We start from the raw sequence: 56,381 nt of genomic DNA, 5'->3' as shown, positions 1-56,381 counted from the left end.
CGTCGCCTTCCTCACGGCGTTCATCATCCTGGCGCTCGCCGGGTCGAACGACCTCATCGCGACGCACTTCCACCTGTCGATCAACTCGATCACCTGGGTGTTCCGCTTCGCGTTCTTCCTCGCACCTGTCGCGGCGTTCTGGATCACGAAGCGCATCTGCCTCGGTCTCCAGCGCAAGGACCGTGAGCTCGTGCTCCACGGTCACGAGACCGGACGCATCGTCCGCTTCGCGAACGGTGAGTACATCGAGGTGCACAAGCCCCTCGACGAGCAGGAGCGGTGGCTGCGCGTCGGCTACGAGGCCAACCGCCCCCTCGAGATCGCTCCCCGTGAGGACGCTCGTGGTGTGCGTCGCAAGGGCTACGCCTTCGACCGTCAGCTGCAGAAGCTCTCTGGCTTCTTCTTCGAGGACCGGGTCGAGCCCGTCACCCCGGCCGAGCTGGCCGCGGCGCACTCGCACGGTGAGCACGACCAGCTCGACTCGAGCGACTCGGCTGCCCAGCTGGACCCCGTGAGGGACGCCACTGGTCACGGAGTGGTCACGGACGAGCACAAGCACTGAAGGTACGGCACAGTAGGTGGATGGCCCGCGAACTGAAATCCCTGGTGGGAACATGTTCGCGGGCCTTCCGCGTTATGCAGTGAGTCGCGGCCCCTCGGCTGCGAACGACGTCTAGGAGGACATCGGAATGGCTGTCTACACCCTTCCTGAGCTCGGCTACGACTACGGTGCGCTCGAGCCGCACATCTCTGGTCGCATTATGGAGCTCCACCACTCCAAGCACCACCAGGCCTACGTGACCGGCGCCAACACCGCGCTCGAGAAGCTCGCGGACGCCCGCGAGAGCGGCGACCTGGCCGCGGTCAACCTCCACGAGAAGAACCTCGCGTTCAACCTCGGTGGGCACATCAACCACTCCGCCTTCTGGACGAACCTCTCCCCCGAGGGCGGCGGCGAGCCCACGGGTGACCTCGCCGAGACCATCGGCAACGACTTCGGCTCCTTCGAGGCCTTCAAGAAGCACTTCGCGGCCGTCGCCGCCGGTGTGCAGGGCTCCGGCTGGGCGATCCTCGCCTGGGACTCGATCGGCCAGAAGCTCATCATCGTCCAGCTGTACGACCAGCAGGGCAACATCCCGATGGGCCTGACCCCGATCGTCCTCCTGGACGTCTGGGAGCACGCGTACTACCTCGACTACCAGAACGTCCGTGCCGACTACGTCACGGCCTGGTGGAACCTGGTCAGCTGGGACGACGCAGCAGCACGCCTCGCGCGCGCCAAGACCCAGACCTCGGGTCTCATCGTCCCCTGAGCACGACCTGAGGCGCCTCCGAGGCGCTGAAGACCACGAGAAGGCCCCGTCCGCCCCCTTCCCGCTCCTCGTCCACGAGGTGGCGGCAGAGAGCCGGCGGGGCCTTCTCACGTCGTGGGTGCACGGCGAGGCGGCCGTCACGGGTGCACGGTGAGGCGGCAGTCACGGGTTCACGGCGAAGCGGCGCCCGATCAGTCGTGCGCGACTGGCGGGCCGTCCTGCGACGCAGCAGGACCAGGCTTCAGCGCTGCTCCACCGGTGAGGAGAGCGCCACCTCCCGCCGTCGTGGCCCGATCTGCGGAAGCCTCGGTCACCTCCCCCGCAGGACGAGCCGTCCGGGCCTGACCCACGGCGTCTCCGCGTCCGGTCGGGCGTCGTCGACGGCGGAGGATCCACAGCGCGACCGCACCGACCAGCGCCACGAGGACGAGCCAGGGCAGCAGCACCCCCAGGACTGTGACTGCGACCCCCAGAGCGGTCACCAGGGCGTCCCAGCCCGTCGAGAGCCCGCCCAGGAACCCGGAGACCTCGTCCTCGTCGGGCGCCGGCTCCTGGTCGGTCGCGTAGACAGAGATCTCGAGCGTCGCCATGGACGTGAGGTCGTCGATGCCCGCCTGCTCGGTGAGCAGCTGCTCCAGCTCCGACTGGCGGGTGGTGAGCTCGCCCTCGACAGCCAGCAGGTCCGCCATGGACCCCGCGCCGGAGAGCAGCTCTTCGAGACGGGTGATGGCGACCTTCTTCGCGGAGATCCGCGTCTCGAGGTCAGCCACCTGCTTCGTCACGTCGGACGAGGACAGGTCGACCTCGGTGACCTTCCCGATGCCCCGCAACGAGTCGATCATCGGCTGCACCTCACCCGGGGGCACCCGGACGGTCAGACGCGCCTGCGCGGGCCGCGAGCCCTCTCCCTGGGACTCCGAGCGGCCGTCGAGGTAGCCACCGGCCCCCTCGACAGCTCCGGCGACGAGGTCCGCCACAGCGATCGGGTCGTCGGCTGTCAGCACGACGGTCCCGCTGACGATGACGGAGCGGTCAGCCTCGGCCCCGCCGACTATCGCGGCGAGTGCTTCTGAGGCCGCCGCGGCAGGTTCTGCCCCGCCTGCGCTGTCAGCACCGTCGACGCTGCCCGAGCGGTCTGAGACTGCCTGGTCGGCGCTCCCCACAGTGCTCTCTGCTCCTGACGAGCAGCCCGCGAGCACCGCAGCTACAGCGAGGACTGCCACGGTCCCCCACCTGCGTCGAGGTCCGCCCTGTGCACAGCGTCGTGTCGTCATGGCGACCACACTAGAGACCCCTGGGCGCTGCGTGACCGCACTCGTCCAGAACGTTGCCCAACCGAGTCGAGACCGAGATCGGACCGGTACGTCCCGACCTGCAAGCAACGCCGCCTGCCCGACAGCACGGCCTGTCGCAGGCCCCCAGGACACGAGGAAGGCCCCGGACCGTGTGGTCCGGGGCCTTGCCTGTGGTGAAGATCTGAGGTCGGCGTGAGCCGGCCAGAGAGGTGTGGATCAGTGGGCGTGCTGTCCGCGAGAGAACTCGAAGACCCAACCCACGAGCGCGAGCATCGAGAAGACGACGCCGATCCCGAAGACCCACCAGCCGACGGCGAGCCCGAGGAAGCAGACACCGGCTCCAGCGGCGATCGCGAGCGGCCACCAGCTCCAGGGTGAGTACACACCCTGCTCGCCGGCGCCCTGCTCGATCTCACCGAAGGCGTCGTCCTCGGGGCGAGGGTCCATGCGCTTGGCGGTCGAACCGAGGTAGAACCCGATCATGCCGACGAGGCCGATCGACAGGAACAGCCCGGTGGTGCCTACGGGCTCCCAGTCGCTCCAGAAGCCGTAGACCACGGCTACCAGGAGGAAGAAGGGGGCGAGGTAGGTGAACAGCTTGCTCTCGATCTTCATCGGGGCTCTCCTGCGTTCTCGTCTCCGGGACCGTTGATGACACGGTCCTTCGCCAGGGACTGCTGACCACGGCGGTCACCCTCGCCGTAGATCTGGTCGAGGGGACCAGGGTCGACGGCGTGGTGGTCCATCGCCGCGACCTCAGGGTGGTGCAGGTCGAAGGCGGGACGCTCGGACCGGATGCGCGGCAGCGACGTGAAGTTGTGCCGCGGCGGCGGGCAGGACGTCGCCCACTCGAGCGAGGAGCCGAAGCCCCACGGGTCGTCGACCGTGACCAGCGGCGCGTTGCGCCAGGTGACGTAGACGTTCCAAAGGAACGGCAGCGTCGAGGCCGCGAGGATGAACGAGCCGACCGTCGAGATCTGGTTCATCCAGGTGAAGCCCTCTTCAGGCATGTAGTCGGCGTAACGACGCGGCATACCGGCGACGCCCAGCCAGTGCTGGACGAGGAAGGTCGCGTGGAACCCGACGAACAGCAGCCAGAAGTGGATCTTGCCGAGGCGCTCGTTGAGCATGCGCCCGGTGAACTTCGGCCACCAGAAGTAGAAGCCTGCGAACATCGCGAAGACGACGGTGCCGAAGACGACGTAGTGGAAGTGCGCGACAACGAAGTACGTGTCAGACACGTGGAAGTCGAGGACCGGGCTCGAGAGGATGACTCCCGTGAGACCACCGAAGAGGAAGGTCACGAGGAACCCGATCGACCACAGCATCGGCGTCTCGAAGGTGAGCTTGCCGCGCCACATCGTGCCGATCCAGTTGAAGAACTTCACACCTGTCGGGACGGCGATCAGCATCGTCATGAAGGAGAAGAACGGCAGCAGGACGGCGCCGGTGACGTACATGTGGTGAGCCCACACCGTCACGGAGAGCGCAGCGATCGCGATCGTCGCGTAGACCAGACCCTTGTAGCCGAAGATCGGCTTGCGGCTGAAGACCGGGAAGATCTCGCTGACGATGCCGAAGAACGGCAGCGCGATGATGTACACCTCGGGGTGCCCGAAGAACCAGAAGAGGTGCTGCCAGAGGATGGCGCCACCGTTCTCCGGGTTGAAGATCTGCGCTCCGAGCCTGCGGTCCGCGCCGAGGGCGAAGAGCGCGGCGGCCAGGGGCGGGAAGGCCATGAGCACGAGGATGCTCGTCACCAGGGTGTTCCAGGTGAAGATCGGCATGCGGAACATCGTCATGCCGGGGGCACGCATCGTGATGATCGTGGTGATGAAGTTGACGCCACCGAGGATGGTGCCGAACCCGGTCATCGCCAGGCCGAAGACCCAGAGGTCACCGCCGAGGCCCGGGCTGAACGTCGTGTTCGACAGCGGTGCATAGGCGAACCACCCGAAGGAGGCTGCTCCCTGCGGCGTGAAGAAGCCCGCGGAGGCGATGAGCCCACCGAAGAGGTAGAGCCAGTACGCGAACATGTTCAGTCGCGGGAAGGCGACGTCAGGTGCACCGATCTGCAGCGGCATGATGATGTTCGCAAAACCAGCGAACAGCGGCGTCGCGAAGAGCAGCAGCATGATCGTGCCGTGCATGGTGAAGAGCTGGTTGTACTGCTCGTTGCTCTGCACGATCTGGATGCCGGGCTCGAAGAGCTCCGCACGGATCACCAGGGCCATGAGGCCACCGATGCAGAAGAAGATGAACGAGGTGATCAGGTACATGTACCCGATCGTCTTGTGGTCGGTCGAGGTGATCCACTTGATCACCGTACGGCCGAGGGTCTGGCGCCCCGGCGCGAGGCCGGGGATCTTCTCGACGTGAGTGTCGGTGTCGACAGCCATCAGTTCTCACCCTCCGCGGCGGCGTTGCCAGCCTCGCTCTGCTGACGGTTCAGGTCGAGCCCCAGCTGTCCGGTCTGGCCGGCCTGCTCGAGCTCTGCCATGTGGGCGTCGTACTCCTCACGGGAGACTACGGCGACGTTGAAGAGCATCCCGGAGTGGAACTCTCCGCAGAGCTCGGCGCACTTGCCGGCGTACACACCCTCGCGGGTCGGTGTCACCTGCCAGACGTTGGTGCGGAACGGGATCATGTCCATCTTGTCGAGGAAGGCCGGGATCCAGAAGGAGTGGATGACGTCACGGGACTCGAGCTGGAACTCGACGACCTCGTTGACGGGCAGGTAGAGCGTCGGGAACTGCGAGTTGGTCCCGACACCTCCGAGCTCGTTCTCGAGGGAGCCGACGTCCTCGGCGTGCTGGCCGGTCTCGTAGACGTCGTCGTCCAGGTAGTTGAAGTCCCAGCTCCACTGCTTGCCGATCACCTGGATCGTCACGTCGGGCTCGGCGTCGGTCGCGCGGACCTCGGTCATGTCGCGCTGCGTGAAGAAGAACAGCACGCCGACCATGACGATCGGGACGAGCGTGTACATGATCTCGAGCGGCAGGTGGTACCTGGTCTGGATCGGGAGCGTGTGGTCGTCCTTGCGCTTCCGGTAGGCGACGACGCACCAGAGCATGAGAGCCCAGGTGATGATCCCGACGATCAGCGCAGCGACCCAGGAGCCCACCCACATGTCGGTGATCCGGTCGGTCTGGTTGGTCGTGGGGCCGTCGGAGTAACCCGGCAGGAAGCCACGCTGGGCTTCGGCCGAGCATCCGGACACGGCGACGGAGACGATCGCGGCAGCTATGACCAGCTTGCCGACCGTCTTTCGACTGCGGTTGGGGCGTTCCGAGCGCAAAGGGGGGCCTTTCACTTCACGTCCTGCACACCAACCGTGTTCGGGCAGCACACAGGACCTTCGTCCTCGATGACATGAAGCCTAGCCTGGACAGGGGCCTGGCAAGTCCCCGACATCGCCGTGATGACGTGTGAGACGTGGCACGAGGACCGCTTTGCTCACAGGAGTCGTCGGAGTGTCACGAACAGTGCCGTCGTGGGGCTCCGCCAGCACTCTTGACCCCGGTGGCAGGTGCCCACGACGACCCCGCCAGGCCTCGTGGGACCGGTGCCCCACGCTCGACTACCGTGGACGAGTGCCCGATGCCACCACTCCCGCTGCCCTCTCCTCTGCTCCTGGCCGCGTCCACCTCGACGCCGGCGGCAGCGCCCGGCTGCTGCCCGACGCGCACGAGGCCTTCACACGAGCACTGGCCGAAGGCTGGGCCGATCCCCGTCGGCTGCACTCGGAGGGACGCCGCGCCGCCTCCATGCTCGACGGAGCCCGCGCGGCGGTCGCCGAGGTCCTAGGTGCCCGGACCGAAGAGGTGCACTTCGCCCCCTCCCACGCGGCGGCGCAGCACGCGGCGGTCAGGGCCGTGACACTCGGTCGCCGGAGGGTCGGCGGGTCCGTCGTGACGTCAGCGGTCGAGCGGGCCGCCGTCCTCGAGGCATCGGGCTTCGCGGTCCGGCGCCACCAGTCCACCGTCGAGGGCTCGACCGCCGAGCACGTCGTCGTGCCGGTCGGACGCAGCGGAGCCGTCGACCTCGATGCTCTCGAGAGCGAGACGACGGCCCCGGGTGTCTCGCTCCTGGCCCTCCAGCACTCGAACGGAGAGGTCGGGACGCTCCAGCCGCTCGCACGCGCCCACGAGGTCGCCCGCGCAGCCCGCGTCCCTCTGCTCGTCGACGCCGGTGCAGCGGTCGGGCACGTCCCCGTCGGTGACGACTGGGACGTGCTGACCGCTGATCCTGCCGACTGGGGCGGCCCCGGGGGGACCGGGGTCCTCGTCGTCCGGCAGGGCGTGCGCTGGCAGGCCGACTGGCCGGAAGACCAGGACCGTTGGTTCCCGGGCGGGACGAACGTCCCCGCCGCCTTCGCGGCAGCCGTCGCGCTCCAGGCGGCGACCGCAGACCGCGCCGCCCAAGACGCCCGTAGACGCGCCCTCGTGGACACGATCCGGACTCAGGTCCCGCTGCTCGTCCCGGACGTCGACCTCGTCGGCGAGCCCGTCGACAGGCTCCCCCACGTCGTGACCTTCTCGTGTCTCTACGTCGACGGCGAGGCGCTCGTCAGCGAGCTGGACAGGGCCGGGTTCGCCGTCGGGTCCGGGTCTGCGTGCACGTCGAGCGCCCTCGAGCCGAGCCACGTGCTCGCCGCGATGGGGTCGCTCACGCACGGGAACATCCGGATCGCTCTCGACAGGTCCACGACAGCAGACGACGTCGACAGGTTCCTCGCTGTCCTGCCCGGGGCCGTGGCCAGGGTGCGTGCAGCGCTCGGGGTCGAGTCGCTGTGACTGACGTCCGCCAGCCCAGCGGCAGCGGCAGCGGCAGCGGCAGCGGCAGCGGCAGCGGCAGCGGCAGCGGCAGCGGCAGCGGCAGCGGCAGCGGCAGCGGCACGATGATCGTCGATGCCCGTGGGTTGCGCTGCCCGATCCCGGTGATCAGGCTGGCGAAGGCCGCCTCTACCCTCTCGCCGGGTGACCTCGTGACCGTCTGGAGCACCGACCCGGCTGCCGAGCACGACGTCCCGGCCTGGGCACGGATGCGCGGGCACACCGTGGTCGGATCGACCGTGCTCGATGAGCCCGAAGAGCTTGACGAGGGTGGGACGGCGCGAAGCGCTCGCGCGGACCTGGGGCTACCGGGGACCACCCGGTCCGACCAGGGCTCGCGCGACACCGCCGCTGCGGACGCCCCGGCGCCGGTCGCGACAGCGATCACCGTGCGTCTCGGCGGCTGACAGGCGTCTGCGCCTCCCGCTGACAGCGCGACCTCGGGCCAGCGCCGTCGGGCGGCGCCACCGCCAGGAGGCAGCAGGGCCAGGGCGACGCAGCCCGAGGGAAGACGTGCCCCGAGCACGACAGAGGCCCGACCCTGTCGTGAGACAGGACCGGGCCCCTCAGGTCTCTAGCGGGGCACTCGCCCCGACGACCCGCGTCAGATCAGCTGAAGGATCCGCCGCAGGCGCAGCCTTCGCCGGCGTTCGGGTTGTCGATCGTGAAGCCCTGCTTCTCGATCGTGTCCGCGAAGTCGATGGTCGCGCCCTCGAGGTACGGGACGCTCATCTTGTCGACGACGACCTCGACACCGTCGTAGTCCTTGAGGGCGTCGCCGTCGAGGACCCGCTCGTCGAAGTAGAGCTGGTAGATCAGGCCGGAGCAGCCGCCGGGCTGGACGGCGACGCGCAGACGCAGGTCGTCGCGGCCCTCCTGCTCGAGGAGCGTGCGGACCTTCTGCGCCGCGACGTCGCTCAGCAGGACGCCGTGGGTCGCTGTCTCGGTGGTCTCGCTCATGGTGTCTCCCCACAATGAAGAAAGTCTGGTGACGATCGGTCGGTGCCGGCTCTGTCGGAGCTCCGCCTCAGCGGTGCGAGCCGTCCCGCACGTGTGCCAACCTGCAGCACCGTCGGAGTATTCCCACCAGACTAAGCCCCGTGCCGCTCACTGGTCACCAGCGCGGTGCTGGCTCCCGCAGGACCGGAGGCCTCCGCATGATGCCCACGCACGACGACGTCATCGTCGAGCGGGTCAGGCGGCGGCCCGCGACAGCATCTCGACGGGGGTCCTGCCCAGGCACATCGACACCGTTCAGCGACGCGCCGTCCGGGCCGGTGACCAGGACCTGGCCACCCGCCCGAGCACGTCTCCCAGGTCCACGGGCGAGGTCTCACCGTCGGCGCGCGGCCGGTCCGAGGCGACGTAGACCGCGCTGATCCCGGCAGAGGACGACTCCCTCCGGCTCATCATGCTCGTCCCCGCCACCACCACGGACGGCACCCCGACCTCGGCGGCCGCAGACACCGCCTGCTCGGCGCCCGAGCCGTGGAAGGTCGACGCGTCGAGGTGGTCGACCGTCGTCACGACGAGGTCGGCGGCCGCGGCCCGCCTCCGCAGGTCGACGGCGTCGGCGAACACGGCAGCACCCGGCAGCAGGCGTCCCCCGGCCAGGGCGACGAGCCATCCGACCCCGCCGCCTGCGCCTGCCCCGGGCAGACCGGTGACGTCGCGGAGGCGGGCGGGGACCGCTGACCCGGAGCCTGACAGGAGGTCGGGTCTGCGTGACGTGGTCTGGGCCGACCAGACGGCGTGGGCGAGCTGACCGACAGCCCGCTCGAGCTGCTGGGCTCCGGAGGCCGTCAGGGCACCCACCTCTCCTGCGGCAGCGCTCGCCCCGTGCAGCCCGAGGAGCGGGAGCTCGTCGGCGCAGGCTCCGACGAGGTCTATGCGGGCGAGGAGCCCGAGGGCATCGGTGAGCCCGGCCAGGTGGTCGGGGGGGATGTCGTCAGTCTGACCGGTGTGGCTGGTGTGGTCGGTCTGGCCGGTGTCGCTGGCCGAGCCGATCGGGTCGGTCTCGTCGATCCCGGCGGCCGGGTCTCCGGGGGCCAGCAGACGCCGCCCGTCGAGCCCCGCGACACCGAGTGCGAGGAGCAGCCCGAGCCCGGCATCAGGGACGATGCAGCAGTCCGGGCCGACGAGCCCCAGGACGATCCGCGACGCGCCTGCGCCGACTGCCGTGATCAGCTGCTCCCCTACCCCGGAGGTTCCCTCCCCGTGGACGAGCGCGGCGGAGGTGTCGACGTAGGCGGTCGTGCCGACGAGCACGACGCCCGGGGCGAGCCAGACGACCGGGTCCGCAGGCTGCGGCTGTCGGCCGCGACGCACGGTCTCCGCCCGGCGTCCGACGAGCGTCGCGAACCCCGGACCTCCGGACGAGAGCTCACAGAGGTCGACCGCGTCGTGCCGAGCCGCAGCAGTCCAGGCGCTCAGGAGCCTCGCTCCGGCTGCACTCTCGGCAGAGCTCGCGACCGACGCCTCGGCAGCGTTCTCGACAAGGCTCACGACGGGGCTCACGACACAGGGAGCCAGCAGGACGTCCATGTCCACATCCTGCCCTGCCGGACGGTAAATGCCCTGCACGCTGTGAGATCATGGACGACGTGAGCACACTGCTGAACGCAACCTTCTCCGAGCCGGCACCCTCACCCGCGCTGCTGCTGCTCGGACAGGGCAAGGACCTCGCCTCCGAGCGCGGTGTCGAGTGCGCCGGGGCCCTGCCTGCGGCGAGCGACCCGGACCTCGTCGAACGCGCCCGAGCCGCCCGCGCGGCACTCGGCGACCGAGCCTTCATCTTGGGCCACCACTACCAGCGCGACGAGGTCATCGACTTCGCCGACGTCACCGGTGACTCCTTCAAGCTCGCACGCGAGGCTGCCGCCCGGCCCGACGCCGAGTTCATCATCTTCTGCGGCGTGCACTTCATGGCCGAGAGCGCGGACATCCTCACCTCGGACGACCAGACGGTGATCCTCCCCGACCTCGCCGCCGGGTGCTCCATGGCCGACATGGCCGCGATCAACCAGGTCGAGGAGTGCTGGGAGGTCCTCCAGGACGCCGGCATCGCCGACCAGACCCTCCCCGTCACGTACATGAACTCGACCGCGGCTATCAAGGCCTTCACTGGTCGCCACGCGGGCACCGTGTGCACGTCCTCCAACGCCGAGGTCGCGCTGCGCTGGGCCTTCGACCAGGTGGGCGGCGTCGAGGGCACCGGCAAGGTGCTCTTCATGCCCGACCAGCACCTCGGCCGCAACACCGCGATCCTCAAGCTCGGCATGTCCCCCGAGGAGTGCGTGGTCTTCGACCCGCGCAAGCCCGGCGGCGGACTGACCACCCAGCAGCTGCGCGACGCCCGCATGATCTTGTGGCGCGGCCACTGCTCGGTCCACGGGCGGTTCAGCGAGAAGAACGTCACGGACATCCGCGCGGCGGTCCCCGGCATCAACGTCCTGGTGCACCCCGAGTGCAAGAACGAGGTCGTCGTCGCGGCAGACCTCGTCGGGTCGACCGAGTTCATCATCCAGACCCTGGACGCCGCCGAGCCCGGCTCGTCGTGGGCCATCGGCACCGAGCTCAACCTCGTGCGCCGGGTCGCCGCAGCGCACCCGGACAAGAACGTGCACTACCTCGACTCCACGGTGTGCTTCTGCTCGACGATGAACCGCATCGACCTCCCCCACCTCGTGTGGACCATGGAGTCGCTCGTCGCCGGCCGCGTGGTCAACCCGATCGTCGTCGACTCCGACGACGCGCACTGGGCTCGTGTCGCCCTCGACCAGATGCTCGCGCTGCCCGGGCTCTGAGCCGTCCGGCCTCGGCCGCCGAAGGACGTCCCGAGCGAAGACCTGCCGGAGCCCGCGCCCGTCGCACCCTGGTCGCGACAACCGGACCAGGTTGCGCCGACCTTCTCCCCTACGGCCCCTGCACGACGTCATCGTCGAGCGGGGGCCGTAGTAGCGTGACCGGGTGACTCGCCAGATCCAGCTCGCGCTCGCGACCTTCCGACCTCGCCGGGCGATCCCCGGCCAGACTGTCCTCGACCCCTCCGTGACCCGCACCCGGGTCCGCCTCGGCGATCTCGACATCTATCGCCATGTGAATAATGCGGTCTATCTCAACATGATGGACACCGGGCGCAGCAACCTGCTCGCCGACTGCGGCGGGATGCCGTTGCTCAACGAGCGCGGCTGGTACCCGGTCGTGGCCGCCTCGACCGTGAAGTACCGCAAGTCCCTCACCCTCGGGCAGCGCGTCGAGATCACGAGCCGCGTCCTCGGCTGGGACCCGCGCATCGCCTACCTGGAGCAGGTCATCACCACCGGCGGCCAGCTCGCCGCCCGCGGCATCGTCGCTGGCAGGTTCCTCGCCAAGACCGGAGACCGTGTCCCCGCACCCGACGTCGTGGCCCTGCTCGGCGGTCCTGAGACCAGCCCGGAGCTGCCCGAGGACGTCGCCGCATGGGCACGAGCCATGGACGTCGCGCACCGCGCCTGACGTCAAGGCGGTCTGGAGCTGACCCAGGACGGGTGCCTCCCGCAGACCGCACCGCGTCTAGACGGCCCGGCGCCTGACGACAGACGCAGAGAGCCGCCGACCTGATGAGGTCGGCGGCTCTCTGCTCGCCCGCGTCGCTGTGGCGTCGTCGCTGTGTCAGTGGCGTCGCGTCAGCCCTGCGCGAGCCCGTCGAGCAGGAGAGCCTCGGCGAGGACGACCTTCTCGAGCTCGCCCAGGTGCACGGACTCGTCCGCGCCGTGGGCGCGCGAGTCCGGGTCCTCGACACCTGTCACGAGGATCGCGGCGTCGGGGAAGACCTCGAGCAGGTCGGCGATGAACGGGATGGACCCGCCGATGCCGATGTCGACGGGCGGGACTCCCCACGCCTGCTCGAAGGCTGCCCGGGCGGCGCGCATCGCTGCGGAGTCGGCGGGAGCCTGGAAGGGCTTGCCGAGCTCGCCGTCCCGCACGACGACCTTCGCGCCGAGCGGCGCGTTGTCGAGCAGGTGGGTGCGCAGCGCCTCGAGAGCAGCCTCCGGGTCCTGCCCGGCGGCGATGCGCAGCGAGAGCTTTGCGGTCGCCTTGGGGGCGATGGTGTTGGAGGACAGCGCGACAGTCGGGGCGTCGAAGCCGATGACCGAGAGCGCGGGCTTGGTCCACAGGCGGGACGAGATCGGCCCTGTGCCCGCGAGCTGCACGCCGTCGAGCAGACCGGAGTCGGCGCGGAAGTCGGCCTCGTCGTAGTCGACCGTCGGGTCCGGTGCGTGGGCCAGGCCCGCGACGGCGACGTCACCCGCGTCGTCGTGCAGGGTCGAGATGAGGCGCGAGAGCAGCGTGATGGCGTCGAGGACCGGACCGCCGAACATCCCAGAGTGGACCGCGTGCGAGAGGACGGACAGCTCGACCTCGCAGTCGACGAGCCCGCGGAGCGAGGTGGTGAGGCCGGGGACGCCGACCTTCCAGTTGGAGGAGTCCGCGACGACGATCACGTCGGCGCGCAGCAGCTCTGCGTGCTCGGCCAGGAACTCACCGAAGTACGGCGAGCCGATCTCTTCTTCACCCTCGACGAAGACGGTGACGCCGACAGCGAGCTCGTCGCCGAGCGCGCGCAGCGCACCGAGGTGCGCGACGATGCCGGCCTTGTCGTCAGCGGCGCCGCGTCCGTAGAGGCGTCCGTCACGCTCGGTCGGCACGAAGGGGTCGGTGGCCCAGGACGCCGCGTCGCCCGGAGGCTGGACGTCGTGGTGCGCGTAGAGCAAGACCGTCGGGGCGCCGGCCGGGGCTGAGCGCCGCGCGACGACCGCGGGTCGGCTCTCGCCCGAGGTGAGGATCTGCACCTCGTCGAGGCCGGCGCCACGAAGGAGCTCGGCGACAGCCTCTGCGCTCGACGCGACGTGAGCCTGGTCGAAGGCGGGGGCGGAGACGCTCGGGATGCGCACGAGCGCCTCGAGGTCGGCGCGCAGCGCGGGGAAGAGGTCGTGGACACGGGACCGGAGGTCGTCAGGAAGAGTCACCTGAGCACCGTATCGCGCCCGCACCGTCCGCCGGGAGCCGAGCCTGCGCATCTGTGGACAGCGAGTCCGCGCTCCTGCCGGCGCCGACTGGGCCGCGGGACCGGCGGGCGAGACGCCGAGCCTGCGGCGCGCACCGTGCTCGACCCTCGCGACAGGTCGACTAAGATCGTTGCGTGTTCTCACGTAGCAAGTCTTCAGACGACGCCGTCCCGCCCACCGACGTGGCAGCTGCCGCCGAGGCGCTCGAGCAGGCCAAGAAGGGCCGCCCGACGCCCAAGCGCAAGGTGTCCGAGGCCGCGAACAAGCGTCCCCTGGTCCCGGACGACCGCCGCGCAGCCGCCAAGGCCGCCCGCGCGAAGCAGCGTGCCGCCCGCGACGTCGAGTACCAGGCGATGAAGACCGGTGACGAGAAGCACCTCCCCTACCGCGACCGTGGTCCGGTCAAGCGCTACGTGCGCGACGTCGTCGACGCCCGTCGTAACGTCGCCGAGTACTTCTTGTTCCTGGCCCTCGCCTTCCTCGTCGTGACTCTCTTCGGCAACCAGATCCCTGAGCTCGCGCTCTTCGCGATCCTCGCCGTGTACATCGTGGTGATCGTCGCGATCGCCGACACCTTCATCATGTGGCGCGCTCTGAAGAAGCGTCTGATCGCGAAGTTCGGCGAGAACGTCGAGCTGCGCGGGATCGGCCGCTACGCCGCGATGCGCGCCTTCCAGATCCGCCGCGCCCGTCTGCCCAAGCCGATGGTCAAGCACGGGCAGTACCCCGCCTGACCTTGCGCACGCCTCATGGGCGCGTCTGCTGATCCACCCGACACCGGTCGCTCGTCTCGAGCGGCCGGTGTCGTACGTCACGGATAGTGTGGACGGATGGTCAACTATCGATACCTCGGCAACTCCGGTCTGAAGATCTCGGAGATCACCTACGGCAACTGGCTCACCCACGGCTCACAGGTCGAGAACGACGCGGCGACAGCCTGCGTCCGTGCCGCGCTCGACGCCGGCATCTCGACCTTCGACACTGCAGACGTCTACGCGAACACGAAGGCCGAGCAGGTCCTCGGCGACGCGCTCAAGGGCGAGCGTCGCGAGTCCCTCGAGATCTTCACGAAGGTCTACTGGCCCACAGGCCCCGGCGGCCCCAACGACACGGGCCTCTCCCGCAAGCACATCATGGAGTCGATCAACGGCTCGCTCACCCGCCTCGGGACCGACTACGTCGACCTCTACCAGGCGCACCGATTCGACACCGAGACCCCCCTCGAGGAGACGATGCAGGCCTTCGCCGACATCGTCCGTCAGGGCAAGGCCCTGTACATCGGCGTCAGCGAGTGGACCGCCGACCAGATCCGCGCGGGCCACGCCCTGTCGAAGGAGCTCGGCTTCCAGCTGATCTCCTCCCAGCCCCAGTACTCGATGCTGTGGCGTGTCATCGAGGACGAGGTCGTGCCGACGTCGGCCGAGCTCGGCATCTCGCAGATCGTCTGGTCCCCCGTGGCTCAGGGGGTGCTCACCGGCAAGTACGCACCGGGGGCCGAGCTTCCCGCCGGCTCGCGCGCCACGGACGAGAAAGGCGGCGCGAACATGATCAAGCGCTTCCTGGACGACGACGTGCTGCGCCGCGTGCAGGAGCTCAAGCCTGTCGCGGACGAGCTCGACCTGTCCCTCGCCCAGCTCGCCGTCGCGTGGGTGCTGCAGAACAAGAACGTCGCCGCAGCCCTCATCGGGGCCTCGCGTCCCGAGCAGGTCGCGGAGAACGTCAAGGCCTCCGGGGTGGTCATCCCCGACGAGCTGCTGACGAAGATCGACACGATCCTCGGGGACGTCGTCGAGCGCGACGCGAGCAAGACCGCCGAGACCGCACCGAAGGGCCGCGTCGCCTGACGCAGCCCACTGGAGCGTGAGGAGGCCCGGTCGGGCGGTGAGAGATCACCGCCCGACCGGGCCTCCTGCTCTCCTGGTCGGTCCTCAGGAGCTGCTGGGCCGGACTCTCAGACCTCGCTCGACAACCTCACCGCAGGAGCAGCAGGCCGGCCCTCGTTGAGCAGCACCGCCGCGGCGATGCCAGAGCCCGCGAGCTCGCGCCAGCCCTGACCGAGCCACTGCTCGGCGTCGAACTGGTTGGTGAACACGGGGCTGATGGGCGCGTCGGCCGGCTGACCGTCGGTGCCCTGGAAGGTCCAGGTCCACTGGGGTGTCGTCATCGGACGAGCTCCTTGTTGATCCGGCGGGCCCAGAACGGACCCTCGTAGATGAAGGCCGTGTACCCCTGCGTGAGGTTCGCACCCGCGTCCAGGTAGGCCTGCGCGTCGGCGGGTGTCGTGATGCCCCCCACCCCGATGATCACCGGTCGCGAGCCGAGACGCTCGCGCAGACGCGCGACCACCTCGAGACCACGGGCCAGCAGCGGCCGCCCGGAGAGACCACCCTCGCCGAGGTCGTGCGAGATCGTCGTGTTGACCGCGACCACCCCGTCGAGCCCGAGCTCGAGGGCGAGGTCCGCCACGGCGTCGACGTCGTCGTCGGCCAGGTCGGGCGCGATCTTGACGAGCAACGGGATCCGGGGTCGCCCTGCAGCAGCCGTGGCGGTGTCGGCCGCCTCACGGACCGCGACGAGGATGGGGCGCAGCGCGTCGACCGACTGGAGGTCGCGCAGGCCCGGCGTGTTCGGCGAGGACACGTTCACGACCAGGTAGTCGGCCCACGGCGCGAGCAGGCTCGCGCTCGTCGCGTAGTCGCCCGCAGCCTCGGCCGCGGGCGTCACCTTCGTCTTGCCGATGTTGGCCCCGACGAAGATCGCGCGGCCCGCACGGGTCGCGCGCAGCTTCTCGAGCCTGGCCGCGGCCGCCGCCGCACCCTCGTTGTTGAAGCCCATCCGGTTGCGCACACCGCCGAGGTCGATCTCCCGCCACAGCCGCGGACGCTCGTTGCCGGGCTGCGCATGAGCGGTCACAGTCCCGATCTCGACAAACCCGAAGCCGAGCATCGTCAGACCCTGCACAGCCTCGGCGTTCTTGTCGAAGCCCCCGGCGACCCCGAAGGGCGCCGGGACACGACGCCCGAAGACCTCGACCCCCGGCCCCTGGAGGAACGGTGCGAGAGCGCCCTGGACCACGCTCGAGAGCACGGGGGTCCGGCCGACGAGCGAGATCGCCCGGAAGGCCAGGTGGTGCGCCTGCTCGGGGTCCATGCGGCGGAAGACCGTGCGGAAGACGAAGGGGTAGATCATGACGTGCGGTGCTCCTCAGGTGGCGGTGCAGGACTCAGGCAGCGGGGGGTGCAGAGGTGTGCGGGGCAGGGCGCGTGCGCCACAGCCAGAAGAGGCCGACGAGCGGGAGGACGAGGGGTACGTAGCCGTAGCCCTGACCAAAACCAGACCACACCGTCGCGTCGGGGAAGTCACCCGCGTCGACGATGGTGAGGATGCCGACGGTGAGCACCCCGACGAGCTCGACCGACACCGTGACCCAGGCGATGGTGCGCCAGCGGCCGGTGCCCTTCGCGAGGGCGACCGTCGCGACGACGTAGACGATGCCGGCGAGCAGCGAGAGCGAGTACGCGACAGGTGCCTCCGAGCCCTGCGCCACGAGCTGGTAGGCACCGCGGACCGTCGCGGCGAGCGCCAGGATCCCGTAGACGGCGACGAGCAGCCGCCCGAAGCCTGAGCTGGTGCGGGGGGCCGAGCCGCTGGGGGCGTCCGTCCGGTCGAGGTCCACGTTCTTCTCTCTTCTCGTGCGGTCGTGTCGAGCGTTCTCGGGCCGTGCTCGGGTCGTGCGGGTGATGCTCGGCGGGCGGTGCGAGACGCGCCCTGCGTGCTGAGGTGTACCGCTAGTCAGCGCTCCCAGATCTGGACGAGCCTGTACTCCAGGAAGATCACGGTGACGGCAGCCAGCACCATGACGACCGAGCTCCAGCGGCTGCGCTCGGCGAAGGCCCAGGCGGCCGCGAAGGGCAGGATCAGCAGGACCGTGACGAGATAGCCCCACAGCTCGCCGACGTCGGAGTGGCCGTCACCGGTGACCAGCAGCACCGCGGCGGCGATCGTCTGCAGGAGCAGCAGCCCCTCGACCACGGCCGCACCCCAGAGCTGCTTGAGGATCACCGCTCGGTCGCGCAGCACGAACCACGCGGCCCACAGACCGAGGGCCGACGAGGCGGCGACGACGAGGACGGTGAGGGGCGTGAGCACAGGTCGAGATTACCGCTCGCACGACCCGGTCGGGGTGCACGCCACCGGGCGATACGATCGACCGGTGACCGATCTCACCTTCACCTCCTCAGCCCCTAGCTCTCTCACCTCTCACGCGCTCGTCATCGGCGTGGGCCAGACACCGACAGGCCCCGTGCTCGCCCCGAGCGACGCGCTGCCGAAGGCCGTGGCCGCGACGCTCGACCTCGAGCTCCTCGGTGTCACCGGTGCCGTGGACAGCGTGACCCGCGTCCCCTCCGCCAAGGGTGTCTCCGCCAAGGTCATCGTCCTCACCGGCCTCGGCGCCGTCGCCGACCTCACCCCGGAGAGCCTGCGCCGTTCGGCGGGTGCCGCCGTGCGCAGCCTCGGTGGTGTGCCGTCCGCAGCCCTCGCGCTCCCCGTCGTGACCGAGGCCGACGCAGCAGCCGTCGCCGAGGGTGCCCTCCTCGGCGCCTACGCCTTCCGCACCTACCGCACAGGTGAGGCAGCGACCGCCGGGACGCCCGTCGCCTCGGTCGAGGTCGTCACCGAGCACGCCAAGAAGCCGTCGCTCAAGAAGGCCGGTGAGCGGGCCTCGGTCATCGCGCAGTCGGTCCACGCGACCCGCGACCTCGTCAACAGCGCCCCGAACGACCTGTTCCCGGCGGCCTTCGCCGACATCGCGAAGTCCGCGGCCAAGGGCAGCGGCGTCAAGGTGACGGTCCTCGACGAGAAGGCCCTCACCGCTGGTGGCTACGGCGGTCTGCTCGGTGTCGGCCTCGGCTCGACCCGCGGACCGCGCCTGGTCAAGGTCGCGTACACCCCGAGCCGCCCGGCCGCGAAGATCGCGCTCGTCGGCAAGGGCATCACCTTCGACTCGGGCGGCATCTCGATCAAGCCCGCCAAGGGCATGGAGGCGATGAAGTCCGACATGGCCGGCGCCGCCGCGGTCCTGCACACGGTCCTCGCCGCTGCTCGCCTCGGCCTGCCTGTCGCCGTGACCGGGTGGCTCTGCCTCGCCGAGAACATGCCCTCGGGCACGGCCCAGCGCCCCTCCGACGTCATCACGATCCGTGGCGGCAAGACCGTCGAGGTCCTCAACACCGACGCCGAGGGCCGCCTGGTCCTGGCCGACGGCCTCGTCGCAGCCGGCGAGGAGAACCCCGACGTCGTCCTGGACATCGCGACCCTCACCGGTGCGCAGATGGTCGCCCTCGGTGCACGCGTCAGCGCAGTCATGGGCTCGGAGGACGTCCGCACGCAGGTCGTCGACGCCGCCGGTGCCACCGGCGAGCAGTTCTGGCCGATGCCGCTCCCGCGCGAGCTCCGCAAGAGCATGGACTCGCCCGTCGCGGACATCGCGAACATCGGTGACCGCTTCGGCGGGATGCTCGTGGCCGGCCTCTTCCTCGAAGAGTTCACCGGCGGGCGCCCGTGGGCCCACCTCGACATCGCCGGACCGTCCTTCAACGAGGGCTCTGCGCACGGCTACACCCCCGTGGGCGGGACCGGCGTCGGCGTGCGCACGATGCTCGGCTTCCTCGAGGCCTACGCAGCCACGAAGTAGCAGCGCAGGGCGGGTCCCGCTCGGGCGAGCCTCAGGGCTCCGGGGTGCACGCGCCCCGGTGCCGCAGGGCCGAGACCCCGCGGACCACGACACGACGTCGTGGTCCGCGCCCGTCGGCGTCTCATGAGGTGTGGCGCATCACGAGGTGGGCAGCGTCGGCAGCCCGCCGTCGTCAGCCCGGGCTCAGATCGTAAGAAGCCGCCGCCACCGCTCTGCTCAGCGGCGCTTGTGCGCGCTGTTCCAGTCCCGCATGCGCTGCGGGTACCCGGTGAAGTTCACGTCGTAGACGGGGATGCCGATCTCGGCGGCGATCTTGCGGGCCGCGACGGCGTCCGGGACGCGACGGCGGGTCCACTCCCCCGACGAGGCGATGAGCAAGATGGTGGTCGGCTGGTCGACCGTCGGCGGCTCGATGTAGGACTCGACACCCACCCGCGAGCGGGTGAACTGCTCGAGGTGCTCCATCGTCTCGCGGCGCCGGTCGCTGGACCGCAGAGGTGCCGGTGCCTCTGCAGACGTGGCGGAGGCGGGACGGCGGCGGCCGAAGATCCGTGACAGTCGCGACATGGACGCAGAATACATGCGCCCACCCGTGAGAATCCTGGGTACGCGGGCCCCCTGGCAGACCTCACCCAGGACCAAAGTCGTGGGATGTCTCCATTCTCACACCACCAACTGGGCCTTTGGGCCCCTCCAGCGGTTGGGGCACACGTCCCGTGATGACAAGATGGAGCGGTAACGAACCCATTGCGCCTAAGGAGTTGCACGTGGCCGAGACCCCCGGCACCGATTTCGACATCGTCGTCCTGGGCGGAGGCAGCGGAGGCTACGCCACCGCACTGCGCGCCGCTCAGCTCGGCCAGAACGTCGCCCTGATCGAGGCTGACAAGCTCGGGGGCACCTGCCTCCACTACGGCTGCGTCCCCACCAAGGCGCTCCTCCACGCTGCAGAGCTCGCGGACAACGCCCGCGACGGTGCGCACTACGGTGTGCAGACCGAGCTCAAGGGCATTGACATGGACGGCGTCAACAAGTACAAGGACGGCGTCATCTCCGGCCTGTACAAGGGCCTCCAGGGACTCATCAAGTCCCGCAAGATCACCGTCATCGAGGGCTACGGCAAGCTCGTCGACAAGGATGCTGTCGAGGTCGACGGCACCCGCTACACAGGCCGCAACGTGGTCATCGCGACGGGCTCCTACTCGCGCTCGCTCCCGGGCCTCGAGATCGGCGGTCGCGTGATGACCTCCGAGCAGGCGCTCAAGCTCGACACCGTCCCCAAGTCCGTGATCGTCCTCGGTGGAGGTGTCATCGGCTCGGAGTTCGCGAGCGTGTGGCGCTCCTTCGGTGCCGACGTCACGATCATCGAGGGTCTGCCGCACCTGGTCCCCGCTGAGGACGAGGCGCTGAGCAAGGCTCTCGAGCGTGCCTTCCGCAAGCGTGGCATCGCCTTCAACCTCGGCGACCGCTTCAAGACCGTCGAGCAGGACGACTCGGGCGTGCACGTCACCCTCGAGTCCGGCAAGACCTTCGACGCCGAGATCATGCTCGTCGCCGTCGGCCGCGGACCCCGCACCGCCGACCTCGGCTACGAGCAGCAGGGCATCACCCTCGACCGCGGCTTCGTCATCACCGACGAGAAGCTGCACACGGGTGTCGGCAACATCTGGGCCGTCGGAGACATCGTCCCCGGCCTCCAGCTCGCGCACCGCGGCTTCGCGCAGGGCATCTTCGTCGCCGAGCAGATCCTCGGCCTCAACCCCGCGCCGATCGTCGAGTCGGGCATCCCCCGCGTCACGTACTCGGACCCCGAGATCGCGTCTGTCGGTCTGACCGAGGCGAAGGCCAAGGAGAGCCTCGGCGCCGACAACGTCGAGACCCTCGAGTACAACCTCGCCGGCAACGGCAAGAGCAAGATCCTCGACACCCAGGGCTTCATCAAGCTCGTGCGCCAGAAGGACGGCCCCGTCGTGGGCGTCCACATGATCGGTGCACGCGTCGGTGAGCTCATCGGCGAGGGTCAGCTCATCGTCAACTGGGAGGCGTACCCCGAAGACGTCGCCTCGCTCGTCCACGCACACCCCACTCAGAACGAAGCGCTCGGAGAGGCATTCCTGGCTCTGGCCGGCAAGCCCCTGCACGCCCACAACTGACCAAGCGATCGAAGGAGACCGGAGAGGTCATGTCTGACACCGTGCAGATGCCCGCACTGGGCGAATCAGTCACCGAAGGCACCGTCACCCGTTGGCTCAAGGCCGTCGGCGAGACCGTGGAGCTCGACGAGCCCTTGCTCGAGGTCTCGACCGACAAGGTCGACACCGAGATCCCGTCGCCGTTCGCCGGCGTGCTCGAGAAGATCCTGGTCGAGGAGGACGAGACCGTCGAGGTCGGCGCCGCCCTCGCCGAGATCGGCTCGGGCGAGGGAGCCGGCAGCAGCGACGACGCGAAGAGCGCCGACGAGGCTCCCGCCCCCCAGGCTCCGGCCGAGGTCACCGACGAGGCTCCGGCCTCGGGTGGCGGCTACGAGACCCCCGCACCGTCGGAGGAGGCCGCACCGACCGAGTCGACGACGGCCGAGTCCGCACCCTCGGGCGACGGTGAGGAGATCAAGCTCCCCGCGCTCGGAGAGTCCGTCACCGAGGGCACCGTGACCCGCTGGCTCAAGTCGGTCGGCGACAGCGTCGAGGTCGACGAGCCCCTGCTCGAGGTCTCGACCGACAAGGTCGACACCGAGGTCCCGTCGCCCGTCGCCGGGACGCTCCAGCAGATCCTCGTCCAGGAGGACGAGACCGTCGAGGTCGGCACAGTCCTCGCGGTCATCGGCTCCGGCGCGGCTGCTGAGTCGGCTCCCGCCGAGAAGGCGCCGGCTGCTGAGGCGCCGAAGGCCGAGGCTCCCAAGGCTGAAGCACCGAAGGCTGAAGCACCCAAGGCCGAGGCCCCGAAGGCAGAGGCTCCCAAGGCCGAGGCTCCGAAGACGGACGCACCGTCCGCCGCTGGTGGCTCCTACCTCACGCCTCTCGTGCGCAAGCTCGCGTCCGAGAAGGGCGTCGACATCGCCACGGTCACCGGGACCGGTGTCGGTGGGCGGATCCGCAAGGAAGACGTCCTCGAGGCTGCTGCCAAGGCCGAAGAGGCTGCCAAGGCTGCCGCGGCTCCGGCTCCCGCCGCAGCCGCCCCGTCCGAGGCTCCGGCCGCGGCACGCAAGGCGTCGGTCCCCGAGGTCTCGCCGCTGCGCGGCACGACCGAGAAGGCCAGCCGCCTGCGCAAGATCATCGCCGAGCGCATGGTCGAGGCCCTGCACTCGCAGGCGCAGCTCACCACGGTCGTCGAGGTCGACGTGACTCGCGTCGCGCGTCTTCGCGCGAAGGCGAAGGACGGTTTCAAGGCTCGCGAGAACGCGAACCTCACCTTCCTGCCGTTCTTCGCGCTGGCTGCCGTCGAGGCTCTCAAGGCCTTCCCGAAGATCAACGGTGTCCTCGAGGGCGACCAGATCACGTACCACGCGTCGGAGAACGTCGGTATCGCCGTCGACACCCCGCGTGGTCTGCTGGTCCCGGTCATCCGCGACGCTGGTGACCTCAACCTCGGCGGCATCGCCCGCAAGATCGGTGACCTCGCCACGCGTACGCGTGACAACAAGGTCGGACCGGACGAGCTCAGCGGCGCCACCTTCACCATCACCAACACCGGTTCGGGCGGGGCGCTCATCGACACCCCGATCGTCCCCGGCGGCACGTCGGCGATCCTCGGCACCGGCACGATCGTCAAGCGTCCCGCAGTGATCACCGACGCCGACGGCGCCGAGGTCATCGCGATCCGCTCGATCTGCTACCTCTCGCTCTCCTACGACCACCGTCTGGTGGACGGCGCCGACGCGTCGCGCTACCTCATGGCCGTCAAGAAGCGCATCGAAGAGGGTGCCTTCGAGTCCGAGGTCGGTCTCTGACCACGCTCTGACGGGTGCCCTCACCGGCACCCGACCGCACCACACGACGACCCCGCAGCTCACGGCTGCGGGGTCGTCGTGCGTCCCGGCCCGGCTGCGTCGTGCGCCTCGGACCGGGTGCATCTTGCGCCTCGCCCCGGGACCACAGCCGCGTCGGCCGCCTTCAGCGCGCCCCGACGTCTCCGGCTGCCTACGATGACCAGATGGACACCACCCGCAAGACCGTCGTCGTCGCAGGCTCGAGCGGATTTGTGGGGTCGGCGCTCGTCCCCCGCCTCAGGCGCCGTGGCTACGACGTGCGGACGCTCGTCCGCCGCCCTGTGAAGGCCCCCGGTGAGATCACCTGGGACCCCGGCGCAGGACAGCTCCCGTCAGACGCCCTGGACGGCGCGCAGGCTGTCGTGAACCTCGCCGGGGTGGGCGTCGGCGACCACCGCTGGACCGACTCGTACCGCGAGCAGATCCTGCGGTCGCGTGTCGACTCCACGACGCTGCTCTCCGAGCGGCTCGTCGCAGCTGTGTCAGCCGGCAGCGCCCCCGCCGAGGCCGTGCTCGTGCAGGCCTCGGCCATCGGCGCCTACGGCGACCAGGGCGACACGGTGCTCACGGAGTCGAGCCCCTTCGGCAAGGGGTTCCTCGCCGACGTGGTCCGGGCGTGGGAGGCCGCAGCCGAGCCCGCCCGTGCGGCCGGGCTGCGGGTCGCGCACCTGCGCACCGGGATCGTCCTCGCCCCGAGCGGAGGCGCGCTCGGGCGGCTGCTCCCCCTGGTCAAGGCGGGGGTCGCCGGTCCGATGGGCAGCGGCGACCAGTTCTGGAGCTGGATCTCCCTCGAAGACGAGATCCGCGCGATCTTGCACATCATGGAGTCCGACCTCGAAGGGCCCGTCAACCTCACGGCGCCGGCTCCCTCACGCAACGCCGACCTCACCCGCGCCCTCGGTGACGCCTTCGGCAGGCCCACCAAGATCAAGGTCCCGGCCTTCGCGCTGAAGATCGCCCTCGGTGAGTTCTCGAGCGAGCTCCTCGGGTCGCAGCGCGTGCACCCAGAGGTGCTCGAGCACGCCGGCTTCGAGTTCACCCACCCGACGATCCACGCCGCCGCCCGCTGGGTGGCGCAGGGCCGGCCGGCCCAGACCAGCCCGACCGTCTGAACCAGCACGGCACCGCCCGACGAGTCGTCGGGCGGTGCCGTGATGGGTGGCCCTGAACCTGGGACACGGGTATCCGTCGGTGCGACGCCTGCGGTGCAGCCCCGGCGGAGCCGCTGTCCCGCGAGTCAGCCGAGGCTGATCCGCGTCCCTGTGGCCGCGCTCTCGCGGGCCGCGTCGAGCACCCGGGCCGTCGCCACGGTCTCCTCGGGGTCGACAGGCACGGGCCCACCGTCGAGGACCCACGCGGCGACCGCGGGGTAGAAGTCTTCGTGCCCGCCCGGTGCCTGCTGGACCGGTGTCCGCTCCCGGCCGTGCGAGAGCCAGCCCTGGGATCCGTCGGGCGCCTCGGCGTCCATCTCCTCGAAGGGAGAGGCGTCGTTCTCGAAGGTCGTCACGACGTACGCACCCTCCGAGCCGAGCACGCGGGTCCGTGGACCGGGTGCCCCGACGACAGAACCGCCCCAGAGGTGGCTGACGACCTGCTGGCCGTCGTCCCCCGCTGCGTGACGCAGCGACAGGAAGACGTCGTCCTCCGTCGGGGTCGTGTGGTTCGCGAGCTCGGCATAGACGGACTCGACGGGCCCGAAGAGCTGGACCGCCGAGTCGACGAGGTGAGTCCCGAGGTCGAGGAGCAGTCCGCCTCCGCGGGTGTCCTGCTCCTTCCAGCGCTGCTGGGGCACCGGGCGCCACCGCTCCCAGCGCCGCTCGAAGCGGTAGACCGACCCGAGGCTCCCCGCGGCCAGGACGGCCTGCAGGGTGAGCTGCTCGGGGTCCCACCTGCGGTTCTGGAACACGGTGAGCGGGGTCCCGGTCTCCCGGGCCGTCCGCGCGACCCGCTCGGCGCCGGGTCCGTCGAGGGCGATCGGCTTGTCGAGGAGGAGCGGGACGCCGGCCTCGAGGACCTGGACCGCCTGGTCCTCGTGGAGCGGGGTCGGGCTGGCGAGCACGACGAGGTCGTACCTCGAGGTGTCCGACAGCAGGGAGTCGAGGTCGTCCACGACCTCGACTCCCTGCCAGTCGCTGCGCGCGGTGTCGGCACGCTCCGGTGAGCGGGTCACCACGACGGTGACGTCGTACCCCGCCTGCTCCACGAGCCGTGCGTGGATGCCACGCCCCGCTCCCCCGTACCCGACCAGCCCGACGCGCAGTGTGCTCATGCGTCCACGGTAGCTCCGTCCGAGCCGCCGTGTGCCGCCGGATCTTCGGCAGCGTGCTTGCCGTGGCGCTCCCGGTCGCGCTCGGTCTTGCCGAGCCTCGAGGGCCACCACACGGCTCCGCCGATGTCGTGGACGAGCGCGGGCACGAGGAGCGAGCGCACGACGATCGTGTCGAGCAGCACCCCGAAGGCGACCACGAAGGCGATCTGCGCGAGGAAGATCAGCGGGATGATGCCGAGCGCCGCGAAGGTGGCCGCGAGGACCACACCTGCGGACGTGATGACCGACCCGGTGACCGTGAGCCCCCGGACCACACCGTCACGGGTGCCGTGGTGGATGGTCTCCTCCCGGACGCGTGTCATGAGGAAGATCGTGTAGTCCACACCGAGCGCCACGAGGAAGCAGAAGGCGTACAGCGGGACCGTCGGGTCTGCGCCGGGGAACCCGAAGACGTGCTGGAACACGAGCGCGGACACTCCGAGCGCGGCACCGAAGGAGAGCACGTTCGCGGCCATGAGCAGGACCGCGGCCAGGATCGACCGCAGCAGCATCATGAGGATGACGAGGATCACCAGCAGCACGACCGGCACGATGACCTGGAGGTCCCGGGTCCCGGCGTCCTGCGTGTCGAGGCGCTGTGCCGCGGCACCACCGACGAGAGCGTCGGAGGAGACGTCGTGGACGGCTGTCCGCAGCTCCGCGACGGTCGCGACGGCACCCTGGGTGTCGGCGGCGTCGGTCGTGACGACGTCGATGCGGACCATGCCGTCGACGACGAGCGGCGGTTCGTCGCTGGTCGCACCAGGCATGCCCTGGCCGCTCGAGGCGGTCACGGCAGACGCACTGGTCACGCCGTCCACTCCCTCGGCTGCGGCGATGACCGCGTCGACGTCGGCCTCCGGGGCGATGACGATGGCCGGCTGGATGTTGCCGCCGTCGAAGTGCTGGGCGAGCACCTCTTCGCCGTCGACCGAGTCGACCTGCGTGAGGAACACGTCGGACTCGCTCGTCCCGCTCGCGTCGAGCGTCGGGACGAAGGCCGCGCAGGCGGCGAGCACGAGAGCCGTGATGACCCAGACTCGGCGGTCGTGACGGGCGACGAAGCGCGCCACACGGGCCCAGAATCCCGAGGTGGTGTCGATAGTGCCGACAGCGCCCGGAGCGGCCTGGGCCTCGTCGACGAAGGACGGGCGACGCGGCCAGAACACAGCGCGGGACCGCTTGCCGCCGACGAGCAGCAGCGCGGGCAAGAAGGTCATCGCACCGAGGAAGGCGGCGACGATGCCGATCGCTGCGACAGGCCCGAGCGACCTGTTCGACGCGAGGTCCGAGAGCAGGAGGCAGAGCAGACCGGCGATGACCGTGCCGGCGCTCGCCAGGATCGGCTCGACCGAGGCGCGCAGCGACTTCCGCAGCGCGTCCGCCGGGTGACGGGTGTGCCGGAGCTCCTCGCGGTAGCGGGCCACGATGAACAGGGAGTAGTCGACCGAGGCACCGACCACGAGGATCGACAAGATCCCCTGGGACTGCCCGTTGAGCACGAGCGTCCCGTTGTCGGCGAGCTGGTAGACCACCAGACCCGCGAGGCAGAGCGAGAAGACGGCTGTGAAGATGACGACGAAGGGCAGGATCGGCGACCTGTAGACGAAGGCCAAGATGATGAGGACCGCGACGAGGGCGACGAGCAGCAGGACTGTGTCGATGCCGCCGAAGGCCACGACGAGGTCCGCCACGAATCCCGCGGGACCGGTGACCCACAGGTTGAGGTCGGCGCCCGCGAGGTCGGCCGCGATCGCGTCGCGGATGGCACCCACGACTGTCGGGGTGAGGCTCTCACCGTCGGCGAGCAGCGACTCGGCCGCGTCGGCGTCGATGGCCAGGGTGATCAGCGCAGCCTCGCCGTCTTCGGACGGCACGACGACTGTCGGTGCTGTGAGCACGTCCCCGACGGTGCGGGGGTCGTCTCCCGAGGCACCAGGGATCTCGATCGCGGCGATCGAGTCGGAGAACGAGGTGATGGCGGCGAGCTGGTCTGCGGTGAGGGCACCCCCCTGCGAGGAGGTGGCGACGACGAGGGCGGGCAGCGACTGCGACTCGACGAAGTCGGCCGCGAGCTTGTCGACCTGGGTCGACTCGGCGCTCGACGGGAGGGACGCACCGGCGTCGTTGGTCTGGACAGAGCTCAGCTTGCCCTGGGCCTGTCCGCCCAGCGCTCCGATACCGAGCCAGATGGCGATGACTGCGACAATGATGAGACCGCGGACGACACCCGAGCGACGCGGTGCGCCCCCGGCCTGGCCCTGGCTCTGCGCACTGGGGGATTTACTCAGCATGCTGAGTATCATCGAGGACAGGACAGCCGTATGCAAGTGGAGAGGAGCGTGGGGATGCCCGACGACCCGTCGACGTGGGCCACAGGCCGGCTCCTCTCGCACGTCGCGCGCGGGCTCGAGCGCCAGTGGAACAACCACCTGGACGGCTGGGGGCTCAACCACGCGAGCCTGCCCGTGCTGCTGCACCTGCTGCGCGGAGGCCACTCGCAGCGCGAGATCGCGGCGCTCTCGAACGTGACCGAGCAGACAATGAGCCGCACCGTCGCCCGCCTCGAGCGCCTCGGGTACGTGACGCGCACCCCCGACCCGACCGACGCACGTCGACAGGTGGTGCTCCTCACCGATGCCGGCCGCACCGTCGCCGCCGAGGCCGCCCGGCCCGAGCAGGGTGAGGCCATCGCCGGTACCGGCCTGACACCCGAGCAGATGACGACGCTCCGCGAGATCCTCGTCGACATGGTGCGCGCACAGGCCCCCGAGGCCGAGGCCGACCCGCGCTAGCCTGAGGCGATGGAATTCCGGCAGGTCGACCTCGGGACCAGGCTCGTCAGCTTCGAGGAGACGTGGAGGCTGCAGCGCGAGCTGCACGCGGAGGTCGTCGCCGGGACACGGCCGGGCACCGTGCTGCTGGTCGAGCACGCCTCCGTCTACACAGCCGGTCGCCGGACCCGCCAGGCTGAGCGACCGACCGACGGGCTCCAGGTCGTCGACGTGGACCGCGGCGGCAAGATCACCTGGCACGGCCCGGGTCAGCTCGTCGCCTACCCGGTCGTGCCGCTCCCTGCCCCGGTCGACGTGGTCGCCTACGTCCGGCTGCTCGAGGACGCCGTCGTAGCGGTGTGCCGAGACCTCGGCCTCGAGACGGTCCGCGTCGAGGGCCGGTCAGGAGTCTGGTGCGCCCCGACCGCCGACCTCCCCGCCCGCAAGGTCTGCGCGATCGGGGTCCGGGTGGCACGGGACGTGACGATGCACGGCCTCGCGCTCAACTGCGACGCCGACCTCGCCCCGTACGCGGCGATCGTGCCGTGCGGCATCACCGACGCGGGGGTGACGACGCTCAGCCTCGAGCTGGGCCGGACCGTGACCGTGACAGAGGTCGCGCCGCTGCTCGAGGCGCACCTGCGCGCGCGCCTGCGTGAGCACCTCGGAGCCACCACGGCCTGACGGCCGGTCGCCGGACGAGGTGGCATCAAACGTCTCGGTCGATTGTTGTACGCTGACCAGAAACTATCTCTGGGGGACAGTACGTGACCATCGCATCCGAGGGGCGCCGCATGCTCCGTGTCGAGGCACGCAACGCCGCGACGCCGATCGAGAAGAAGCCCGACTGGATCAAGACCCGCGCCACCATGGGGCCCGAGTACACAGAGCTCAAGGGGCTCGTGAGATCCGGGGGTCTCCACACAGTCTGCGAAGAGGCCGGCTGCCCGAACATCTTCGAGTGCTGGGAAGACCGCGAGGCGACCTTCCTCATCGGCGGGGACCAGTGCACGCGGCGCTGCGACTTCTGCCAGATCGACACCGGGAAGCCGGCCGACCTGGACACCGACGAGCCGCGCCGGGTAGCCGAGTCGGTCCGCACCATGAGCCTGCGGTACTCGACGGTCACAGGCGTGGCCCGTGACGATCTCCCGGACGGGGGCGCGTGGCTCTACGCCGAGACGGTCCGCCAGATCCACGCACTCAACCCCGGGACCGGCGTCGAGCTGCTCATCCCCGACTTCAACGCCGTCCCCGAGCTCCTCGACGCCGTCAACGACTCCCGGCCAGAGGTGCTCGCCCACAACGTCGAGACCGTCCCGCGCATCTTCCGGCAGATCCGGCCCGGGTTCCGCTACGAGCGGTCCCTGTCCGTGATCACCCGGGCCCGCGAGGCAGGGCTGGTCACCAAGTCGAACCTCATCCTCGGCATGGGCGAGACGACCGACGAGGCCCGGGACGCCCTGCAGGACCTCTCCGACGCCGGGTGCGACCTCGTGACGATCACCCAGTACCTGCGTCCGTCCGTCCGCCACCACCCCGTCGACCGCTGGGTACGGCCCGAAGAGTTCGTCGAGCTCTCCGAGGCTGCCGACAGCATGGGCTTCTCCGGTGTCATGGCCGGTCCGCTCGTCAGGTCCTCGTACAGGGCCGGTCGCCTGTGGGGGCAGGCCATGCGCAGGCGCGGACTCGCGGTGCCCGAGACGCTCGCCCACCTCACCGAGCCGACGACGTCACGCCAGGAGGCGTCGAGCCTGCTCGCCCGCTGACGACCCGCTCTCCGGAGCACCATCGCGCCCCGCTAGACTGAGGACCATGGCCCGCAAGAACAAGGACGCAACCGCCACAGGCGTTGCCACAGACGCCCAGAGCGCCCCCAAGCAGAAGAAGCCGAAGAAGGTCCGCTGGTATCACCAGGTCTTCCAGGCCTACAAGATGACCTATGCGCGGGACCGCAAGGTGCCGTGGATCATGCTCGCGGTCTTCGTCGGCATCGTCGCCGTCGCCGTCGCGATCGGTCTCTGGTGGGGTCAGCCGATCTACATGGCGATCATCGGCATCCCCTTCGGGCTGCTCGGCGCGATGTTCGTGCTCGCCCGCCGCGCCGAGAGGTCGCAGTACGCGGAGATCGAAGGACAGCCCGGCGCCTCGCGCGCCGCGCTCGGCACGATCCGCCGCGGCTGGACCTTCGACGAAGAGCCCGCCGCCGTCGACCCGAAGACCCAGGACCTGCTGTTCCGCGGCCTGGGGCGTCCCGGGATCGTGCTCGTGACCGAGGGCCCCTCGAACCGCGTGAAGAAGCTCATCGACGCCGAGCAGCGCAAGCTCGGCCGCATCCTCTCGGGCGTGCCGGTCACGGTCGTCCAGTGCGGCAACGGCGAGGGCCAGGTCCCGCTGCCGAAGCTCGCGCGCCACGTGCAGAAGCTCAAGCCGAAGCTCACCAAGGCTGAGGTCGGCGAGGTCGGCAAGCGCCTCACCGCGCTCGGCAAGATCCGGATGCCGATCCCCAAGGGCGTCGACCCGAACCGCGCCCGCCCCGACCGCAAGGGCCAGCGCTGACCGCACCGCACACCAGGCCAGACCCAGAGCGACGCCCACCCCAGCAGGGGTGGGCGTCGCTCTGTCGTTCCCGGGTTGGGTCTCTGGCGTCGCGATGACCGCAGTATTAGCGGCGGACGATGACTGTGCGGGCGGCCTTGTCGTGGAGACCGCGGCCGTCGCCGTCCCAGATGACCGCGGGGATCACGAGGCAGAGCAGGACTCCGCGGATCGCGCCGCGGAGCAGACCGACGGACTGGATCTGGGGCACCTCGGGGCGGACGACCAGACCGAGCGCACGGTGCCCGATCGTGAAGCCGAGGCTCGAGACGAGCAGGATGTTCTCGACGGCGAAGACCGCGAGGGTGGCCATCGAGTGGTAGTCGAAGAGGGCCAGGCTGATGAGGCTCGCGACCACCCAGTCGATCACGAGCGCGGCGAGCCGCCGACCGACAGGTGCGAGAGACCCCGGACCTGAACGGGGCAGCCCGAGCCGCCCGCCGCGTCCGTCGTCGCCCTGCGGGGTGCCTTCGAGCCAAGAGCCGATGTCGTCACGTGATGCCACACCTCGAGGATACGTGGCGGGGCCCGCCGGCGAGCCCGTGAGGGCCATCCAGCACGTGACCAGACGCTGCTCACCCTGCGAGCATGCGGACCACCGGGGTCCGCTGGGCGGACACACGGACGTGACACAGGGCACAGGTTCGTAACATGCTTGAAACAGAGGGAACACGGTGGGGAAACCCACCGCCCCTAGGTTGGACATGCCCGTCACGCCAGGGCGACATCGAACAAGGAGTAGCGGATGTTCAAGAACGCCGAGGAGGCAATCGCCTTCACCCAGAACGAGGGCGTCGAGTTCGTCGACGTGCGGTTCTGCGACCTGCCAGGTGTGATGCAGCACTTCAACATCCCGATCTCACAGTTCGCCGAGTCGGCCTTCACCGACGGCATGATGTTCGACGGGTCCTCGATCCGCGGCTTCCAGGCGATCCACGAGTCGGACATGAAGCTCATCCCCGATGTCACCACCGCGTACGTCGACCCCTTCCGCAAGCGCAAGACGCTCATCGTCAACTTCTCGATCGTCGACCCCTTCACCGACGAGGCCTACTCCCGCGACCCGCGCAACGTCGCGTTCAAGGCCGAGGCGTACCTCAAGAGCACCGGCATCGCCGACACCGCGTTCTTCGCCCCCGAGGCCGAGTTCTACATCTTCGACGACGTGCGCTTCAAGACGTCCGCGAACGAGTCCTACTTCCACATCGACTCGAAGGAAGCAGCCTGGAACACCGGCCGCGTCGAGGAGGGTGGCAACCTCGGCTACAAGACCCGGTACAAGGGTGGCTACTTCCCCGTCTCCCCCAACGACCAGATGGCCGACCTGCGCGACGAGATGTGCGCAGTCCTCGGTGAGGTCGGTCTCGACGTCGAGCGCGCGCACCACGAGGTGGGCACCGCTGGCCAGCAGGAGATCAACTACCGCTTCTCGACCCTGACCGCGGCTGCTGACGACCTGATGAAGTTCAAGTACGTCATCAAGAACGTCGCCTGGGACGCCGGCAAGTCCGCGACCTTCATGCCGAAGCCGATCTTCGGTGACAACGGCTCGGGCATGCACTCCCACCAGTCCCTCTGGAAGGACGGCGTGCCGCTGTTCTTCGACGAGAAGGGCTACGGCGGACTCTCCGACATGGCTCGCTGGTACATCGGCGGTCTGCTCAAGCACGCCCCCGCGCTGCTCGCCTTCACCAACCCGTCGGTGAACTCCTACCACCGCCTGGTCCCCGGCTACGAGGCCCCTGTCAACCTGGTGTACTCGGCCCGTAACCGCTCTGCCTGCATCCGCATCCCGGTGACCGGCAACTCGCCCAAGGCCAAGCGCATCGAGTTCCGCGTGCCCGACCCGTCGGCGAACCCGTACCTCGCCTTCGCCGCGCAGCTGCTCGCCGGCATCGACGGCATCAAGAACCGCATCGAGCCCCCGGAGCCCGTCGACAAGGACCTCTACGAGCTCCCGCCCGAGGAGCACGCGGCGATCCAGCAGGTGCCCGCGTCGCTCGGCGAGGCCCTCGACGCCCTCGAGGCCGACCACGACTTCCTGACCGTCGGCGACGTCTTCACGCCCGACCTCATCTCGACGTGGATCGACTACAAGCGCACCCACGAGATCGACCCGATCCGCCTGCGCCCGCACCCGCACGAGTTCGAGCTCTACTACGACCTCTGACGGTCGCCGGGCCTGCGAGAGCAGGTCCGTGAGCTGAACGCACGCAGCACCCCGTCCGCCCTCGAGGCGGGCGGGGTGCTGTCGTCTGCCGGTGGACCGATACCTTGACGTCCGGTAGTCCCCGCCCGCACGTCGGCCACATCTCACGCTGGCGACCACCCACGGCGTCACATGTACAGCACCCCGAGCAGGCTCGATGCCGCCCGCAGCTCCGCCTGTCCGACCGTTCCTGCGGCAGCCTCTTCTAGAAGATTGATCGCCAGTGGGGTGTCAAGGTCAGCATCGAGTGCGCCCCTGACCGCACTCAGGAGGCCAGACTCCTCGGCATGCTGAGGCGCGGACCCGATCGCGCTACGAAGCCGATCTGCTCGGCGACGAGCAGCGTGGAGCCTCGTCCGGTCAGCGTCCAACGGTTCGGCATAGTGCGTCCCGAGATAGAGAAGCCGAACCGCATCGGGGCCGACCTCAGCGACCGCCTGATGGACGGGTATGACGTTCCCGGCACTGTTCGCCATCCTCTGACCGCCGACGTGCACCAATCCCGAGTGGATCCACGTCGTCGCGAGCTCGTCTCCATAGGCGAACGTGCCGGCCGCCATCTCGATCTCGTGATGGGAGTAGAGATCGACAGACCCGACGTGCACCGACACCGGTGTCCCGAGGTATGTGTGGGCGAGCGCGGCACACACGACACTCTCGTCCGGCAGACCCGTGCCCCAAGGGCTGCACCAGCCCGACGTCAGGTCTCTCCTCCACAGGAGCGGCTCTCGCCGCACATCCCACTGCTGTCCTGTGAAGCACATCATCGACCGGATGACTCCGTCAGGGTCCAGGTGCTCGAGATCCACGGAGGCTAGTGACGGTGCGCCTGTGAGACGAAGCCCCGCCTCGTCTTCTGTCGTCAGACCCTGGTCGTGGAGTGCAGCGACGAGGCCGATCATCGCCTCGATATGGTCGCTCGCCACGGGCCGTCGGTGAGACGCCCGCACTCCGATCGACGAGCTGTCTGCGAGGTAGGCCTCGACGCGTGCCGCGACGAACGACTGTCGCGTCTGGTCCGCAGCGGACGCTGCAGCATCTACCCGCCTGTCGACGTCCGAGACGGCCTGGACGAGCACTGCTTCAGCGCCTGCTGCATCGACTGCACGGCGCAGCAGGTCGGCGAGGACGAACGGCCTCGCATTCCCCAGGTGGATGCGCTCTCGCGGTGTGTATCCGCACGAGTAGATCCTGACGGGTTCGGCCAGATCGAGCGCATGAGGACGCCGGTCTCGGGAATCGACGAGGTGCATCAGGATCTCTGGAATCCGACTGAGGAGCTACGCCGTCCGGGTAGAGAGTCGCAGTTCATCTTCATCGTCGGTCTCCCAAGTGGGTCGTTCCGGTCAGGACCTCTGAGCGGATGACGGCTCTGCAGGTGTCCGCCACGTTCACTGCACGAAGACTTGGCAATCACGCCTGCACAAAGGACAAGGATGGCCCGGTCCGACAAAAAAGACAATCTGCTCTCAATATCTCTTCTGTCTCGCCAGCGTGCGCGAGCACCTTCGCGGTGAGGGGTGAGAGCCGCCTGAGTCCGGTCCATCACACCAACCGGGTCGGCGCGCCGCAGCCCGGCCTGAGAGACTGGTGGCTGTCGTCGTAGGAAAGGTCTCCCCCCATGCAGCAGGTCCAAGCCGTCATCGCCCGCGCCAAAGACGCGCCGGTCGAGATCGTCACCATCAACGTCCCCGACCCCGGGCCGGGCGAGGCCGTCGTGGCCATCCAGGCCTGCGGCGTCTGCCACACCGACCTGCACTACCGTCAGGGCGGCATCAACGACGAGTTCCCGTTCCTGCTCGGCCACGAGGCCGCAGGTGTCGTCGAGTCCGTCGGAGAGGGTGTCACCGAGGTCGCCCCCGGTGACTTCGTCGTCCTCAACTGGCGCGCGGTGTGCGGCGAGTGCCGTGCCTGCAAGCGCGGCGAGCAGCAGTACTGCTTCAACACCGCGAACGCCACGCAGAAGATGACCCTCGAAGACGGCACCGAGCTCACCCCGGCTCTCGGCATCGGGGCCTTCGCCGACAAGACCCTCGTCGCCGCAGGCCAGTGCACGAAGGTCGACCCGTCGGCCCGCCCGGCTGCTGTGGGCCTCCTCGGCTGCGGCATCATGGCCGGCATCGGTGCGGCCATCAACACCGGTGGCGCCACCCGCGGGAAGTCTGTCGCCGTCATCGGCTGCGGCGGGGTCGGCGTCGCCGCGATCGCCGGTGCCGCGCTCGCCGGTTCGAGCCCGATCATCGCCGTGGACATCGACGCCAAGAAGCTCGAGACCGCCAAGAAGCTCGGCGCGACCCACACCGTCGACTCCTCGCAGGTCGACCCCGTCGAGGCCATCCGCGAGATCGCCTCGAAGACCTACCCGGGCGCCGAGGGTGCTGACATCGTCATCGAGGCCGTCGGTCGCCCCGAGACCTGGAAGCAGGCCTTCTACGCCCGCGACCTCGCCGGCACCGTGGTCCTCGTCGGCGTGCCGACCCCGGAGATGACGGTCCCCGAGATCCCGCTGCTCGACGTGTTCGGCCGCGGCGGGTCGCTCAAGTCCAGCTGGTACGGCGACTGCCTGCCGCGCCGCGACTTCCCGATGCTCGTCGACCTGTACCAGCAGGGACGCCTGGACCTCGACGCCTTCGTCACCGAGGAGATCGGCATCAACGACATCGAGGCCGCCTTCGAGCGGATGCACGACGGCGACGTCCTGCGCTCGGTCGTGGTGCTCTGATGGCCGCCCGCACCGACCACGTCGTCACCTCGGGGACCTTCAGCCTCGACGGTGAGACCTTCGACGTCGACAACAACGTGTGGATCGTCGGCGACGACAGCGAGTGCCTCGTCATCGACGCACCGCACTCGGTCGACCAGATCCTCGCGGCCGTGGGTGACCGCCGGCTGACCGCGATCGTCTGCACCCACGCGCACGACGACCACGTGCGGGTGGCACCCGAGCTGCGCGAGCGGACCGGTGCGCCGATCTACCTGCACCCGGCCGACCGCCCCGTCTGGGAGCTGACGCACGGCACGTCGACCACATGGGACCACGACCTGTCCGACGGGCAGACCCTCGAGGTCGCCGGCACGACGCTCACGGTCCTGCACACCCCCGGTCACGCGCCCGGAGCGGTCTGCCTCTACGCCCCCGATCTCGGGAGCGTCTTCACCGGGGACACCCTGTTCAACGGCGGACCCGGCGCGACGGGTCGCTCCTTCAGCGACCGTCCGACGATCGAGGCCTCGATCCGAACCCGGCTCTTCGCGCTGCCGGACGAGACGGTGGTGCACACCGGGCACGGTGACGACACGACGATCGGCGCAGAGAAGACGAACCTCGACAGCTGACAGCGCCGCAGGCCGACCTGGTCGGTCCTCCACAGCGCCGGCCCCTCTCACGTGACGCGCGAGAGGGGCCGGCGCTGTCTTCTGTCCGGGGGCCGGCGCTGTCATGTGGGGCGCTTCCGGCACTGTCGCACGTCCCCTGTCTGACTCTGCGCGACCGAGCCTGCCCGTGTCGTGCCGCTAGCGTCCGGACTCCGAGAGCCGGCTCACCCGGCGCCCCTCGCCCTACCGCCGACGCGCGTCGATCAAGAACCGCGTCGAGTGCGCGACGAAGGACCCCTCACGCTCGATCACGTCGTGAAGGGCCCGAAGCCTCTCCTCGTACCCCTCGGCCGTGAATCCGGGGACCATCCAGATCACCTTGCGCAGGTAGTAGACGACAGCCCCCACGTCGAAGAACTCGGTGCGCAGCGTCTCGCTCCGCAGGTCGACGACCTCGAGCCCCGCCGCCTCCGCGTCACGCACGGCGTCGTCGGGGTGCCGCGCCCTGTAAGACTCCTGCGGCAAGGGCCCGAGGAAGTGCTCGACCAGGCCGAACATGCTCGCGGCACCGACCTGCTGGGACAGGTACGTGCCCCCGGGCTCGAGCACCCGGGCGATCTCGTCCCACCAGACCGTCACCGGGTGGCGGCTCACCACGAGGTCGAAGGCACCGTCGGCGAAGGGCAGCGGGGGCTCGTCCGGGTCCGCGACGACCACCACCCCACGTGGACGCAGCAGCCTCGTCGCGACCGTGACGTTCGGCGGCCACGACTCGGTGGCCGCCATGACGGCGGGGAGCACGGGAGCCCCCGCGAGGACCTCTCCCCCGCCGGTCTGCACGTCGAGCGCCGCGGACGACACCGCGAGCCGCTCCGACATGATCCGCTGGTACCCCCACGACGGGCGTTCTTCGGTCGCCCTGCCGTCGAGCCAGCTGAAGTCCCAGCCGTCGACGGAGACGGCCGACGCCTCGGCGACGAGGTCTTCGTAGGTGCGTGACATGCTTCGATGCTGCCCGGTCTGTCCGCCCGGGCGCAACGAGATTGCGTCTCGAGCGTCCCGCGCGCCTATCCCGGCATCGCAGCAGGAAGGCCCGAGGCCTCCGCGCCGGACGACGACGGCGCAGACTCACGGACCACCAGGTGCGTCGGCAGGATGATCGGGCTCGGGCTCTCCCCGTCCATCACCCGGATGAGCATCGACGCCATCTCGTGCCCGAGGGCCCGGACCGGCTGGTGGACCGTGGTCAGCGGCGGGTCGGTGTGCCGGGCGACGTCGAGGTCGTCGAAGCCGACGACGGCCACGTCGCCCGGCACCGTCCGACCGTGCGCCCGGAGCGTGCTGACGGCACCGGCAGCCATGTTGTCCGACGCCACGAAGACGGCGTCGAGCTCAGGGTCGGCCGCGAGCAGGCGAGCCATCGCCTGAGCCCCGCCGTCGTGACTGAAGTCCGCCTGCTCGACGAGCGACGGCGCCAGTCCTGCCACGGCCATCGCGTCGACGAAGCCCTGCCAGCGGGCCACCGAGGCCTCCTGGTCCATCGGCCCGGTGATGACCGCGAGGCGCCGACGCCCCGAGCGGAGCAGGTGCTCGGTCGCGCTCCGCGCACCTCCGCGGTTGTCTGCGTCGACGTACCAGCGAGGGTCGCCGGTGAGCGGGCGCCCGCAGAACACGATCGGCAGGTCTGTCGCGTCGGCCACCCGTGCCAGGGGGTCGTCGCGGCGCAGCGCCATGAGCATCACGCCGTCGGTCCGGCGCGAGCGCAGCAGACGCTCGATCCGCGCCTGCCCGTTCGGGGCCGAGGCCAGCACCAGGGTGAGGTCGAGCTCGGCCTTCTCGAGGACCGTGGCGACCCCGACCACCACCTGTGAGAAGAACGGGTCGCCGAAGAAGGCTGGGTCGTCCCCGGAGAAGGCGAGGACGACCGAGCCGACCCTGTTCGTCACGAGCGCGCGGGCCGTGGCGTTCGGGACGTAGCCCAGCTCCTCGGCGGCCCGCTCGATCGCCTCACGCTTGGCCGGGCTCACGTTGCGGGCGTTGTTCATGGCGCGCGACGCCGCCGACCGCGACACCCCGGCCCGCCGCGCCACCTCGTCGAGCGTGGGTCGTCTGGACCTGTGGCTCGACGGGAGGCTGGGCGGGCGGGGCGGCGCGGACGACGGGTCGTGCATCGGGTCCTCGGGCATGGCGGTCAGCCTACTGTCAGGCGCGGGCCCCCGGCGCTGACCCGTCACGGCTGCGTCGACCACGTCGCGCGACGCCGGTCGCCGTGAACCCCGCGACGAGCAGCAGACCGGCGACGACGACCCACGCAGGGTCCGCCCCTGTGGCGGCGAGCGCTCCGCCGCGACCGTCCTGCGCCCCGCCACCTGCCCCACGAGCCGTCTCCTCGACGGGCGGGTCGACGACCGGTGACGGCGCCACGACCTCGGGACTCTCGGTCACCTCGAGCGTCGCGGGCTCGGTGTAGACGCCACCGAAGGCGTTGGCGAAGTACGCCCTGTACTGAGCCCCCTCCCCCAGCCTCGCGGTGAGCGTGAGGGTCGTCGAGGTCGCCTCGGGCACGTCCGTCCAGACTCCTGCGGTCAGCCGCTGCCACTGGACGTCCGGTGCCGGGCTCCCGGTCGCGGCAGCGCTCATGCTGGCCTGCTGGCCGTCGACGGCCGTGACGTCTGCGGGGTCGCTCGTCACGACCACCACGGTCCCCGCGCCCGAGGCGTCGCCGTCCTGCTGGTCGGCGACGAAGGACGCGACCCAGGTGAGCGCGGAGTTCCAGTTGACCGTGATCTCGTTGGTCGACCAGGACTGGATGTCGTCCACGTAGCAGGCCTGCGGGGCACACATGCGGTCAGGCCCGTAGAGCGACTTGATGACGGGGTCCCACGTGACGGCGTCGGAGTTCGGGCCACCGGACACCGAGCCGCGCGGAGGGTTCGGCAGCGACGGCTCGAGGGAGTGGGCGAACCAGCGGCTGTGCTGGTTCTGGGAGAACTGCTGCCCGTACCCCGTGACGTACGAGTTGTTGAGCGCGTTGCGGCCGAGCAGGTAGTCCATCGACTCGAGCACGGCGTCGGCGAAGCGCTGGTCGCTCGTGAGGTCGAAGGCTGTGCCCAGCACGACCTGGTTGTTGAGGATCGCGCTGTTCGAGCCCCAGCTGTAGATCCCGTCGGACCCCGGGTAGGCCGTCCCGAAGGGTTCACCCTGCTGCCATGCGATGTACCGCTCGGCCGCCTCGACGACCGAGTCGCGGACCGCGGCGCGTCCTGGCAGGTCGGACTCGACTGTCGCGAGGTCGAGCCGGCCGAGCGCTGCCGTCTCGAACCAGTTGAATCCGCCCGACGTCCAGATGTCCGCCGTGTGGTACTCGCTCGCCAGGACGTGGTCCTCGAAGACCTGGTCCCCCGTGGTGAGGAAGAGCTCGGCCGCGGCCCAGTAGAGCTCGTCGCCGACGGAGTCGTCGTCGTAGGGTCCGCTGCCCGTGCTCGGGTCGTCGTTGGGAGCCGGGGCGTAGAGGTCGGGGGTCCGCAGCGCGGCATCCCACGCGACTCGCCCGGCCGCGAGCAGGTCGGCGGCGAACTGCGGGTCGTACTGCTCCCACAGCCGGGCCCCCTGGGCGGCGACCGCGGCGAAGTTCAGCGTGGCGGCCGTCGAGGGCCTGTGCAGATAGCGCTCCTGGGCGTCCTGCGAGGGCAGGAGCGGCAGGCCGGTCCAGTCAGCGTCGGCGACCTTGTGGTGCACCATCCCCGGGTACATGGCGGCGTCGGCCGGCACCTGCATCTTCATCATCCACTCGAGCTCCCAGCGTGCCTCGTCGAGGACGTCCGGGACCCCGTTCGTCTGCTCGTCGAGCGGGATGTTCAGCGTGCCGTCCCCGAGGTCCGCGCCGGCTCCGGTCGGGCTGGTCAGGGTCCGCTCGTAGGTGGAGAGGAGCTGGGCGACGGCGATGCCACCGTTGACCACGTACTTGCCGTGGTCCCCGGCGTCGTACCACCCACCCGTGACGTCGGCCGTGTAGTCGCACGTCCAGTCTCCGTACATCCAGTACTGCCCCTCGGTCTCCGGCGTGAGGCACGCGACGTCGACGTCTCCGCGGTTGGGGCCGCCGTCGGCGCCGTCGGGAGTGCCGACGTGCCCTGCCGGACGGCTGTACTCCTGCGCGTCCGGCTGGCCGACCATGAGCGAGCCGTCGATCTCGATGCCGCTGCGGGCCGGGTAGAAGTAGTTGAGCGCGTCGTAGCGCAGCTGCTGGTAGATGTCCGCTCCGACGGTGAAGTCGTAGCTCTCCTCACCGTCCGCCACGAGGGTGTACGTGCCGGGCGCGGTCACGCCCGAGAAGTCGATCTCGTGGACAGCCACGCCTGCTGTCGGGTCGAGCCCGGCCGGCGCCGTGGTCCCCGATGCGACAGTCACGCCCTGGGCGTCGTGCAGCTCCCACGGGAGAGCGGCGGGTGCGTCTGTCACGAGGGTCGCCTCCTTCGGGCCTGCAGGCAGGTAACCCACCTGGTTGACCCGCACCCGTGGGCCCGTCTCCGGGGTGTAGGGCGGAGTCTCGGTCCCGCTCAGGAGCGAGACGTCGTCGAGGCAGAAGGTCCACGGGGTGTCCGAGCCGCCGACCTGGAACGAGATCTCCCCGATGCCCGGGCTCGTGGCGCCGTCGGTCGGGAAGCCCCGCTCGGCGGTGAAGGTGTAGGTGTAGGAGCGCATGTCGGCGCTGAGCGTGGGGTTGTTCTCGAGCAGGACCGTGTAGGGGTCCTCGTCGTCGCCGATGATCGCGCGGACCGGTCGGCCGTTCGAGGAGCTCGCGTCGAAGGAGAGGGTGTAGGTGGTGCCGGGCTCGATGACGATCCCGTTGTACCCGACGATCTGGTCCCACCGGTTCGAGGTCCCGGCACCGAGCTCGACGCACAGGACGCCGTCGGTGACAGCGCTCGTCACACCGGGTCCGACTGCGTAGAAGGGGGCGATGGCCCCGTCCTCGAAGTCACCTCCGACGACCTGCTCCGCAGGGTCGGTCGGATCGGTGGGGTCTGTCGGATCGGTGGGGTCCGTGGGGTCGGTCGGGTCGGTCGGGTCCGTGCGCTCCGTGATCGAGACGTCGTCGATGCAGACGGTGTACGGGACAGCCTGCGCACCGAGCTGGAGCACGGCGAGCCCGCTCGTGGTCGTCCACCCGTCGGCGAGCGGGGACCCGGCGTCTGTGCTCGTCGTGGGCCACGTCGCCGGCGAGACCGTGAGCTCGACGTGCTGCGGGGTCGCGGTGCCGTCGAGGACCACCTGCCGCGCGGAGGTCGCCGGGTAGGTCGCGCCGACCTGGAGCGGGAGGGTGACCGGCTGGTCGGCCCGGGCGTCGAAGGACATCGTGTAGGTGGTGTCGCGGTCGAAGGTGAGGTCGTCGTGCTGGGCGGCGACGTCCCAGGGATTGGTGCCTCCCGAGACCGTGGAGCAGAACTCCTCGGTCGCGGTCGAGGTGGTGACGCTGCCCGAGCTGGCGTAGGAGTGCCACCCCTCGGGATCGCCTCCGGTGAAGGTGTGCTCCGTGCTCAAGGGGCTGGCTGTCGCCGCTGGTGCGACAGCGGTGGCGAGCACCAGCGCTGCCGAGATCGATGACGCGGTCAGGACGGCGAGCGCCTGTCGTGCATGACGAGGGGAAACCACGATGTCTCCATTCTGTGCGGGAGCGCTCCCACACCTGGTCGGGGGAGACGGTCTCGCGAGCGTGCCCCGGAAACTATCACCTGGATGAGAGTGGGAGCAAGCCGGGAGCGCTTCCAGTTAGGCGGGGCCTGCCAGCGGAGCGACGCACGGCGTGGTCCAATGTCCCTGCACCTGCGTGCCCTGTGCCCGCCTCTGCAGGAGGCACGCCCGTGCCTTCCCCAGGACCCACCCGAGAGCCGTCGAGCCATGAACCTGTCCCCCGCAGCGCCTGCCGCGCCCCCTGCGTCGTACTACTCCCGGCGTCCTCCGCGCTGGCTGGGCCGGGCGCTCTTGTCCGGGGTGGTGACGGTCTTCGCCGCGATCTTCGTGTGGCGCGCCCTCGGCTCGCTCACGAGCCTCATCGTCAACCTCATCATCGCGCTGTTCCTCGCGCTCGCGATGGAGCCGATGATCTTGTGGCTGGTCAAGCACGGCTGGAAGCGCGGGGCTGCGACAGCCTCGGTACTGTTCAGCCTGCTGGCTGCAGCCGCCGCGGTCATCGCGCTCTTCGGCCGGATGTTCCTCGAGCAGGCCGGTGACCTCATCCGGTCGCTGCCCAGCACCTACGACTCCGTGACGCTCTGGGCGGAGAAGCAGTTCGACGTCGTGATCCCCGAGATGGAAGACCTCCAGGCCCAGCTGCTGCAGGACTACGGCAACGAGGTCGCCTCGCGTGCCCTGGCGATCGGCACCTCGGTGATCGGTGGCCTCTTCGCCTTCGCGACGATCTTGCTCGTCTCGTACTACCTCGCTGCGGCCGGCCCCAAGTTCCGTGCGTCGATCTGCGGGTGGCTGCGACCCAAGAACCAGACCGAGGTGCTGCGCCTGTGGGAGATCACGCAGATCAAGATCTCGGACTACATCAACTCGCGTGTGGTGCTCGCGGCGATCGCGAGCTTCTTCACAGGGGTGTTCCTCACGATCATCGACATCCCGTACGCGCTGCCCCTCGCGCTCTTCACAGGGGTCGTCTCGCAGTTCGTGCCGACCATCGGTACCTACATCGGCGGTGCGCTGCCGATCGTCTTCGCGCTCACGGGCGGCAGCTGGCAGAAGGCCGTCATGGTCCTCGGGTTCATCATCCTGTACCAGCAGGTCGAGAACATGTGGCTGTCACCGAAGATCTCGGCCCGCGCCCTCCAGATGAACCCCGCGGTGTCCTTCGTCGTGGTGCTCGCCTTCGGCGCCGTCTTCGGCGCTCTCGGTGCCTTCCTCAGCCTGCCCGTCGCCGCGACCATCCAGGCCGTCGCGACCACGTACCTGCGCCGACACGAGCTCGTGGACTCCCACATGCTGCACGACCCCGCACCCGGTGACAGCGACGGAGGCGAGGAGGAGTCCAGCGACGGGGCGGCGGAGGCCGACGAGAGCACGGCAGCCGCCGCTCGAGCGACAGCGCACGACTCGGCAGCCGACGGGCGCGCGCAGTCTGAGCCTCCGCTCCCGGACCGCGGCACGGACGGCACCCGGGACTGATCGCCGCCCTGCGCTCAGTCCTCGAAGTCGTAGAACAGCCGCTCGACGACGGCACGCGCCCGTCGCGCCGAACGCAGGTAGTCCTGCTCGAGCTGCGCGCCGCTGCCGGGCGGGTAGTGCACCACGCGGGCGATCCCGCTGAGCGCCGCGATGTCGGAGGGCAGGACGTCGGCCGTCGCCCCGCCGACGCGTCCGGACCACAGCACGAGGGCGTCGCGCAGGTTCGAGGCGAGCTGCCAGGCCTCGGACAGGACGTCGGCGTCGTCGCGCTCGACGAGCCCGGCGACGACCGCCGCCTCGAGCCCGGCGAGCGTCTCGGTGGTCCGCAGGCCCTCGACGGCGTTCCCGTGCTGCAGCTGGAGCAGCTGGACGGTCCACTCGACGTCGCTGATCGCGCCGCGCCCGAGCTTGAGGTGCCGTGCCGGGTCGACACCACGGGGCAGCCGCTCGGCCTCGACCCGTGCCTTGATACGTCGGATCTCCCGGACCGTCGCCGCGTCCAGCCCGGAGGCCGGGAAGCGGAGCGGGTCGATGAGCCGCTCGAAGTCCGCCCCGAGCGTCTCGTCGCCCGCGACAGCCCGGGCACGCAGCAGCGCCTGGCTCTCCCAGGCAGCCGACCAGCGGCCGTAGTACCCGGCGTAGGAGTCGAAGGAGCGCACGAGAGGACCGTTGCGGCCCTCGGGGCGCAGGTCGGCGTCGACCTGGAGCGGCGGCTCCTCACTCGACCCGCTGAGCGACGACCGCACCTTGCGTGCGACGTCGAGGGCGTACCTCTGGGCGACGGCGTCCTCGGTCCCGGGTGACGCCCTGTAGACGAACATGACGTCGGCGTCCGAGCCGTAGCCGAGCTCACGGCCACCGAGGCGGCCCATCGCGATGATCGACATCGCGGCGGGAGCCTGCGCCCGGGTCAGCCCGGCCTCTTCGCACAGCACGAACTCCGCGACGCGCAGCGCCCCGCGCAGCACGGCGTCTGCGGCGTCGGAGATGCCCAGCGCCGCAGCAGGCGCCTCGCACAGCCCGAGCAGCTCGGCGCACGCGATCCGGGCGAGCTCGCGACGGCGCATCGCCCGCAGCACGGTGATGGCCCGCACCTGGTCGTCAGCGCGGGTCAGCACGGCGTCGGACTCCGCGACCAGACGGGCGAGCGGACGGGGCGTGAGGTCGCTGTCCTCGGCGAGCCAGGTGACCGACTCGGGCGAGCGACCGAGGGCTTCCGCGACGTAGCGAGACGTCGAGAGGAGCGAGGCGAGCCTGTAGGCGGCGGACCCGGAGTCCCGCAGCAGCTTGAGGTACCAGTGGGTGGTGCCGAGCTCTTCGGAGAGCCGCCTGAAGGCGAGCAGCCCACCGTCCGGGTCCGAGCCCTCGGCGAACCAGCCGAGCATCACGGGCAGCAGCTGACGCTGGATCGCGGCCCGCCGGCTGACCCCTTCGGTGAGCACGGCGATGTGGCGCATCGCGCCCTTGGGGTCGCGGTAGCCGATGGCCGCGAGGCGCGCGCGGGCTGCCTCGGGCGCCAGGCTCGCCTCTTCGGCCGACAGCTGGGCCGTGGCGGGCAGCAGCGGCCTGTAGAACAGCTCTTCGTGGAGCGTGCGGACGTCGCGGCGCACGGTCTTCCAGCGTTGGACGAGCCCCTCGGCGCCGTCGCTGCGCATGCCGGCCGAGCGCGCGAGTCGACGCAGGTCCTGCTCACCTGTCGGCATGAGGTGCGTGCGCCGCAGGTTGACCAGCTGGATGCGGTGCTCGAGGACCCTCAAGAACCTGTAGCAGACGGCCAGCTGGGCGGCGTGCTCGCGGCCCACGTACCCGGCGCTGGCGAGTGCCGCGAGGGCGGTCAGCGTGTTGGAGCTGAGGATCGACGGGTCGGACCGCCCGTGCACCAGCTGGAGCAGCTGGACGGTGAACTCGACGTCGCGCAGCCCACCCTTGCCCAGCTTGAGCTGACGGTCGGCCTCGGCGGCCGGGACGTTGTCCTCGACGCGGCGGCGCATCGCCTGGGAGTCCTCGACGAAGTTCTCCCGCTCGACGGCCGACCACACGAGCGGGGTGATCGCCTCGGTGTACGCCCGCGAGAGCTCGACGTCCCCGGCCACGTGGCGGGCCTTGAGGAGCGCCTGGAACTCCCAGGTCTTGGCCCAGCGCTCGTAGTACGAGACATGGCTGGACAGGGTACGCACGAGCGGCCCGTTCTTGCCCTCGGGACGCAGCGCGGCGTCGACGGGCCACAGCGCCGGCACGCTGCTCGGCCCTCCCCCGCACACCCGGGTGAGGATCGTGGCGAGCTTCGCGCCCGCGGCCATCGCGTCGCTCTCGTCGGTCCCCTCGGTCGGCTCCGCGACGTAGACGACGTCGACGTCGCTCACGTAGTTGAGCTCGCGCCCGCCGCACTTGCCCATCCCCAGGACCGAGAGCCGGACACCGGCACCGTGGTCGGGCAGCTCGCCGCGGGCGACCGCGAGAGCGGCCTCGAGGGCCGCCGACGCGAGGTCGGCCAGCGCGGCGGCGACGGCCGGCAGGATCGACAGCGGCTCGGGCGACGTGAGGTCGCTCGCCGCGATCCGCAGCAGCCGGCTGCGGTAGGCCCGGCGCATCGCGTCGGTCGCCTCGATCTCCGGCCTCCCGGCGACCGGGACGTCAGCCTCGGGGTCCGCCCCGACCGCGCGGAGCAGCTCGGCCCGGACCAGGTTGACGTCGACCCCGACCCCGCTCGTCGTGTCGCTCACGACGTCGAGCAGCTCGGGGTGCCGCACGAGCTCGTCACCGAGCGCGACCGAGGCGCCGAGGACGCCCAGCAGCCTGTCCCGGACCAGCTGCTCGTCCGGGGCGAGGTGCACGGCGTCGATGCCCTCGGTGTCCCCCGACAGCAGGCGTCCCAGCAGGGCGGCGCGCTGCGCGTGGTCCGGGTCGACGGTCGCCGCGCAGCACAGCCGGATGAGGGCGATGAGCGCGAGGTCGGGGTCGGCCGTGGCCGCGAGGGCGGGCAGCAGGGCTGAGCTCGGCTGCACCTCCCCCACGACGGCCGTGAGGTCTTTGTCCCCGCACAGCTGGGCTGCGCGCGCGACGTCGGAGAAACCGAGCCGGGTGAGTCTCCCGGTCAAGGACGTGGTCCGGGAGGTGCTCACCATCAGCGTGCTTCCGTCAGTCGGTCTGCGGGCAGGTCAGGGCGGGTCGTGGGCGTCGGCCGGGTCAGAGGACCTGGAGCAGGCGCTTGAGCTCGAAGGGCGTGACCTGCTGGCTGTAGCCCTGCCACTCCTGGCGCTTGTTCTTGAGCACGAAGTCGAAGACGTGCTCGCCGAGGGTCTCGGCGACGAGCTCGGACTTCTCCATGAGGCTGATCGCGTCGTCGAGGGTCTGCGGGAGCGGCTTGATGCCGAGCGCGCGACGCTCGGCGTCGGTGAGCTCCCACACGTCGTCGTCGGTCGCCTCGGGCAGCTCGTAGCCCTCTTCGATGCCCTTGAGACCGGCCGCGAGCGTGAGCGCGAAGGCCAGGTACGGGTTGGCGGCGGTGTCGAGCGCGCGGTACTCCACGCGGCTCGAGTTGCCCTTGCCCGGCTTGTACATGGGCACCCGCACGAGCGCGGAGCGGTTGTTGTGGCCCCAGCAGACGTAGCTCGGGGCCTCGGCCCCGCCCCACAGGCGCTTGTAGGAGTTCACGTGCTGGTTGGTAACGGCGGTGATCTCGGCGGCGTGCACGAGGAGACCGGCGATGAAGTGACGGGCCGTCTTCGACAGCTCGTACTGCGCCCCGGGCTCGTGGAAGGCGTTGCGGTCCCCCTCGAAGAGCGAGAGGTGGGTGTGCATGCCCGAGCCCGGCTGGTCGGCGAGCGGCTTGGGCATGAAGGAGGCGAACACGCCCTGCTCGAGCGCCACCTCCTTGATGACCGTGCGGAAGGTCATGAGGTTGTCGGCCGTGGTGAGGGCGTCCGCGTAGCGCAGGTCGATCTCGTTCTGGCCGGGGCCCGCCTCGTGGTGGGAGAACTCGACCGAGATGCCCATGGACTCGAGCATCGTGATCGCGGCGCGGCGGAAGTCGTGACCCTGCGTGCGGGCGACGTGGTCGAAGTACCCGCCGTGGTCGATCGGGACCAACGGGCCGTCGGCCGTCGGCGGCTCGAAGAGGTAGAACTCGACCTCGGGGTGCGTGTAGAAGGTGAACCCCTGGTCAGAGGCCTTCGCGAGGGCGCGCTTGAGCACGTTGCGGGAGTCCGCGAGCGAGGGCTCACCGTCGGGGGTGAGGATGTCGCAGAACATCCGGGCGGTCCCGTGATGTTCACCACGCCAGGGCAGCACCTGGAAGGTCGTGGGGTCGGGCCGGGCGATCATGTCCGCCTCGTAGACGCGCGTCAGCCCCTCGATGGCGCTGCCGTCGAAGCCGATGCCCTCGGAGAACGCGGACTCGAGCTCGGCCGGTGCGATCGCAACGGACTTGAGCATCCCGAGCACGTCGGTGAACCAGAGGCGGATGAAGCGGATGTCGCGCTCCTCGACCGTGCGGAGCACGAACTCTTGCTGCCTGTCCATGGGTCCATCATGGCTGATGCCAGAGGCTTTTGGTGCGCGACAGACGGAAATCGCCGAGGGAAAGCACTAGGGTCGGTCGCATGGTGGACATCAGGATCGCCCTTGCGCAGATCGACACGTGCGTCGGCGACGTCGACACGAACTCCCGGACCATCCTCGAGTGGTCGCGGCGCGCCGCGGCCGAGGGCGCCCACGTCGTGGCCTTCCCCGAGATGACGATCACGGGCTACCCGATCGAGGACCTCGCGCTGCGTGCGTCCTTCCAGCGGGCCGCCCGCGCGGCCGTGCAGACGATCGCGGACCAGCTGGTCGCCGACGGGCTGGGCGACCTCACCGTCGTGCTCGGCACGGTCGGGGCGCCGCAGGTGACGCGCACGAGCCCCGGGACCCGGCCGACCAACCAGGCCGTCGTCCTCCAGCACGGTGCGGTGACGGCCTCCTACGACAAGCACCACCTCCCGAACTACGGCGTCTTCGACGAGTTCCGCATCTTCGCGCCGGGCGCCGAGCCCTGCATCCTCGAGATCCAGGGCCGTCGTGTCGGGCTCGTGGTGTGCGAGGACATCTGGCAGGACGGCGGACCCGTCGCCGAGCTCGCCCAGGCCGAGGTCGACCTGCTGCTCGTGCTCAACGGCTCGCCCTTCGAGGAGGGCAAGGGGCACACCCGGACCGACCTCGCCGCCCGCCGGGCCCACGAGCTCCGCGCGCCGGTCGCGTACGTCAACATGGTCGGCGGCCAGGACGACCTCGTCTTCGACGGCGGGTCCTTCGTGGTCGGCGAGGACGGCTCGGTCCTGACGAGCGCACCCCAGTTCGTCGAGCATCTGCTCCTGTGGGACCTCGCCGCTGACGGCGAGCCCGAGCACCGTGGACCGCTCGCCCCGCCGCTCGGCGACGAGGAAGAGGTCTACCAGGCGATCGTCACGGGTGTGCGCGGCTACGTGCGCAAGAACGGGTTCCGCAGCGTGGTGCTCGGTCTGTCTGGCGGGATCGACTCGGCGCTCGTCGCCGCGATCTGCGCCGACGCGATCGGCGGGGAGAACGTCTACGGCGTCTCGATGCCCTCGACCTACTCCTCGGAGCACTCCAAGGACGACGCGGCGGACCTGGCCAAGCGCATCGGCGCCCACTACAGGGTCCAGCCGATCGCGCCGATGGTCGACGCCTTCCAGGGGCAGCTCGACCTGCAGGACGTCGCCGCCGAGAACCTCCAGGCGCGTGTGCGCGGCATGATCCTCATGGGTCTGTCGAACGCCGAGGGGCACCTCGTCCTCGCGACGGGCAACAAGTCCGAGCTCGCCGTCGGGTACTCGACGATCTACGGCGACGCCGTCGGCGGCTATGCCCCCATCAAGGACGTCGACAAGTCGCAGGTGTGGGCGCTCTCGCGCTGGCGCAACAACGCGGCCCTCGACGCCGGGCAGATCCCGCCGATCCCGGAGAGCTCGATCACCAAGCCCCCCTCGGCCGAGCTCCGCCCGGGCCAGGTGGACCAGGACTCCCTGCCGCCCTACGACCTGCTCGACGAGGTCCTCGACGCGTACATCGAGCACGCCGAGGGCCGGGCCGAGCTGCTCGCCCGCGGCTTCGACGAAGAGGTGGTCGACAAGGTCGTCTCCCTCGTCGACCGTGCCGAGTGGAAGCGCCGGCAGTACCCGCTCGGCCCCAAGGTCACGGCTCTCGCCTTCGGGCGCGACCGCAGGCTCCCGGTGACCTCGCGCTGGCGCGAGCCGCACGCCTGACACCCCCGCACCCCCGGCCGGTCACGACCTGTTCGGCCGTCTGACGCAGACCCACCCACGACGCAGAGGCAGCACACATGGCACAGCACTCGCTCCCCGGTTCCGGCACCGGAGCCGAGACCCCCGTCGCACCCGCACAGCGCAAGCGGTTCCGCGTGCACCACCTGGCCGAGCACAAGGAGGCCGGGCGCAAGCTCACGATGCTCACCGCCTACGACACCATCACCGCGCGGATCTTCGACGAGGCCGGGCTCGACCTGCTGCTCGTCGGCGACTCGGCCGGGGACAACGTCCTGGGCCACGAGAACACCATCCCGGTGACCCTCGACGAGATGGTCGTCGCGGCCCGCGCGGTCGCGCGCGCCGCCAAGCACTCGATGGTCGTCGTCGACCTGCCCTTCGGCAGCTACGAGGCCTCCCCCGAGCAGGCGCTCCAGTCCGCGGTGCGGATCTTCAAGGAGACCGGCGCCCAGGCCGTCAAGATCGAGGGCGGCAAGCGCATCGCCGCCCACGTCGCGCTCCTCACCGGCGCGGGCATCCCGGTCTTCGGGCACCTCGGGTTCACACCGCAGTCGGAGAACATGCTCGGCGGCAAGCGCGTGCAGGGTCGCGGCGACGAGGCGGCCGAGCTGCTGTGCGAGGACGCCCTCGCGCTCCAGGAGGCCGGCGCCGTGGCGGTCGTCCTCGAGATGGTCCCCGCCCCCGTCGCCGCACGGGCCACCGAGATCCTGCGGATCCCCACGATCGGCATCGGTGCGGGCAACGAGGTCGACGGGCAGGTGCTCGTGTGGACCGACATGGCCGGCATGGGTGCGTGGTCGCCACGGTTCGCCAAGCAGTTCGGTCAGGTCGGCCAGGCGCTGTCCGACGCGGCACAGTCCTACGTCGCCGAGGTGCAGTCCTCGACCTTCCCGGGGCCCGAGCACCAGTACGAGCACTGACCGGACTCAGCTGCCGGTCCAGGATGACGAGAAGGCCCCGACGACATCTGTCGTCGGGGCCTTCTCCTCTTGTCGGTCGCGCGAGCCGACCGGGGCTCGTCCGGGCTGTCAGGCCCGTTCGTCCTCCGCGTCGGCCTCGTCCCACGCCTCGGTACGGGCGTCGGCCTGCTGGAGCGCCTTCTGCGCCGTGTCGCGCGTGGGGTACGGGCCCATCCGGTTCGTCCACGACGACGGCTTGCCCTCTTCGACCTCTCGGGTCTTGGTGTTGAAGTAGAACTCGGCCACGGGGCCCTCCTCAGCTCTGCGCCTGGGGCGCTCTCTGAGCACCCATTCTGCCTGGGGGCCCACCATCTCGCCTGCCCTGGTCGCGCTCCTGGCGACTGCGGACGCCCTGGTCCGTAGACTGGGCCCATGTCTTCCGCGCGATCCAGCTCTCTGCTCGTCCCTGGCACCGTCGGTCCCCGACGCCAGGTCCCTGCGTCGATCCCCCGCCCGGAGTACGTGGGCCGTCCCGGACCGGCGCGGTACACGGGGCCGGACGTCGTCGCCCCCGAGGTGATCGAGCGGATCCGCGTGGCGTCGACGATCGCCGCCCGCGCCCTCGCCCTCGTCGGCGAGCACGTGGCACCCGGCGTGACGACCGACGAGCTCGACAGGATCGGGCACGAGTACATGCTCGACCACCACGCCTACCCCTCGACCCTGGGGTACCGGGGGTTCCCGAAGTCGCTGTGCACCTCGATCAACGAGGTCATCTGCCACGGGATCCCCGATTCGACCGTCCTCGAGGACGGTGACATCGTCAACGTGGACGTCACGGCGTACATCGGCGGGGTGCACGGCGACAACAACGCGACCTTCCTCGTCGGAGACGTCGACGAGGAGTCGCGGCTGCTCGTCGAGCGCACGCAGGAGGCGCTGGCCCGCGCGATCAAGGCCGTCAAGCCCGGACGTGAGGTCAACGTCATCGGGCGGGTCATCGAGAAGTACGCAGACCGGTTCGGCTACGGGACGGTCCGCGACTACACGGGGCACGGGGTCGGCGAAGCCTTCCACACCGGCCTCGTGATCCCCCACTACGACGCCGCGCCGCAGTACAGCACGGTGATCGAGCCAGGGATGGTCTTCACCATCGAGCCCATGCTCACCCTGGGCACGAACGACTGGACGATGTGGGACGACGGATGGACCGTCGTCACAGCAGACGGTCGACGGACAGCACAGTTCGAGCACACGCTGGTCGTCACCGACACCGGAGCGGAGATCCTGACACTGCCATGAGTCACTCGAAGAAGAGTCACAGCTCGCACGAGATCGCCTTCGGCATCGACGTGGGCGGGAGCGGCATCAAGGGCGCCCCCGTCGACCTCAAGACCGGCGAGTTCGCCGCCGACCGCGTCCGCATCCCGACCCCCGAGGGGTCGACACCCGAGGCCGTCACCGCGGTGATCGCGGAGCTCGTCACGAGCTTCGACCTGCCGGACAAGACACCCGTGGGCATCGCCTTCCCCGCGCCGATCTTGCACGGGGTGGTGCCCTCGATCGCCAACCTCGACCAGTCCTGGGCCGGGGTGAACCTCGACAAGATCGTGTCGAAGGCCCTGGACCGCACGGTCATCGGCGTGAACGACGCCGATGCCGCAGGAGTTGGCGAGGCCGTGTACGGCGCCGCCCGCGACAAGGACGGGACCATCCTGCTGGCGACGCTGGGGACCGGCATCGGGAGCGCGCTCCTGGTCGACGGTCACCTGCTGCCCAACACCGAGCTCGGGCACCTGGAGATCGACGGGCACGACGCCGAGTCCCGCGCCTCCGACCGCGCACGGACCCGCGACGACCTCTCGTGGGAGCAGTGGGCCGAGCGCCTGCAGCGCTACTTCGAGACCGTCGAGTACCTGTTCTCCCCCGACCTCATCGTCGTCGGCGGTGGCGTGAGCAAGCACCACGAGAAGTTCTTGCCGCTGCTCGACCTGCGCGCACCGATCATCCCGGCGAAGCTGCGCAACGCGGCCGGGATCGTCGGGGCGGCTCGTCTGGCGGCAGACGCCGACTGACCACGGCTCTCCCCCGCGGCCCCGTGCGGGGCCGAGCACAGCAGCAGCCCTCGACCGGAGACGGTCGAGGGCTGCTGGCGTCTGTGGCGTGGTCGGGCGCGCTGCGGCTGCGTCGGTAAACGCATAGCTCGCCCGGTCAGGTACCGACCTTGGAGGACGAGAGACTGCGCAGTGCGCCCTGTCCTGGGCCGCGCTGAGGGCGTGCTGTCAGCGCTTGGGCTGCGGGCCGACCAGCTCGTCGACGCCGAGCATCGCGAGCACGTCGCTCACGACAGCCGGCGGGTCGACGAGCGTGACGTCGAGGCCCTCGTCGCGGCCGATGGTGCAGACCTGTACGAGGAAGGCGATGCCCGTCGAGTCGATGAACTCGACCTTCGAGGTGTCGATGACGACCGGCAGGTTCCGGTCCAGGGCCCTCGCGAGCGCGCCGCTCGCGTCAGGCCGCAGCGCGCTGTCGACCTCGCCCCACATCTGCAGGACGCTCCGCCCCGGCTCTTCGAGGAGGCCGATGCCGCTCACCCTGGTGTCGATGCTGTCCATGCCGAAACCACTTCCTGACGATGTCGTCGGAGCTGGTGCCCCCGCGCCGGGCCGAGCCCGGTGCCACCAGATCTCCGACGAGTCTAGGCGCGGATTCTTGCTCTTGGCAATGTCTTGACGCTTTCCATACGGTAAGGATTCCCTCAGTCAGGAGCGGCCAGTCACGACCTGGACGACGCGCCTCGCTTGAGCATCCCCCACAGGACTGTCGCGGCGAAGAGCACGAGTGCGATGACGGCGAGCCACAGGAGGCCCTTGATGACGAAGCCGAGGACGGCCAGGACGGCCCAGACGATGAGGATGCCGATGATGATGTTCATGTGCTGACCGTAGATCGGGCCCCCTCCTCCCGCACGCGCAGCCGGGACGCCCCCACCCCACCCCCAGCAGCACACGAGGACCGCAGAGGTCTCGCGCTGGCACACGATCCTCGCTAGGTTCGCACCATGGGGTGACCGCCACCTGCACGTGCAGCACCGAGGAGCAGCTCATGATCAGGTTCTTGCTCAGGACGCTCATCTTCCTCGCGTCGGCCGCCCTCGGGCTGCTGGCCGCCGACGCCGTCCTCGACGACTTCTCGATCACGGCCTCAGGCTTCGTCGTGACGGTGGTCGTGTTCGCCGTGATCCAGAGCGTGCTGGCACCGTTCATCGCCAAGATGGTCTCGCGGTACGCACCGGCCTTCCTCGGCGGGATCGGGCTGCTCGCCTGCTACGTCGCCCTGCTCGTCGCATCCTTCGTCGGCGACAGCCTGACGATCCGTGGCGTGAGCACCTGGGTGCTCGCCACGATCATCGTCTGGTTGGTGACCGCGCTCGCGACCTTCTTCCTGCCCTTCGTGCTGCTCCGCAAGGCCGCGAACGGCGAGCGCGTCCCGCGGGGTCGGCGCCCGCAGCAGACGTCCTGAGCGCGCGAGCCGTCGGCAGGCACTCGACGTGACCTAGGTGCCGGCTGACGCCAGCTTCGCCGTCGCTGGGTGCTTTGCCACCGCTGCTGACCTGCACGGACAGTGCCTCGACGATCGGGACTCCTCCCCATCGACGGCGGCGCGCAGCGGCCCTACCGTAGGGACGGGCCGAAGGCCGACCCGCGTGCAGCAGAGGAGTCAGGACGGATGAGCGAGCCCGACGGCCGTGTGCCGCGGTCCTACGTGACGCGGCCGCCTCGCGACGTCGTGCCCGACGAGCCCGTGGTCCCCGAGCTGTCGCCCCGCGAGCGCAGGCTCGCGCAGTACAGGTCGACGGCCGCGACCGGCGGCGGCGCAGCCTCCCTCGCAGGACCAGCAGCGCCTCACCGCCTGCTCGTCGCGGCGACAGTCCTGGCGGGTGCGCCTGCCGCCCTCGTGCTGGGGGCCACGCTCTCCGCGCTCATGACGACACTCACCCTGCCGCTCGGTCTGCCCGAGTGGTGGGGGCGCGGCTCGTGGAACCTCATCGTCATGACCTTCACGCTCGGACCGTGGCTGCTGGCCTCGTGCGTGGTGGCCGTGCTGCTCCTGCTGGTCGAGCTGGTCCGGCCGCAGCCGCGAGACGGCTGGGGACGGACATCGCCGAGGGGCCGCCCGTCCGTCGCACTGATGGTCTCGACCCTCGGCCTGGTCGCCCTGAGCCCGCTCCTGGCCTTCTCGGGTTTCATGCTCTTCCTCGCCTCGGCCTACGTCTGCGCCTCGTCCTCGGCGACGTGCTGGTGAGCTGAGACTCTGGCGAGTCGTCGGGGCGCGGACCACGGCCTAGGGCTCCTGACCTCCGGCGGTGCCCCGGGGCGACCGAGCGGTCGACTCGTCAGCGCTGCGCGGACTCCGCGGCGCGGCTGTGCAAGACGTCCGGGACCGCGACCAGCGCGGTGAGCGCCCCGAAGAGCAGCGCGCTGCGGGTGTGCGGCAGGCGGACCCCGCGCGTGGCACGAGCCTCGTTGCGGTGGAACACCTTCTTCTCGACGACGACCGTGAGCACGCTGCTGCCCACGAGGACCAGACCGGCGCCTGCGAGCGCCGCGACCTGGGTCGTGCGGTCCATCCCGTCGGGGGCGACGGTCGAGGGTGTCGTCTGCGTGCCGGTCCCCTCGCCTGCTGGTGCGTCGGAGGCCTGTGTCCCGTCGGACGCAGCCTGGGACGCGCGAGACCCGTCGAAGGTCTGGTCGGTGAGCTTCCACGGCGGTGTGCCGGTCCCACGGACCGTGGCGACGGTCTTCTGCCAGGTGTCGTCGTGGCGCATGTCGCGGATCCCCAGAGCAGCGAAGGCTGCGAGGCCTGCGGTCTTGAGGACCGTGCGCGCGGTCTTGGACCGCACGTAGTCCGGGAGGGCGTACCACCCCACGACGAAGGCCGTGGTGGCCGCAGTCGTGCGGATGACTGATCGGGAGTCCGGCTGGGGCGCGTCGATGGTCGTCATCGCTCGATGCTATCGGTCCGCAGCTCCATGCAGACCAGCCGTTCCCGGCTCTCCCACGACGGGACGACCGCGAAGCCGGAGCGTTCGTAGGTGTGGATGGCCGGGGTCCGCCAGTCCCACACCGAGAGCCGCACGGGCCGTGGGAGCCGCGCGAGCGCCTCGGCGAGCAGACGTCTGCCGACACCGTGCCCGCGGTAGGCGGGGTCGACCCAGAAGCGCGCGATCGACGCTGCCCCCGCCTCGGCAGAGAGGACGACCATGGCGACTGCTTCCCCGTCTGCCACTCCGAGCAGCACCGTGGAGCTCGCGAAGGCGGCTGCCGGGTCGTCGACCTCGGACTGGTAGCGCGCGGGGAGCGACCCGTCGACGTGCTCGTCTGCGAGAGCGTGCTCGGCCTTCTCTGACTCCGTCTGACGGAGGTAGGCGGTGACAAGCCGAGAGACGACTGTGGAGTCCTGCGGGAACCGCGCTTCACGGACCTCGGCTGGAGAGGTCTCGTCTGCGGGTCCGGGGTCGTGGTCAGGCACGACCCTGACTCTAGCGAGGGCGGATGAGCTGGCCGGTACGCCGGGTTCTGTGTCCCGCGCGCAGTTGCCCGCACGCGGGTGACGACCATCCATCTACGACGTACGTTGCCGCACGCCTC

Annotated in this window: 52 protein-coding genes and 1 other RNA gene (2 of these 53 only partly in view); 26 read left to right on the top strand and 27 right to left on the bottom strand. The window is 70.1% G+C overall.

The window, feature by feature from the left end; genetic code table 11:
- A protein-coding gene (gene qcrB / locus ASG53_RS09705; protein WP_056132103.1) for a cytochrome bc1 complex cytochrome b subunit crosses the window boundary here: on the top strand, positions 1-562 show its 3' portion. It extends 1,139 nt beyond the left edge of the window; only the last 562 of its 1,701 coding nucleotides appear in the window; its start codon lies off the left edge, out of view; the stop codon is at positions 560-562.
- A 127-nt stretch (positions 563-689) separates the two neighbouring features.
- Entirely contained in the window at positions 690-1,313 is a 624-nt protein-coding gene (locus ASG53_RS09700; RefSeq protein WP_056132101.1) for a superoxide dismutase, read from the top strand.
- A 191-nt stretch (positions 1,314-1,504) separates the two neighbouring features.
- On the opposite strand, the gene ASG53_RS09695 is transcribed toward ASG53_RS09700, so the two are convergent.
- From ASG53_RS09695 to ctaC, 4 genes are all read right to left on the bottom strand, one after another.
- The gene (locus ASG53_RS09695; RefSeq protein ID WP_235533895.1) at positions 1,505-2,536 is read right to left on the bottom strand and encodes a DUF4349 domain-containing protein; all 1,032 of its coding nucleotides are present in this window, start codon (positions 2,534-2,536) and stop codon (positions 1,505-1,507) included.
- A 288-nt stretch (positions 2,537-2,824) separates the two neighbouring features.
- The gene (locus ASG53_RS09690; protein WP_056132096.1) at positions 2,825-3,223 is read right to left on the bottom strand and encodes a cytochrome c oxidase subunit 4; all 399 of its coding nucleotides are present in this window, start codon (positions 3,221-3,223) and stop codon (positions 2,825-2,827) included.
- Positions 3,220-5,007 (bottom strand): aa3-type cytochrome oxidase subunit I, encoded by a 1,788-nt coding sequence (ctaD, locus tag ASG53_RS09685; protein WP_056132093.1) that lies wholly within the window; start codon positions 5,005-5,007, stop codon positions 3,220-3,222. The genes ASG53_RS09690 and ctaD overlap by 4 nt, the downstream gene beginning before the upstream one ends.
- Positions 5,007-5,906: an aa3-type cytochrome oxidase subunit II gene (ctaC, locus tag ASG53_RS09680; protein ID WP_056132090.1), complete on the bottom strand. Its 900-nt coding sequence runs from the start codon at positions 5,904-5,906 to the stop codon at positions 5,007-5,009. Before ctaC ends, ctaD begins: the two co-directional genes overlap by 1 nt.
- Before the next feature lie 295 nt (positions 5,907-6,201).
- On the opposite strand from ctaC, the gene ASG53_RS09675 reads away from it, so the two are divergent.
- Positions 6,202-7,404, top strand: coding sequence for a cysteine desulfurase family protein (locus tag ASG53_RS09675; protein ID WP_056132088.1), 1,203 nt, complete (start codon positions 6,202-6,204; stop codon positions 7,402-7,404).
- Entirely contained in the window at positions 7,401-7,850 is a 450-nt protein-coding gene (locus ASG53_RS19480) for a sulfurtransferase TusA family protein (RefSeq protein WP_235533894.1), read from the top strand. Before ASG53_RS09675 ends, ASG53_RS19480 begins: the two co-directional genes overlap by 4 nt.
- A gap of 202 nt (positions 7,851-8,052) precedes the next feature.
- Here the strand turns inward: ASG53_RS19480 and erpA are convergent, their stop codons facing one another.
- The gene (erpA, locus tag ASG53_RS09665) at positions 8,053-8,403 is read right to left on the bottom strand and encodes an iron-sulfur cluster insertion protein ErpA (protein WP_012866564.1); all 351 of its coding nucleotides are present in this window, start codon (positions 8,401-8,403) and stop codon (positions 8,053-8,055) included.
- A gap of 294 nt (positions 8,404-8,697) precedes the next feature.
- Positions 8,698-9,987 (bottom strand): glycerate kinase, encoded by a 1,290-nt coding sequence (locus ASG53_RS09660; RefSeq protein ID WP_056132085.1) that lies wholly within the window; start codon positions 9,985-9,987, stop codon positions 8,698-8,700.
- 50 nt (positions 9,988-10,037) lie between these two features.
- Here ASG53_RS09660 and nadA point away from each other — a divergent pair, with 50 nt between their 5' ends.
- Entirely contained in the window at positions 10,038-11,249 is a 1,212-nt protein-coding gene (gene nadA, locus ASG53_RS09655; RefSeq protein ID WP_056132081.1) for a quinolinate synthase NadA, read from the top strand.
- 163 nt (positions 11,250-11,412) lie between these two features.
- A complete protein-coding gene (locus ASG53_RS09650) occupies positions 11,413-11,940 on the top strand; it encodes an acyl-CoA thioesterase (protein WP_056132078.1) in 528 nt (175 codons plus the stop codon).
- Positions 11,941-12,110: 170 nt separating this feature from the next.
- Here the strand turns inward: ASG53_RS09650 and ASG53_RS09645 are convergent, their stop codons facing one another.
- Positions 12,111-13,454 (bottom strand): dipeptidase, encoded by a 1,344-nt coding sequence (locus tag ASG53_RS09645; RefSeq protein ID WP_056134017.1) that lies wholly within the window; start codon positions 13,452-13,454, stop codon positions 12,111-12,113.
- Positions 13,455-13,627: 173 nt separating this feature from the next.
- On the opposite strand from ASG53_RS09645, the gene ASG53_RS09640 reads away from it, so the two are divergent.
- Both ASG53_RS09640 and ASG53_RS09635 read left to right on the top strand, forming a co-directional pair.
- Complete coding sequence (locus tag ASG53_RS09640; protein WP_056132075.1) at positions 13,628-14,227, top strand: DUF3043 domain-containing protein; 600 nt, start codon at positions 13,628-13,630, stop codon at positions 14,225-14,227.
- 96 nt (positions 14,228-14,323) lie between these two features.
- Positions 14,324-15,337 (top strand): aldo/keto reductase family protein, encoded by a 1,014-nt coding sequence (locus ASG53_RS09635; RefSeq protein ID WP_056132072.1) that lies wholly within the window; start codon positions 14,324-14,326, stop codon positions 15,335-15,337.
- A 107-nt stretch (positions 15,338-15,444) separates the two neighbouring features.
- Here the strand turns inward: ASG53_RS09635 and ASG53_RS09630 are convergent, their stop codons facing one another.
- The 4 genes from ASG53_RS09630 to ASG53_RS09615 form a co-directional block, all read right to left on the bottom strand.
- The gene (locus ASG53_RS09630; protein ID WP_056132070.1) at positions 15,445-15,657 is read right to left on the bottom strand and encodes a hypothetical protein; all 213 of its coding nucleotides are present in this window, start codon (positions 15,655-15,657) and stop codon (positions 15,445-15,447) included.
- Positions 15,654-16,682 (bottom strand): quinone-dependent dihydroorotate dehydrogenase, encoded by a 1,029-nt coding sequence (locus ASG53_RS09625; RefSeq protein ID WP_056132066.1) that lies wholly within the window; start codon positions 16,680-16,682, stop codon positions 15,654-15,656. Before ASG53_RS09625 ends, ASG53_RS09630 begins: the two co-directional genes overlap by 4 nt.
- Before the next feature lie 34 nt (positions 16,683-16,716).
- Entirely contained in the window at positions 16,717-17,169 is a 453-nt protein-coding gene (locus ASG53_RS09620; RefSeq protein WP_056132062.1) for a hypothetical protein, read from the bottom strand.
- Positions 17,170-17,285: 116 nt separating this feature from the next.
- Complete coding sequence (locus ASG53_RS09615; protein ID WP_056132059.1) at positions 17,286-17,642, bottom strand: hypothetical protein; 357 nt, start codon at positions 17,640-17,642, stop codon at positions 17,286-17,288.
- 64 nt (positions 17,643-17,706) lie between these two features.
- On the opposite strand from ASG53_RS09615, the gene ASG53_RS09610 reads away from it, so the two are divergent.
- Positions 17,707-19,188 (top strand): leucyl aminopeptidase, encoded by a 1,482-nt coding sequence (locus tag ASG53_RS09610; protein WP_056132057.1) that lies wholly within the window; start codon positions 17,707-17,709, stop codon positions 19,186-19,188.
- Positions 19,189-19,404: 216 nt separating this feature from the next.
- Here the strand turns inward: ASG53_RS09610 and ASG53_RS09605 are convergent, their stop codons facing one another.
- A complete protein-coding gene (locus tag ASG53_RS09605) occupies positions 19,405-19,755 on the bottom strand; it encodes a hypothetical protein (protein WP_056132053.1) in 351 nt (116 codons plus the stop codon).
- Positions 19,756-19,955: 200 nt separating this feature from the next.
- Here ASG53_RS09605 and lpdA point away from each other — a divergent pair, with 200 nt between their 5' ends.
- From lpdA to ASG53_RS09590, 3 genes are all read left to right on the top strand, one after another.
- Positions 19,956-21,341 carry a dihydrolipoyl dehydrogenase gene (gene lpdA / locus ASG53_RS09600; RefSeq protein WP_056132050.1) on the top strand — a complete coding sequence of 462 codons (1,386 nt, stop codon included), beginning with the start codon at positions 19,956-19,958 and terminating at the stop codon, positions 21,339-21,341.
- Positions 21,342-21,370: 29 nt separating this feature from the next.
- A complete protein-coding gene (gene sucB, locus ASG53_RS09595; protein ID WP_056132047.1) occupies positions 21,371-23,134 on the top strand; it encodes a 2-oxoglutarate dehydrogenase, E2 component, dihydrolipoamide succinyltransferase in 1,764 nt (587 codons plus the stop codon).
- A gap of 203 nt (positions 23,135-23,337) precedes the next feature.
- Complete coding sequence (locus ASG53_RS09590; protein WP_056132044.1) at positions 23,338-24,285, top strand: TIGR01777 family oxidoreductase; 948 nt, start codon at positions 23,338-23,340, stop codon at positions 24,283-24,285.
- A gap of 125 nt (positions 24,286-24,410) precedes the next feature.
- Here the strand turns inward: ASG53_RS09590 and ASG53_RS09585 are convergent, their stop codons facing one another.
- Positions 24,411-25,442 (bottom strand): Gfo/Idh/MocA family protein, encoded by a 1,032-nt coding sequence (locus ASG53_RS09585; protein WP_056132042.1) that lies wholly within the window; start codon positions 25,440-25,442, stop codon positions 24,411-24,413.
- Positions 25,439-27,787 (bottom strand): MMPL family transporter, encoded by a 2,349-nt coding sequence (locus ASG53_RS09580; RefSeq protein WP_327286727.1) that lies wholly within the window; start codon positions 27,785-27,787, stop codon positions 25,439-25,441. Before ASG53_RS09580 ends, ASG53_RS09585 begins: the two co-directional genes overlap by 4 nt.
- 42 nt (positions 27,788-27,829) lie before the next feature.
- Here ASG53_RS09580 and ASG53_RS09575 point away from each other — a divergent pair, with 42 nt between their 5' ends.
- From ASG53_RS09575 to ASG53_RS09560, 4 genes are all read left to right on the top strand, one after another.
- Positions 27,830-28,276: a MarR family winged helix-turn-helix transcriptional regulator gene (locus ASG53_RS09575; protein WP_235533893.1), complete on the top strand. Its 447-nt coding sequence runs from the start codon at positions 27,830-27,832 to the stop codon at positions 28,274-28,276.
- Between the two features lie 9 nt (positions 28,277-28,285).
- Complete coding sequence (gene lipB / locus ASG53_RS09570) at positions 28,286-28,939, top strand: lipoyl(octanoyl) transferase LipB (protein WP_056132034.1); 654 nt, start codon at positions 28,286-28,288, stop codon at positions 28,937-28,939.
- Positions 28,940-29,022: 83 nt separating this feature from the next.
- Entirely contained in the window at positions 29,023-30,024 is a 1,002-nt protein-coding gene (gene lipA / locus ASG53_RS09565) for a lipoyl synthase (protein WP_056132031.1), read from the top strand.
- Positions 30,025-30,070: 46 nt separating this feature from the next.
- Complete coding sequence (locus tag ASG53_RS09560) at positions 30,071-30,814, top strand: DUF4191 domain-containing protein (protein WP_056132028.1); 744 nt, start codon at positions 30,071-30,073, stop codon at positions 30,812-30,814.
- 106 nt (positions 30,815-30,920) lie between these two features.
- Here the strand turns inward: ASG53_RS09560 and ASG53_RS09555 are convergent, their stop codons facing one another.
- Positions 30,921-31,358 (bottom strand): RDD family protein, encoded by a 438-nt coding sequence (locus ASG53_RS09555; protein ID WP_156382740.1) that lies wholly within the window; start codon positions 31,356-31,358, stop codon positions 30,921-30,923.
- Positions 31,359-31,598: 240 nt separating this feature from the next.
- Between ASG53_RS09555 and glnA the strand changes: the two genes are divergently transcribed.
- The gene (glnA, locus tag ASG53_RS09550; RefSeq protein WP_056132023.1) at positions 31,599-33,023 is read left to right on the top strand and encodes a type I glutamate--ammonia ligase; all 1,425 of its coding nucleotides are present in this window, start codon (positions 31,599-31,601) and stop codon (positions 33,021-33,023) included.
- Positions 33,024-33,190: 167 nt separating this feature from the next.
- Here glnA and ASG53_RS09545 read toward each other — a convergent pair whose 3' ends face one another.
- A complete protein-coding gene (locus ASG53_RS09545) occupies positions 33,191-34,315 on the bottom strand; it encodes a hypothetical protein (RefSeq protein ID WP_082543952.1) in 1,125 nt (374 codons plus the stop codon).
- 368 nt (positions 34,316-34,683) lie between these two features.
- Between ASG53_RS09545 and ASG53_RS09540 the strand changes: the two genes are divergently transcribed.
- Entirely contained in the window at positions 34,684-35,784 is a 1,101-nt protein-coding gene (locus ASG53_RS09540; RefSeq protein ID WP_056132018.1) for an S-(hydroxymethyl)mycothiol dehydrogenase, read from the top strand.
- Positions 35,784-36,398, top strand: coding sequence for an MBL fold metallo-hydrolase (locus ASG53_RS09535; protein WP_056132015.1), 615 nt, complete (start codon positions 35,784-35,786; stop codon positions 36,396-36,398). The genes ASG53_RS09540 and ASG53_RS09535 overlap by 1 nt, the downstream gene beginning before the upstream one ends.
- A 222-nt stretch (positions 36,399-36,620) precedes the next feature.
- Here ASG53_RS09535 and ASG53_RS09530 read toward each other — a convergent pair whose 3' ends face one another.
- The 3 genes from ASG53_RS09530 to ASG53_RS09515 all read right to left on the bottom strand — a co-directional run bounded on the left by ASG53_RS09530 (position 36,621) and on the right by ASG53_RS09515 (position 41,921).
- Complete coding sequence (locus tag ASG53_RS09530; RefSeq protein WP_056132012.1) at positions 36,621-37,379, bottom strand: class I SAM-dependent methyltransferase; 759 nt, start codon at positions 37,377-37,379, stop codon at positions 36,621-36,623.
- Positions 37,380-37,444: 65 nt separating this feature from the next.
- Complete coding sequence (locus tag ASG53_RS09525; RefSeq protein ID WP_235533892.1) at positions 37,445-38,563, bottom strand: LacI family DNA-binding transcriptional regulator; 1,119 nt, start codon at positions 38,561-38,563, stop codon at positions 37,445-37,447.
- Between the two features lie 16 nt (positions 38,564-38,579).
- On the bottom strand, positions 38,580-41,921 hold the full coding sequence (locus ASG53_RS09515) for a glycoside hydrolase family 9 protein (protein WP_235533891.1): 3,342 nt from the start codon (positions 41,919-41,921) through the stop codon (positions 38,580-38,582).
- 357 nt (positions 41,922-42,278) lie between these two features.
- Between ASG53_RS09515 and ASG53_RS09510 the strand changes: the two genes are divergently transcribed.
- Complete coding sequence (locus tag ASG53_RS09510) at positions 42,279-43,547, top strand: AI-2E family transporter (RefSeq protein WP_056132000.1); 1,269 nt, start codon at positions 42,279-42,281, stop codon at positions 43,545-43,547.
- A 14-nt stretch (positions 43,548-43,561) separates the two neighbouring features.
- Here ASG53_RS09510 and ASG53_RS09505 read toward each other — a convergent pair whose 3' ends face one another.
- Complete coding sequence (locus tag ASG53_RS09505) at positions 43,562-46,672, bottom strand: bifunctional [glutamine synthetase] adenylyltransferase/[glutamine synthetase]-adenylyl-L-tyrosine phosphorylase (RefSeq protein WP_056131997.1); 3,111 nt, start codon at positions 46,670-46,672, stop codon at positions 43,562-43,564.
- Between the two features lie 61 nt (positions 46,673-46,733).
- Positions 46,734-48,068 carry a glutamine synthetase family protein gene (locus tag ASG53_RS09500; RefSeq protein ID WP_056131994.1) on the bottom strand — a complete coding sequence of 445 codons (1,335 nt, stop codon included), beginning with the start codon at positions 48,066-48,068 and terminating at the stop codon, positions 46,734-46,736.
- Positions 48,069-48,148: 80 nt separating this feature from the next.
- On the opposite strand from ASG53_RS09500, the gene ASG53_RS09495 reads away from it, so the two are divergent.
- Both ASG53_RS09495 and panB read left to right on the top strand, forming a co-directional pair.
- Positions 48,149-49,810 (top strand): NAD+ synthase, encoded by a 1,662-nt coding sequence (locus ASG53_RS09495; protein ID WP_056131989.1) that lies wholly within the window; start codon positions 48,149-48,151, stop codon positions 49,808-49,810.
- 77 nt (positions 49,811-49,887) lie between these two features.
- Positions 49,888-50,751, top strand: coding sequence for a 3-methyl-2-oxobutanoate hydroxymethyltransferase (gene panB, locus ASG53_RS09490; RefSeq protein WP_056131987.1), 864 nt, complete (start codon positions 49,888-49,890; stop codon positions 50,749-50,751).
- A 108-nt stretch (positions 50,752-50,859) separates the two neighbouring features.
- On the opposite strand, the gene ASG53_RS19850 is transcribed toward panB, so the two are convergent.
- Positions 50,860-51,036 carry an SPOR domain-containing protein gene (locus tag ASG53_RS19850; RefSeq protein WP_156382739.1) on the bottom strand — a complete coding sequence of 59 codons (177 nt, stop codon included), beginning with the start codon at positions 51,034-51,036 and terminating at the stop codon, positions 50,860-50,862.
- Positions 51,037-51,162: 126 nt separating this feature from the next.
- Here ASG53_RS19850 and map point away from each other — a divergent pair, with 126 nt between their 5' ends.
- The gene (gene map, locus ASG53_RS09485; RefSeq protein WP_056131983.1) at positions 51,163-52,032 is read left to right on the top strand and encodes a type I methionyl aminopeptidase; all 870 of its coding nucleotides are present in this window, start codon (positions 51,163-51,165) and stop codon (positions 52,030-52,032) included.
- The gene (ppgK, locus tag ASG53_RS09480; RefSeq protein WP_056131980.1) at positions 52,029-52,805 is read left to right on the top strand and encodes a polyphosphate--glucose phosphotransferase; all 777 of its coding nucleotides are present in this window, start codon (positions 52,029-52,031) and stop codon (positions 52,803-52,805) included. The genes map and ppgK overlap by 4 nt, the downstream gene beginning before the upstream one ends.
- Before the next feature lie 207 nt (positions 52,806-53,012).
- Here the strand turns inward: ppgK and ASG53_RS09475 are convergent, their stop codons facing one another.
- Both ASG53_RS09475 and ASG53_RS20115 read right to left on the bottom strand, forming a co-directional pair.
- Complete coding sequence (locus ASG53_RS09475; protein ID WP_056131978.1) at positions 53,013-53,345, bottom strand: STAS domain-containing protein; 333 nt, start codon at positions 53,343-53,345, stop codon at positions 53,013-53,015.
- A gap of 161 nt (positions 53,346-53,506) precedes the next feature.
- Complete coding sequence (locus tag ASG53_RS20115; protein WP_179912797.1) at positions 53,507-53,665, bottom strand: hypothetical protein; 159 nt, start codon at positions 53,663-53,665, stop codon at positions 53,507-53,509.
- A gap of 170 nt (positions 53,666-53,835) precedes the next feature.
- Between ASG53_RS20115 and ASG53_RS09470 the strand changes: the two genes are divergently transcribed.
- A complete protein-coding gene (locus ASG53_RS09470) occupies positions 53,836-54,252 on the top strand; it encodes a phage holin family protein (RefSeq protein WP_056134014.1) in 417 nt (138 codons plus the stop codon).
- A gap of 207 nt (positions 54,253-54,459) precedes the next feature.
- Positions 54,460-55,035: a hypothetical protein gene (locus ASG53_RS09465; RefSeq protein ID WP_056131975.1), complete on the top strand. Its 576-nt coding sequence runs from the start codon at positions 54,460-54,462 to the stop codon at positions 55,033-55,035.
- A 91-nt stretch (positions 55,036-55,126) separates the two neighbouring features.
- Here ASG53_RS09465 and ASG53_RS09460 read toward each other — a convergent pair whose 3' ends face one another.
- The 3 genes from ASG53_RS09460 to rnpB all read right to left on the bottom strand — a co-directional run.
- Entirely contained in the window at positions 55,127-55,735 is a 609-nt protein-coding gene (locus ASG53_RS09460; RefSeq protein WP_056131972.1) for a hypothetical protein, read from the bottom strand.
- Positions 55,732-56,262 (bottom strand): GNAT family N-acetyltransferase, encoded by a 531-nt coding sequence (locus ASG53_RS09455; RefSeq protein ID WP_056131970.1) that lies wholly within the window; start codon positions 56,260-56,262, stop codon positions 55,732-55,734. Before ASG53_RS09455 ends, ASG53_RS09460 begins: the two co-directional genes overlap by 4 nt.
- Before the next feature lie 20 nt (positions 56,263-56,282).
- An RNA gene (gene rnpB / locus ASG53_RS13405) (RNase P RNA component class A) lies at positions 56,283-56,381 on the bottom strand (it continues 281 nt past the right edge of the window).

Origin of the sequence: Sanguibacter sp. Leaf3 (assembly GCF_001425965.1) — a bacterium.
Taxonomy (GTDB): Bacteria; Actinomycetota; Actinomycetes; order Actinomycetales; family Cellulomonadaceae; genus Sanguibacter; species Sanguibacter inulinus.
This window is presented reverse-complemented; position numbering and strand designations above follow the sequence as displayed.

Excerpts from the sequence above, each read along its gene's own strand:
- ASG53_RS09465 (WP_056131975.1), top strand. The coding sequence starts at position 54,460 with ATGAGCGAGCCCGACGGCCGTGTGCCGCGGTCCTACGTGACGCGGCCG.
- ASG53_RS09605 (WP_056132053.1), bottom strand. The coding sequence starts at position 19,755 with ATGTCGCGACTGTCACGGATCTTCGGCCGCCGCCGTCCCGCCTCCGCC.
- nadA (WP_056132081.1), top strand. The coding sequence starts at position 10,038 with ATGGACGACGTGAGCACACTGCTGAACGCAACCTTCTCCGAGCCGGCA.
- ASG53_RS09545 (WP_082543952.1), bottom strand. The coding sequence starts at position 34,315 with ATGCACCTCGTCGATTCCCGAGACCGGCGTCCTCATGCGCTCGATCTG.
- ASG53_RS09590 (WP_056132044.1), top strand. The coding sequence starts at position 23,338 with ATGGACACCACCCGCAAGACCGTCGTCGTCGCAGGCTCGAGCGGATTT.
- ppgK (WP_056131980.1), top strand. The coding sequence starts at position 52,029 with ATGAGTCACTCGAAGAAGAGTCACAGCTCGCACGAGATCGCCTTCGGC.
- ASG53_RS09475 (WP_056131978.1), bottom strand. The coding sequence starts at position 53,345 with ATGGACAGCATCGACACCAGGGTGAGCGGCATCGGCCTCCTCGAAGAG.
- ASG53_RS09460 (WP_056131972.1), bottom strand. The coding sequence starts at position 55,735 with ATGACGACCATCGACGCGCCCCAGCCGGACTCCCGATCAGTCATCCGC.
- ASG53_RS09625 (WP_056132066.1), bottom strand. The coding sequence starts at position 16,682 with ATGATCTACCCCTTCGTCTTCCGCACGGTCTTCCGCCGCATGGACCCC.
- ASG53_RS09580 (WP_327286727.1), bottom strand. The coding sequence starts at position 27,787 with ATGATACTCAGCATGCTGAGTAAATCCCCCAGTGCGCAGAGCCAGGGC.
- ctaD (WP_056132093.1), bottom strand. The coding sequence starts at position 5,007 with ATGGCTGTCGACACCGACACTCACGTCGAGAAGATCCCCGGCCTCGCG.
- ASG53_RS09630 (WP_056132070.1), bottom strand. The coding sequence starts at position 15,657 with ATGACGACACCCCAGTGGACCTGGACCTTCCAGGGCACCGACGGTCAG.
- ASG53_RS20115 (WP_179912797.1), bottom strand. The coding sequence starts at position 53,665 with ATGAACATCATCATCGGCATCCTCATCGTCTGGGCCGTCCTGGCCGTC.
- ASG53_RS09690 (WP_056132096.1), bottom strand. The coding sequence starts at position 3,223 with ATGAAGATCGAGAGCAAGCTGTTCACCTACCTCGCCCCCTTCTTCCTC.
- ASG53_RS09700 (WP_056132101.1), top strand. The coding sequence starts at position 690 with ATGGCTGTCTACACCCTTCCTGAGCTCGGCTACGACTACGGTGCGCTC.
- ASG53_RS09540 (WP_056132018.1), top strand. The coding sequence starts at position 34,684 with ATGCAGCAGGTCCAAGCCGTCATCGCCCGCGCCAAAGACGCGCCGGTC.
- ASG53_RS09500 (WP_056131994.1), bottom strand. The coding sequence starts at position 48,068 with ATGGACAGGCAGCAAGAGTTCGTGCTCCGCACGGTCGAGGAGCGCGAC.
- ASG53_RS09535 (WP_056132015.1), top strand. The coding sequence starts at position 35,784 with ATGGCCGCCCGCACCGACCACGTCGTCACCTCGGGGACCTTCAGCCTC.
- ASG53_RS09470 (WP_056134014.1), top strand. The coding sequence starts at position 53,836 with ATGATCAGGTTCTTGCTCAGGACGCTCATCTTCCTCGCGTCGGCCGCC.
- ASG53_RS09575 (WP_235533893.1), top strand. The coding sequence starts at position 27,830 with ATGCCCGACGACCCGTCGACGTGGGCCACAGGCCGGCTCCTCTCGCAC.
- panB (WP_056131987.1), top strand. The coding sequence starts at position 49,888 with ATGGCACAGCACTCGCTCCCCGGTTCCGGCACCGGAGCCGAGACCCCC.
- ASG53_RS09525 (WP_235533892.1), bottom strand. The coding sequence starts at position 38,563 with ATGCCCGAGGACCCGATGCACGACCCGTCGTCCGCGCCGCCCCGCCCG.
- ASG53_RS09560 (WP_056132028.1), top strand. The coding sequence starts at position 30,071 with ATGGCCCGCAAGAACAAGGACGCAACCGCCACAGGCGTTGCCACAGAC.
- erpA (WP_012866564.1), bottom strand. The coding sequence starts at position 8,403 with ATGAGCGAGACCACCGAGACAGCGACCCACGGCGTCCTGCTGAGCGAC.
- ASG53_RS09505 (WP_056131997.1), bottom strand. The coding sequence starts at position 46,672 with ATGGTGAGCACCTCCCGGACCACGTCCTTGACCGGGAGACTCACCCGG.
- ASG53_RS09530 (WP_056132012.1), bottom strand. The coding sequence starts at position 37,379 with ATGTCACGCACCTACGAAGACCTCGTCGCCGAGGCGTCGGCCGTCTCC.
- map (WP_056131983.1), top strand. The coding sequence starts at position 51,163 with ATGTCTTCCGCGCGATCCAGCTCTCTGCTCGTCCCTGGCACCGTCGGT.
- ASG53_RS09635 (WP_056132072.1), top strand. The coding sequence starts at position 14,324 with ATGGTCAACTATCGATACCTCGGCAACTCCGGTCTGAAGATCTCGGAG.
- ASG53_RS09660 (WP_056132085.1), bottom strand. The coding sequence starts at position 9,987 with ATGGACGTCCTGCTGGCTCCCTGTGTCGTGAGCCCCGTCGTGAGCCTT.
- ASG53_RS09495 (WP_056131989.1), top strand. The coding sequence starts at position 48,149 with ATGGTGGACATCAGGATCGCCCTTGCGCAGATCGACACGTGCGTCGGC.
- ASG53_RS09510 (WP_056132000.1), top strand. The coding sequence starts at position 42,279 with ATGAACCTGTCCCCCGCAGCGCCTGCCGCGCCCCCTGCGTCGTACTAC.
- ASG53_RS09585 (WP_056132042.1), bottom strand. The coding sequence starts at position 25,442 with ATGAGCACACTGCGCGTCGGGCTGGTCGGGTACGGGGGAGCGGGGCGT.
- lipB (WP_056132034.1), top strand. The coding sequence starts at position 28,286 with ATGGAATTCCGGCAGGTCGACCTCGGGACCAGGCTCGTCAGCTTCGAG.
- glnA (WP_056132023.1), top strand. The coding sequence starts at position 31,599 with ATGTTCAAGAACGCCGAGGAGGCAATCGCCTTCACCCAGAACGAGGGC.
- sucB (WP_056132047.1), top strand. The coding sequence starts at position 21,371 with ATGTCTGACACCGTGCAGATGCCCGCACTGGGCGAATCAGTCACCGAA.